At 70.9% G+C, this 53,152-nt stretch carries 52 protein-coding genes and 1 pseudogene; 33 read left to right on the forward strand and 20 right to left on the reverse strand.

Going from position 1 to position 53,152, the window contains the following annotated elements; genetic code table 11:
• The coding region (locus tag ALA01S_RS15590) for a 4Fe-4S dicluster domain-containing protein (RefSeq protein WP_305765085.1) at positions 1 to 726 on the forward strand (726 nt) is incomplete at its 5' end.
• Between the two features lie 147 nt (positions 727 to 873).
• Here ALA01S_RS15590 and ALA01S_RS15595 read toward each other — a convergent pair.
• Both ALA01S_RS15595 and petA read right to left on the reverse strand, forming a co-directional pair.
• Positions 874 to 1,494, reverse strand: coding sequence for an MBL fold metallo-hydrolase (locus ALA01S_RS15595; protein ID WP_066337914.1), 621 nt, complete (start codon positions 1,492 to 1,494; stop codon positions 874 to 876).
• A gap of 8 nt (positions 1,495 to 1,502) precedes the next feature.
• Positions 1,503 to 2,108: a ubiquinol-cytochrome c reductase iron-sulfur subunit gene (gene petA, locus ALA01S_RS15600; protein ID WP_066337915.1), complete on the reverse strand. Its 606-nt coding sequence runs from the start codon at positions 2,106 to 2,108 to the stop codon at positions 1,503 to 1,505.
• Positions 2,109 to 2,463: 355 nt separating this feature from the next.
• Here petA and ALA01S_RS15605 point away from each other — a divergent pair, with 355 nt between their 5' ends.
• The 4 genes from ALA01S_RS15605 (at position 2,464) to ALA01S_RS15620 (ending at position 4,792) form a co-directional block, all read left to right on the forward strand.
• Complete coding sequence (locus tag ALA01S_RS15605; RefSeq protein ID WP_066337916.1) at positions 2,464 to 2,919, forward strand: hypothetical protein; 456 nt, start codon at positions 2,464 to 2,466, stop codon at positions 2,917 to 2,919.
• A gap of 245 nt (positions 2,920 to 3,164) precedes the next feature.
• Complete coding sequence (locus ALA01S_RS15610) at positions 3,165 to 3,632, forward strand: universal stress protein (protein WP_169805937.1); 468 nt, start codon at positions 3,165 to 3,167, stop codon at positions 3,630 to 3,632.
• Between the two features lie 35 nt (positions 3,633 to 3,667).
• The gene (locus ALA01S_RS15615) at positions 3,668 to 4,123 is read left to right on the forward strand and encodes a universal stress protein (protein WP_066337920.1); all 456 of its coding nucleotides are present in this window, start codon (positions 3,668 to 3,670) and stop codon (positions 4,121 to 4,123) included.
• 54 nt (positions 4,124 to 4,177) lie between these two features.
• Positions 4,178 to 4,792, forward strand: coding sequence for an isochorismatase family protein (locus ALA01S_RS15620; RefSeq protein ID WP_066337922.1), 615 nt, complete (start codon positions 4,178 to 4,180; stop codon positions 4,790 to 4,792).
• A gap of 92 nt (positions 4,793 to 4,884) precedes the next feature.
• Here ALA01S_RS15620 and infA read toward each other — a convergent pair whose 3' ends face one another.
• Entirely contained in the window at positions 4,885 to 5,157 is a 273-nt protein-coding gene (gene infA / locus ALA01S_RS15625; RefSeq protein WP_066337923.1) for a translation initiation factor IF-1, read from the reverse strand.
• Positions 5,158 to 5,161: 4 nt separating this feature from the next.
• Positions 5,162 to 5,353 carry a hypothetical protein gene (locus tag ALA01S_RS15630; RefSeq protein WP_307189678.1) on the reverse strand — a complete coding sequence of 64 codons (192 nt, stop codon included), beginning with the start codon at positions 5,351 to 5,353 and terminating at the stop codon, positions 5,162 to 5,164.
• A 633-nt stretch (positions 5,354 to 5,986) separates the two neighbouring features.
• Here ALA01S_RS15630 and ALA01S_RS15635 point away from each other — a divergent pair.
• The 3 genes from ALA01S_RS15635 to ALA01S_RS15645 all read left to right on the forward strand — a co-directional run bounded on the left by ALA01S_RS15635 (position 5,987) and on the right by ALA01S_RS15645 (position 7,297).
• Positions 5,987 to 6,199, forward strand: a complete 213-nt coding sequence (locus ALA01S_RS15635; RefSeq protein WP_066337929.1) for a cold-shock protein — start codon at positions 5,987 to 5,989, stop codon at positions 6,197 to 6,199.
• Positions 6,200 to 6,284: 85 nt separating this feature from the next.
• Positions 6,285 to 6,548 (forward strand): hypothetical protein, encoded by a 264-nt coding sequence (locus ALA01S_RS15640; protein ID WP_066337931.1) that lies wholly within the window; start codon positions 6,285 to 6,287, stop codon positions 6,546 to 6,548.
• Positions 6,545 to 7,297, forward strand: coding sequence for a trypsin-like serine peptidase (locus ALA01S_RS15645; protein WP_066337933.1), 753 nt, complete (start codon positions 6,545 to 6,547; stop codon positions 7,295 to 7,297). The genes ALA01S_RS15640 and ALA01S_RS15645 overlap by 4 nt, the downstream gene beginning before the upstream one ends.
• Before the next feature lie 79 nt (positions 7,298 to 7,376).
• On the opposite strand, the gene ALA01S_RS15650 is transcribed toward ALA01S_RS15645, so the two are convergent.
• The 5 genes from ALA01S_RS15650 to ALA01S_RS15670 all read right to left on the reverse strand — a co-directional run bounded on the left by ALA01S_RS15650 (position 7,377) and on the right by ALA01S_RS15670 (position 13,350).
• Positions 7,377 to 7,625: a hypothetical protein gene (locus tag ALA01S_RS15650; RefSeq protein ID WP_066337934.1), complete on the reverse strand. Its 249-nt coding sequence runs from the start codon at positions 7,623 to 7,625 to the stop codon at positions 7,377 to 7,379.
• A 135-nt stretch (positions 7,626 to 7,760) separates the two neighbouring features.
• On the reverse strand, positions 7,761 to 9,392 hold the full coding sequence (locus ALA01S_RS15655) for a DnaB-like helicase C-terminal domain-containing protein (RefSeq protein WP_066337936.1): 1,632 nt from the start codon (positions 9,390 to 9,392) through the stop codon (positions 7,761 to 7,763).
• An 86-nt stretch (positions 9,393 to 9,478) separates the two neighbouring features.
• A complete protein-coding gene (locus ALA01S_RS15660) occupies positions 9,479 to 10,606 on the reverse strand; it encodes a porin (RefSeq protein WP_066337938.1) in 1,128 nt (375 codons plus the stop codon).
• A 72-nt stretch (positions 10,607 to 10,678) separates the two neighbouring features.
• Positions 10,679 to 11,542: an amidohydrolase family protein gene (locus ALA01S_RS15665; protein WP_066337939.1), complete on the reverse strand. Its 864-nt coding sequence runs from the start codon at positions 11,540 to 11,542 to the stop codon at positions 10,679 to 10,681.
• Between the two features lie 56 nt (positions 11,543 to 11,598).
• Positions 11,599 to 13,350, reverse strand: a complete 1,752-nt coding sequence (locus tag ALA01S_RS15670) for a tannase/feruloyl esterase family alpha/beta hydrolase (protein ID WP_066337941.1) — start codon at positions 13,348 to 13,350, stop codon at positions 11,599 to 11,601.
• Between the two features lie 242 nt (positions 13,351 to 13,592).
• On the opposite strand from ALA01S_RS15670, the gene ALA01S_RS15675 reads away from it, so the two are divergent.
• From ALA01S_RS15675 to ALA01S_RS15700, 6 genes are all read left to right on the forward strand, one after another.
• A complete protein-coding gene (locus ALA01S_RS15675; RefSeq protein WP_084267613.1) occupies positions 13,593 to 14,402 on the forward strand; it encodes a crotonase/enoyl-CoA hydratase family protein in 810 nt (269 codons plus the stop codon).
• Positions 14,403 to 14,443: 41 nt separating this feature from the next.
• Complete coding sequence (locus ALA01S_RS15680) at positions 14,444 to 16,297, forward strand: feruloyl-CoA synthase (RefSeq protein WP_066337943.1); 1,854 nt, start codon at positions 14,444 to 14,446, stop codon at positions 16,295 to 16,297.
• Positions 16,298 to 16,645: 348 nt separating this feature from the next.
• Positions 16,646 to 17,413 carry an SDR family NAD(P)-dependent oxidoreductase gene (locus tag ALA01S_RS15685; RefSeq protein ID WP_066337945.1) on the forward strand — a complete coding sequence of 256 codons (768 nt, stop codon included), beginning with the start codon at positions 16,646 to 16,648 and terminating at the stop codon, positions 17,411 to 17,413.
• A gap of 141 nt (positions 17,414 to 17,554) precedes the next feature.
• Entirely contained in the window at positions 17,555 to 18,544 is a 990-nt protein-coding gene (locus ALA01S_RS15690) for a Bug family tripartite tricarboxylate transporter substrate binding protein (protein ID WP_066337947.1), read from the forward strand.
• A 171-nt stretch (positions 18,545 to 18,715) separates the two neighbouring features.
• Entirely contained in the window at positions 18,716 to 20,434 is a 1,719-nt protein-coding gene (locus ALA01S_RS15695) for an acyl-CoA dehydrogenase family protein (protein WP_066337948.1), read from the forward strand.
• A gap of 67 nt (positions 20,435 to 20,501) precedes the next feature.
• Positions 20,502 to 21,332, forward strand: a complete 831-nt coding sequence (locus ALA01S_RS15700) for a helix-turn-helix transcriptional regulator (protein WP_066337950.1) — start codon at positions 20,502 to 20,504, stop codon at positions 21,330 to 21,332.
• Between the two features lie 3 nt (positions 21,333 to 21,335).
• Here the strand turns inward: ALA01S_RS15700 and ALA01S_RS15705 are convergent, their stop codons facing one another.
• Entirely contained in the window at positions 21,336 to 21,821 is a 486-nt protein-coding gene (locus ALA01S_RS15705; protein WP_066337952.1) for a DUF3237 domain-containing protein, read from the reverse strand.
• A 171-nt stretch (positions 21,822 to 21,992) separates the two neighbouring features.
• Between ALA01S_RS15705 and ALA01S_RS15710 the strand changes: the two genes are divergently transcribed.
• Positions 21,993 to 22,955 (forward strand): Bug family tripartite tricarboxylate transporter substrate binding protein, encoded by a 963-nt coding sequence (locus tag ALA01S_RS15710; RefSeq protein WP_066337953.1) that lies wholly within the window; start codon positions 21,993 to 21,995, stop codon positions 22,953 to 22,955.
• Between the two features lie 53 nt (positions 22,956 to 23,008).
• On the opposite strand, the gene ALA01S_RS15715 is transcribed toward ALA01S_RS15710, so the two are convergent.
• Positions 23,009 to 23,998 (reverse strand): 2-dehydropantoate 2-reductase, encoded by a 990-nt coding sequence (locus ALA01S_RS15715; protein WP_238455821.1) that lies wholly within the window; start codon positions 23,996 to 23,998, stop codon positions 23,009 to 23,011.
• Positions 23,999 to 24,263: 265 nt separating this feature from the next.
• Between ALA01S_RS15715 and ALA01S_RS15720 the strand changes: the two genes are divergently transcribed.
• The 8 genes from ALA01S_RS15720 (at position 24,264) to ALA01S_RS15755 (ending at position 34,272) form a co-directional block, all read left to right on the forward strand.
• Positions 24,264 to 25,568 carry an MFS transporter gene (locus ALA01S_RS15720; protein WP_066337954.1) on the forward strand — a complete coding sequence of 435 codons (1,305 nt, stop codon included), beginning with the start codon at positions 24,264 to 24,266 and terminating at the stop codon, positions 25,566 to 25,568.
• A gap of 16 nt (positions 25,569 to 25,584) precedes the next feature.
• Positions 25,585 to 26,754 (forward strand): serine hydrolase domain-containing protein, encoded by a 1,170-nt coding sequence (locus ALA01S_RS15725; RefSeq protein WP_084267614.1) that lies wholly within the window; start codon positions 25,585 to 25,587, stop codon positions 26,752 to 26,754.
• A 30-nt stretch (positions 26,755 to 26,784) separates the two neighbouring features.
• A complete protein-coding gene (locus ALA01S_RS15730) occupies positions 26,785 to 27,528 on the forward strand; it encodes a maleate cis-trans isomerase family protein (RefSeq protein WP_066337956.1) in 744 nt (247 codons plus the stop codon).
• Between the two features lie 40 nt (positions 27,529 to 27,568).
• Complete coding sequence (hydA, locus tag ALA01S_RS15735; RefSeq protein ID WP_066337958.1) at positions 27,569 to 28,999, forward strand: dihydropyrimidinase; 1,431 nt, start codon at positions 27,569 to 27,571, stop codon at positions 28,997 to 28,999.
• Positions 29,000 to 29,031: 32 nt separating this feature from the next.
• Positions 29,032 to 29,784, forward strand: a complete 753-nt coding sequence (locus tag ALA01S_RS15740) for an aspartate/glutamate racemase family protein (RefSeq protein WP_066337960.1) — start codon at positions 29,032 to 29,034, stop codon at positions 29,782 to 29,784.
• 59 nt (positions 29,785 to 29,843) lie between these two features.
• Positions 29,844 to 30,545, forward strand: a complete 702-nt coding sequence (locus ALA01S_RS15745; protein ID WP_066337962.1) for a GntR family transcriptional regulator — start codon at positions 29,844 to 29,846, stop codon at positions 30,543 to 30,545.
• 10 nt (positions 30,546 to 30,555) lie between these two features.
• Positions 30,556 to 31,392, forward strand: a complete 837-nt coding sequence (locus tag ALA01S_RS15750; RefSeq protein ID WP_066337963.1) for a fumarylacetoacetate hydrolase family protein — start codon at positions 30,556 to 30,558, stop codon at positions 31,390 to 31,392.
• A gap of 321 nt (positions 31,393 to 31,713) precedes the next feature.
• Positions 31,714 to 34,272 carry a bifunctional diguanylate cyclase/phosphodiesterase gene (locus ALA01S_RS15755; RefSeq protein ID WP_066337964.1) on the forward strand — a complete coding sequence of 853 codons (2,559 nt, stop codon included), beginning with the start codon at positions 31,714 to 31,716 and terminating at the stop codon, positions 34,270 to 34,272.
• Here the strand turns inward: ALA01S_RS15755 and ALA01S_RS15760 are convergent.
• The 5 genes from ALA01S_RS15760 to ALA01S_RS15780 all read right to left on the reverse strand — a co-directional run bounded on the left by ALA01S_RS15760 (position 34,223) and on the right by ALA01S_RS15780 (position 40,361).
• Positions 34,223 to 35,353 (reverse strand): GlxA family transcriptional regulator, encoded by a 1,131-nt coding sequence (locus ALA01S_RS15760; protein ID WP_084267615.1) that lies wholly within the window; start codon positions 35,351 to 35,353, stop codon positions 34,223 to 34,225. The two genes, ALA01S_RS15755 and ALA01S_RS15760, sit on opposite strands and share 50 nt — an antisense overlap.
• A gap of 61 nt (positions 35,354 to 35,414) precedes the next feature.
• Positions 35,415 to 36,467 (reverse strand): GlxA family transcriptional regulator, encoded by a 1,053-nt coding sequence (locus ALA01S_RS15765; RefSeq protein WP_238455822.1) that lies wholly within the window; start codon positions 36,465 to 36,467, stop codon positions 35,415 to 35,417.
• Positions 36,468 to 36,566: 99 nt separating this feature from the next.
• Entirely contained in the window at positions 36,567 to 37,919 is a 1,353-nt protein-coding gene (locus ALA01S_RS15770; RefSeq protein WP_066337967.1) for an MFS transporter, read from the reverse strand.
• A gap of 123 nt (positions 37,920 to 38,042) precedes the next feature.
• Positions 38,043 to 39,254 carry a M24 family metallopeptidase gene (locus ALA01S_RS15775; RefSeq protein ID WP_066337969.1) on the reverse strand — a complete coding sequence of 404 codons (1,212 nt, stop codon included), beginning with the start codon at positions 39,252 to 39,254 and terminating at the stop codon, positions 38,043 to 38,045.
• Positions 39,255 to 39,401: 147 nt separating this feature from the next.
• Entirely contained in the window at positions 39,402 to 40,361 is a 960-nt protein-coding gene (locus ALA01S_RS15780; RefSeq protein WP_066337996.1) for a LysR substrate-binding domain-containing protein, read from the reverse strand.
• 104 nt (positions 40,362 to 40,465) lie between these two features.
• On the opposite strand from ALA01S_RS15780, the gene dsdA reads away from it, so the two are divergent.
• Genes dsdA through ALA01S_RS15805 form a run of 5 tightly spaced genes read left to right on the forward strand, consistent with a single transcriptional unit; the run spans position 40,466 to position 46,745 of the window.
• Entirely contained in the window at positions 40,466 to 41,875 is a 1,410-nt protein-coding gene (dsdA, locus tag ALA01S_RS15785) for a D-serine ammonia-lyase (RefSeq protein ID WP_066337970.1), read from the forward strand.
• A gap of 50 nt (positions 41,876 to 41,925) precedes the next feature.
• Positions 41,926 to 42,909, forward strand: a complete 984-nt coding sequence (locus tag ALA01S_RS15790) for a Bug family tripartite tricarboxylate transporter substrate binding protein (protein ID WP_066337971.1) — start codon at positions 41,926 to 41,928, stop codon at positions 42,907 to 42,909.
• Between the two features lie 16 nt (positions 42,910 to 42,925).
• On the forward strand, positions 42,926 to 44,053 hold the full coding sequence (locus ALA01S_RS15795; RefSeq protein WP_066337973.1) for a DSD1 family PLP-dependent enzyme: 1,128 nt from the start codon (positions 42,926 to 42,928) through the stop codon (positions 44,051 to 44,053).
• 40 nt (positions 44,054 to 44,093) lie between these two features.
• Positions 44,094 to 45,611 (forward strand): amidase, encoded by a 1,518-nt coding sequence (locus tag ALA01S_RS15800; protein ID WP_066337975.1) that lies wholly within the window; start codon positions 44,094 to 44,096, stop codon positions 45,609 to 45,611.
• 6 nt (positions 45,612 to 45,617) lie between these two features.
• Positions 45,618 to 46,745, forward strand: coding sequence for an NAD(P)/FAD-dependent oxidoreductase (locus ALA01S_RS15805; RefSeq protein WP_066337976.1), 1,128 nt, complete (start codon positions 45,618 to 45,620; stop codon positions 46,743 to 46,745).
• A gap of 258 nt (positions 46,746 to 47,003) precedes the next feature.
• On the opposite strand, the gene ALA01S_RS15810 is transcribed toward ALA01S_RS15805, so the two are convergent.
• Positions 47,004 to 47,315 carry a site-specific integrase gene (locus ALA01S_RS15810; protein WP_066337977.1) on the reverse strand — a complete coding sequence of 104 codons (312 nt, stop codon included), beginning with the start codon at positions 47,313 to 47,315 and terminating at the stop codon, positions 47,004 to 47,006.
• A gap of 174 nt (positions 47,316 to 47,489) precedes the next feature.
• Between ALA01S_RS15810 and ALA01S_RS33060 the strand changes: the two genes are divergently transcribed.
• The 5 genes and pseudogenes from ALA01S_RS33060 (at position 47,490) to ALA01S_RS15825 (ending at position 50,047) form a co-directional block, all read left to right on the forward strand.
• A complete protein-coding gene (locus tag ALA01S_RS33060; protein WP_157119036.1) occupies positions 47,490 to 47,870 on the forward strand; it encodes a hypothetical protein in 381 nt (126 codons plus the stop codon).
• A complete protein-coding gene (locus tag ALA01S_RS31895) occupies positions 47,867 to 48,265 on the forward strand; it encodes an energy transducer TonB (RefSeq protein WP_084267617.1) in 399 nt (132 codons plus the stop codon). Before ALA01S_RS33060 ends, ALA01S_RS31895 begins: the two co-directional genes overlap by 4 nt.
• 68 nt (positions 48,266 to 48,333) lie before the next feature.
• A pseudogene (locus tag ALA01S_RS34815) lies at positions 48,334 to 48,456 on the forward strand (DUF817 domain-containing protein); the annotation flags it as partial.
• Between the two features lie 120 nt (positions 48,457 to 48,576).
• A complete protein-coding gene (locus ALA01S_RS15820; RefSeq protein ID WP_157119037.1) occupies positions 48,577 to 49,542 on the forward strand; it encodes a PGN_0703 family putative restriction endonuclease in 966 nt (321 codons plus the stop codon).
• Between the two features lie 58 nt (positions 49,543 to 49,600).
• The gene (locus tag ALA01S_RS15825; protein ID WP_066337982.1) at positions 49,601 to 50,047 is read left to right on the forward strand and encodes an SRPBCC family protein; all 447 of its coding nucleotides are present in this window, start codon (positions 49,601 to 49,603) and stop codon (positions 50,045 to 50,047) included.
• 46 nt (positions 50,048 to 50,093) lie between these two features.
• Here ALA01S_RS15825 and ALA01S_RS15830 read toward each other — a convergent pair whose 3' ends face one another.
• The 3 genes from ALA01S_RS15830 to ALA01S_RS33070 all read right to left on the reverse strand — a co-directional run.
• The gene (locus ALA01S_RS15830; RefSeq protein ID WP_066337997.1) at positions 50,094 to 51,335 is read right to left on the reverse strand and encodes an NAD(P)/FAD-dependent oxidoreductase; all 1,242 of its coding nucleotides are present in this window, start codon (positions 51,333 to 51,335) and stop codon (positions 50,094 to 50,096) included.
• A gap of 105 nt (positions 51,336 to 51,440) precedes the next feature.
• Positions 51,441 to 52,937 carry a sensor histidine kinase gene (locus ALA01S_RS15835; RefSeq protein WP_066337984.1) on the reverse strand — a complete coding sequence of 499 codons (1,497 nt, stop codon included), beginning with the start codon at positions 52,935 to 52,937 and terminating at the stop codon, positions 51,441 to 51,443.
• 96 nt (positions 52,938 to 53,033) lie between these two features.
• The coding region (locus ALA01S_RS33070; protein ID WP_507762110.1) for an ABC transporter ATP-binding protein C-terminal domain-containing protein at positions 53,034 to 53,152 on the reverse strand (119 nt) is incomplete at its 5' end.

Consider the following 53,152-nt stretch of genomic DNA (forward strand, 5'->3'; position numbering starts at 1 on the left):
ATCATCAGCTACGACGCCGAGCGCGGCGAGCCGCGCGGCGCCCGCTCCAAGAAGGTGGACCCGGCCCAGGCCGGCCTGGGCTCGTGCGTCGACTGCACGCTGTGCGTCCAGGTCTGCCCAACCGGCATAGACATCCGCAAGGGCCTGCAGTACGAGTGCATCGGCTGCGCCGCCTGCGTGGACGCCTGCGACGAGGTGATGGACAAGATGGGCTATGCCCGCGGCCTGGTGCGCTACGACACGCAAAACGGGCTGCAGCAGCACCTCACGCGCGGCCAGGTCCTGGCCCGCGTGCGGCGCCCGCGCATCCTGATCTACACGGCCATCCTCATCGTGATCTGCCTCGCCGTGGGCGCCAGCATCGCCCTGCGCACGCCGTTCAAGGCCGACATCGTCCGCGACCGCTCGACGCTGGCGCGCCAGGTCGAAGGCGGCTTCGTGGAGAACGTCTACCGGCTGCAGGTCATGAACGCCGCCGAAGCCCCGCAGGCCTATGGCGTCTCGGTCGATGGCCTGCCGGGGCTGCAACTGGCCGAGCCCGTCGAGCTCACGCTGGGCCCGGCCGAGGCGCAGTGGGTGACGGTGCTGCTGCGCGTGCCGCCGGAAACGGCCGCCGCCACGCCGGCCGGCGCGCACGAGATCCACTTCACCATCGAGCGCCAGGCCTCGGCCGGCGAGCCCGCGCGCACGCTGCGCGAAAAGTCCACCTTCGTGCTGCCCCGATGAGCCGGGCACGGCAGGCCCGCCGAAGAAGCGGGCCCCGGAGGGAGACCTTGGGACGCCGCGGCGTCCCTTTTTTGTTGGCGGGACGAGGGGCTGCGTGAGCGTGGGCCAACGGGCGGCTGCCGCCACCCGCCGCCCGCGCCAAGCACGTCAGGAAGCGCTGTCGCGCGGCGGCGCGGCCAGGCACGCCACCCGCGCCAGGAATTCGTCGCGCGTCGCGTGCGCGAACCACGGATGCGCGCGGCGCTGCTCCAGCACCTGGCTCACCGCGCGCGCGGCGCGTGCATGGCCGCTGAACAGCAGCGTCTCGGCCGGCAACGTGAAGACCTGCTGCGTGACGCTGTCCCACAGCGCCTCGGGGTCGGCCGGCCAGGGCTGGAAGGGGCAGGCGTCCACCGCCAGCAGACCGCCGCAAAACAGCCGGTCGCGCCACAGGAAGCTCAGGCAGCCCCGGGTGTGGCCCGGTGTCGCCAGCACCCGGATCACCTCGCCGCCAAAGGGCAGCACCGGCGGCGCTGCGGGGGCCTCGTGCACGATCAGCGGCGCCTGCAGCGCCTGCAGCGCCCTGCGCTCGCCGGGCGGCAGGGCCGCGTCGTGCTCATGCGTGCGCAGCATCCAGCGCAGGCGCAGCCGGTGCTCGTCGAGCATGGCCAGCAGCACCGGCGCGTCCGTGCCGCGCGGGTCCACGAGCACAGCCTCGCCGGCGTCCAGGTCGGCCAGCAGGTAGCTCACCGAGCCGCAGGCCTCGTCGTGCAGCATGCGGAAGTACATGGCAGCGCTCAGGCCTTGTCCTCGCCGATGAGCAGCCGCGTATCGCTCACGTAGCGGTGCGGCGGCACTTCCAGGTTGGTCGGCGCGGGCTTGTTCCTGAACACGCGCCCGGCACCATCGAACGTGGAGCCGTGGCAGGGGCAGAGGTAGCCGCCGGCCCAGTCCGCGGGCAGGCTGGCGTTGCCGCCGCCCGCGGGCGCGGCGCTGGGCGAGCAGCCCAGGTGCGTGCAAATGCCCACCGCCACGAACAGCTCCGGCCGTATGGAGCGGCCGGCATTGCGGGCGTAGGCGGGCTGCTGGTCCCGGGCGGACGCGGGGTCGGCCAGCGCATCGGTGTTCTTCTGCAGCGCCGCGATCATCTCCGGCGTGCGCCGCACCACCCACACCGGCTTGCCGCGCCACTCCACGGTCTTCATGCCGCCGGGCGGGATGTCGCTGACGTCCACTTCCACCGCCGCACCCAGGGCCTTGGCCCGCTCGCTGGGCGCGAAGGTGGAAACGAAGGGCACGGCCGTGGCCACGGCGGCAGCGCCGCCGGCGGCACCGGTGGCGATGAGCCATTGGCGGCGTTCGGGATCGGCCGGCGCAGCGGGTTGCAAGGCGAGGTCTGTCATGTCGTTGTTCCCCAAGGTGGATGCCCTCACCTATCAAGATGCGGGCCAGTCGCCCACCGGCCGCCGGCACCCGCACCCGCGCAAGTCCGCCCGGGACAGCAGGGCCTGCTCCCGCCCGCCAGGCCGCGCGATGCCGCCACCTGCCCTGCCAGCCCTGACAGCCCTGGCAGTGCCCCCGGCCCACGCGGGCGCCGCACAGGGCGTTACACGTGGACGGTCCTCAGCCGCCGGCGGCTTGCACAAAGTCAAAACCGGGCCAAGGCGACCGCCTAAGCTGTACCAAGGGTGCGCGGCACGCGCCGGCGGCTCGCGGCTGCGGGCGCGCGGCCGGCCGCACCTGCGCGGAGGCTTTGTCATGAACAGCAATCGCATCCCCTGCCTGCTGGCCGCGGCCTGCGCCGCGCTGGCCCTGGGCGTGGGTGCTGCCGTGCTCACCGGCACCAGCCCCGCGGGCTGGCCCTATGCCGAAGGCGGCAGCGACCCGCAGGACGAGACGCAGCTCATCGCCCGCCGCGCGCAGCACAACCTGCTGGTGATGGTGGCCGGCCACGCCGCGCCGCTGCAGCCCGTGCAGGGCGTACGGCTGCGCATCACGCAGCAGCCCGGCCCGGCCGACCAAGCGGTGCCCCGGCCCGGCTACGACCGCATGCTCACGGGCTCATGGGTGCTGGTGGACCTGCCCGGCGGCCAGTACGACGTGGACCTGCTGCACCGCGGCCGGCTGCAGCGCCAGCCACTGTCCATCAGCCCTGGCGAGCAGCCCCCGGCCCTGGTGTTCTACGTGGACAGCGCGCAGGCGGCGCCGGATTGAGCCGCACCCAGGTGCGCGAGGCGAGCCTCCCGCTGCGCGTTCGCCCCCATGGCCGATGTGTGCCCGCACCAGGCCGACACCCGGCACGGCCCTGCCGGGCGCCCACCCGCGTCCCCTCGGCTGCGTGAGGGTCGGCCGCAAACTTGCGCCTGATCAAGCCAAGCACCCCTTCCTCTCGAAAAATGGGTTCTCGCGCGGGCGCTTCCGCACCGTGCCCCGCCTGGCAAGCTCTAACGGAGGACACCGTGTACCCAAGAATCCTGGTTCCGGTGGATGGCAGCGACGCCTCCGTGCGCGCACTGCGCGAAGCGGCCGCGCTGGGTCGCGCCCTGGGTTCCGCGCTGGTGCTGCTGCACGTGGTGGACACCTACCAACTGCTGCTGGCCAAGGCGACACAGGCCGGCTTCGACGAGGCGCGCGGGGCGCTGCTGGCCCGCGGCCAGGCCTTGCTGCAGGCCTGCGGCCAGCAGGCCGGACAGTCCGGCGTGGCCTGCGACACGGTGCTGCGCGAGGTGATGTCCAGCCGCGTGTCCGCCGCCATCGTGGACGAGGCCACGCGCCAGGACTGCAGCCTCATCGTCATGGGCACGCACGGCCGCAACGGCCGCACCCGGCTGCTGCTGGGCAGCGACGCCGAGCGCGTGGTGCATGCCGCGCTGGTTCCCGTGCTGCTCGTGCAGCAGGACAGGGCCGACGGCCCAGCCGCCGGATGACCCACCCGCCGCCCCCCGCGGCATGGAGAAGCCGGATGTACGCCAGGATCCTTGTCCCCATAGACGGCAGCGACGCCGCCGCCCAAGGCCTGCGCGAAGCCATCGCCCTGGCCCGCGAGCTCAAGTCCACCCTCGTGCTGCTGCACGTGGTCAACGAATACCCGCTGCTCATCGACATGGCCGCGGCCACCAACGCCGAGGCGCTGCGCCAGGACTTGTGGGACTTCGGCAAGGAGCTGCTCGCCCAGGCCAGCCGGGACGCCAGCGAGGCCGGCGTCCCGGCCGAAAGCCTGGTGCGCGAGATGATCTCCGGCCGCGTGGGCGACTTGATCGCCGAGTCGGCGTCCCAGCAAAGCTGCCGGCTCATCGTCATGGGCACGCACGGCCGCCGCGGCCTCACGCGGCTGGCGCTGGGCAGCGATGCGGAAATCACGCTGCGCTGTGCGCCCGTGCCGGTATTGATGGTGCGCCGGCATGGTATAGACCCCTGAGGGCCGCGCCCGCGGCCGGCCCTGCCCAACCAACCGCCCAAACAAACCCGCTCGATGAACCCGACGCTTTCCCCCGACGCCGCCCGCGACGCGCCCCCCGGCCCCGGCGACGCGCTGCTGCTCGTGGACGTGCAGCACGACTTCCTGCCGGGCGGCGCCCTGGCCGTGCCGCAAGGCGACCGGGTGCTGGCGCCGCTGCAGCGCTGCCTGGCCGCCTTCGCGCGGCAAGGCCTGCCGGTGTTCGCCACGCGCGACTGGCACCCCGCCGCGCACTGTTCCTTCACCGCGCAGGGCGGCCCCTGGCCGCCCCACTGCGTGGCAGGCAGCGCGGGCGCGGCATTCCCGCAAGCGCTGCAATGGCCCCCGGGCGCCACCGTCGTGTCCAAGGGAACCGAGACGGGCCAGGAGGCCTACTCCGGCTTCGCCGGCACGGAGCTGGCCGCGCAATTGAAGGCCGCCGGGGTGCGGCGCCTCTTCGTCGGCGGCCTGGCCACCGACTACTGCGTCAAGAGCACGGTGCTGGACGCGCGGGAGCACGGGTTTGACGTGGTGGTGCTGCGCGACGCGGTCGCGGCAGTGAACGTGCAGCCCGCCGACGGCGAGCAGGCGCTGGGCGCCATGGCCCAGGCCGGTGCGGCCTTGCGCGACAGCGCCCAGGCACTGGGCTGAGCCGCGCGGTGCACGCCCGGGGCGTGAGCCCCGAAGCACGGCGCCTGAACGGCGCCTTGCAAAAGGTGGTCAGGGCCCGGGCCGCCGGCGCATCAGCGCGCCGGGCCGCGCGGACGCGATACGTTGGCCGGCGGCGGGCCGCGACGCTCCAGGTGGCGGAAGGTGATGCGGCCCTTGCTGAGGTCGTAGGGCGACAGCTCCAGCGACACGTTGTCGCCGGCCAAGATGCGAATATGGTGCTTCTTCATGCGCCCGGCCGTGTACGCCACAAGCTCATGCCCGTTTTCCAGCGACACGCGAAACCTCGAGTCGGGCAACACCTCGCGCACGACTCCGTTCATGGAGATGAGTTCTTCCTTGGCCATGGCATCACGCTTTCTGTAGTGTGGTTGTACGGTCATCGATCCACGCCAGACCCTCGGACTGGGCATGGCACAGCGCCGCCTGGGCGGTGTCGAAGACGGGAATGAGGCGCATCACGCGGTCGTGCGTGCCGCTGCCGCGGCCGCTGCGGATGGAGACGGAAGCCGTGTAACGGCCGTCATGGCGCTGCTTGGCCAAGGGCGAGACGCGGTACTTGCCGACGGTGGTGAAAATGTCGATGGAAATCTCTCAATGCGGCCGGCAGCGCAAGCCTGCCGAAAAAGCCGGCGCCTTGCGTGGAGGCAGGGGAACACGGGAGACGGCCCCTTCACAGGGCCCAAACAGGCCGCGAAGCCGCCCTTGCCTTCTTGAAGGGCCGGCGGCGCCGGCAACGTGACCGAAGAGGCGAGGCGAGCAAGGCTGCGTCGGTCGCGTACAGGCTTGCAGGAGTGGGCACGCATCGCGCGTGCGAACGCGTTAATGTAGCACTTCTCGTACCAGGAGCCCACGGCGGGGCTGAGACGGCCCCATGGCCAGTCCTGTCTTGGCACGGCTGCGGCCCGGCTCGCCTGGTTGCGTTGTCAACCTGAAGGGGTACTGCGACCTGCACCATGCCTTCGAAACAAGGACGGCCCGCAAAGCCCCGCGCCGGCAAGCGCCGGGTCTTGGTGTTAAGGTGTCCGGGTAGGTACTCAAGACCGTCTTCAACAGGTCTCCTCTGTTTTCCGCTGGCGCCGCCGGCCGGTTCCGGTCGAATCTCTGGATGATTTTCTTGGCGTCTCTGCCTGCGCCGCATGTGTGGCGCGTGAAACAGCACAGAGAGATTTCGACATGACGACTCAAACCGGCACCGTGAAGTGGTTCGACGATGGCAAGGGCTTCGGCTTCATCACTCCCGATGACGGCAGCAAGGACTTGTTCGCCCACTTCAGCCAGATCCAGAACAACGGCGGCTTTCGCTCGCTGAGCGAGCAGCAGCGCGTGCAGTTCGAAGTGACGCAAGGCCAGAAGGGCCCGCAAGCCTCCAACATCCGCCCGGTCTGATGACCGCAGGCCGTGCCCGGCACGGCCTCCATGGCGACCAAGCCGCGGCCCCCGGCCGCGGCTTTTTTCATTTTGAGGAGCCGCGATGAACAACCTGCAGGAAGCCACCGAGCGCATCTGCGAGCTCAAGGGCAACCTCGTGGCCCTGGACGCGCTGATCACCGCGCTGCTGCAGGTCATGCCTGCATCGGCCCGCGCCCAACTCCCGGCCACATTCGAGCGCTGCGCCGAAATGGCACGCACCGCGCTGCTGCACACGCCCATCTCCGAGCACTCCATCGCCGCCTTCGAGCACGACGTGCGGCGCACGCACGACCTGCTGGCGCCCGCGCCCAAGGCGGCGCAATGACCGGCCGCCGCATAGGCGCCATAGAGCCCTTGCTGCTGGCCGCGGCACGCATCACCACGTACGAGCAGGACCGCGTGCTCACGGGCGCCAGCGGCTTCTTTTTCGAGCGCGAAGGCCGGCTGTTCGTGGTCACCAGCCGCCACGTGCTGCACGACGAACCCAGCGGGCATTTCCCCGACCGCATGGAGCTGGAGCTGCACACCGACAGCGCAGACCTGGGCCGCTCCGTGGCCTTCTCCATGCTGCTGTACCGCGACGGCCGCAGCGTGTGGCGCGATGCCGGTGACGACGGCGGCGCCATAGACGTGGCCGCCGTCGAGCTGGACCGCGCGGCCCTGCCCCGCGCCATGGCCTTCGCCGCGTTCACGCCGGCACACCTGCAGTCATCGCTGGAGGACGTGGAAGTCGGCAGCCCGCTGCTGATCCCAGGCTTTCCCCTGGGCTTTCACGACGCGCTGCACCACCTGCCCGTCGTGCGCCAGGCGGCGATCGCCTCGTCGTTCGGCCTGCGCTTCCAGGGACAGGGTTATTTCCTGACCGATGCGCGTACCCACCGCGGCACCAGCGGCGCTCCCGTGGTGATGCGCGACCCGGCGCCCAACGCCGCGCTCAAGGCGCTGCCGTGGAAGCTGCTGGGTGTGCACTCGGCGCGCATGGACATGGCCAGCCGCGACCTGGTGCAGGACGAGGCCCTGGGCCTCAACTGCGCGTGGTACGCCGATGTGCTGATGGCACTGACCAAGCGCTGAAACCGGACAAGAGCCGGGAACACCACAAGCCGCCGCACGCCGCAAAGGCTTGCGGCGCCAGCCCGGCGCGGCCCGCCGCCTACGCCTGCCGCTTGTGCTGCATCGACGTCGCGTAGCGGCACACGTTCTGGCCCGTGGCCGTGAGCCGCAACGTGCCGCCATGCCATTCCAGCCAGTCCAGCGCCACGTAGTCCTCCACGTAGCCCACCGGGATGTCGCAGGCCAGCCGGTTCTTGAGCAGTTCCACGGTCAGCGGCAGGCCGTCACGCAGGGCTTCGCGCCGGGCTTCGCGCCGGGACGCGGGAGGGGTGTTGAATGCACGGGCCATGGTGTGGACCTCCACTGTGAAGACCCACAGTAGCAGCAAGCAATGCCGCTCGGACGGTAGGGACGAAACTAAATATCGTCCCGGCCATGCGCAATGCACGGGACAGCGAAGGACAAGCCCCTGCGCGACCTGCGCTCAATCCCGCGCCAAGCCGGGCTGCCCCTCGCCCACCGCCGCCTCCTCCATCGCATGGAAGGCGCGCCAGTGGTCCAGCAGCACGCGGCCCGTGCGCCCGCGGTGCAGCGCCAGCGACAACTGCAGGCGCTGTGGCGTGGCCTCGTCGGCCGCACGCGGGCCGGACGCCTGCAGCACCAGCACGCCGTCGGCGGCGCCATAAAGGGCTTGAACCTCGCGCCCGTCCGGCAGCTCCTGCACGTCGCCGGCCAGCGGCCCGCCCGCGGGGCACAGCGCCAGCACCGCGGCGCCGGTGCCGCGCGCCAGGTCCTTGCAGGCCGCGGCCAGGGCGCCCAGGCGATGGGCGGCGTCGGCGTGCGCGTCCAGCGCCGCAATGCCGCTGCGCAGCAGCGGCAGCGGGTCCACCACCAGCAGCGGCGCCCTGCCCGCGAAGGACTCGCGCGCCGCCCGCGCCCACGCCGCCAGCCCGGCCAGGCCCACGGCCGCGTCCGCTTCCCACAGCGTCAGCGCCTGGCCCTCGCGGGCGAGATAGGCGTCCAGCGCCGCGGCCACGCGCACGACGTCCTCCGGCGCCAGCAGGCCGCCTTCGATGCGCCGCGCGTCCAGCTTGAGCCGGCGCGCCAGCGCGCCATGGACGAGCTGCTCGCGCGCCATCTCGTAGCCCGCATACAGCGCCGGGTGGCCGTTGGCCGCGGCATGGTCCAGGCAATGCGCCGCCAGCGTCGTCTTGCCGGCCTTGGGCGGGGCCAGCAGCAGGTACAGCCGCCCGGCGCGAAAGCCGCCGTGCAGCAGGCTGGTCAGCCCGGGAAACGGCGTGGCCACCACGGCGGCCGCCGTGTCGGTGAGCGCGCGCATCAGCTCGTCGCGCACGCCCGCCAGCGGCCCCGGCGCCGCACGCTCCCCCACGGCAGGCGCGGGCGGCGCTTCCGCTTGGGCGCACGCCGCAGCCGCGCCGGCCTCCTGCGCCGGCACCGCACCCCGCACGCGCTGGCGCAGGCGGCCCAGCGCCTCCTGGAACAGGGCCGGCGGGATGGGCTCCAGCCGCGCCAGCAGCTCGGCCTGCTTGTCGAGGTTGGGCGGCAGGTCTATGCCGGCTTCCGCGCTGAACGAGGGCGCCAGCCCGGGCGCGATGAACACCGACCACAGCGCGGTGGCCGCATGCAGCCCCGGCGGCAGCGCCACGCCGCCGGCGGGCGTGGCGGCATCGCCCGCGGCGCCCGGCCGCAGCCGCACGGCGGGCAGCTCCGGCAGGTACGCCTCCTGGAGCAGCGACAGGAACTCGCGCGCCGCGTCCACCGGCACCGGCTCGGCCAGCGGCAGCCACAAGTCGTAGCCCTCGCGGCCATCGACGGAGAAGGCCGCTTCGGGCAGCGACAAGTCCTCGATCAGCGCCTTGCCCAGGTGCAGCAGCGCGGCGCAGTGCGCATCGCCCTGCCCGCGCGAGACGCCGTGCAGGCCCACGGCCAGCAGCCGCACGCGGCCCTGGGCGTCCGTGAGGGCCGGCGAGGCCGCCTCGCCGCCCATGAGCTGCCGCTGCAGCGCGGCCAGCTCAGGCGCGGGCGCCTCGGGCAGCAGAAACAGGCGGCGGAGCTGGTCGAGCAGGCGTTGCGTGCGGGCGGTGTCCTGGGTCATGGGCAAAGGCGGCGTGGCGCATCAAACCGGAGGGCCGGAATGCTACCGGTGTCGGCCACGGCCGCCCGCGCCGGGCGGCCGGCGCGTCAGAACGCGTGCCGCACGCCCACGGCCAGGCCGGTCTGCGAGCCGTCGAAGGCGGGCAGGCCGCCGGGCGAGCCGCCGCTGGCCGACACGTTCATGCGCGCGCCGTCGTTGCGGATGTGCCCGGCCGTCACGTAGGCCGCCGTGCGCTTGGACAGCGCATAGGTCGTGCGCAGCGACAGCAGGGTCGCCTGGTTGTCGCTGCCGCGGTAGTCCAGCTTGGCCAGCTGCGCCTCCAGCGACAGCGCCGGGGTGACGGCGTAGGCCGCCTCCACGTAGCCGATGTCGCTGCGCCGCGCGATGGCGGTGACGGACTCGTTGTCGCGCCGGATCCAGCCCGCGCCCACCTTCCACGCGCCCAGCTTGGCGTAGGCGGTGACGAAGAGGCGCTGGTCGTGCAGGTCGCTGGAGGTCAGCCCGGCCGTGGCCGAGGAGCCCGCGCCGCCGCGCTGGCGGTCCCACGCCAGGGCGCCGCCCCAGCCCTCGGTGTCGTACTTGAGCATGGCCGAAGCGGCGCGGCAGGCCTGCTTGTCGGCGGCGCTCTCGCCGCCGCAGGCCGTGCCGCCCGGCGCGGCGCCGATGTCGCGGCCCAAGCTGTAGTTCAGGCCCGCGCTGAAGGCGCCCCAGCGGCCCTGCCAGGCGATGGCGTTGTCAAAGCGCGCCTGCGGGATGTAGGGGTCCAGCGAGCCCACGCCGTAGATGTTGGGGCCGAAGATGCCCGCGTCCAGCATGGACAGGTAGAAGTAGCTGTACTGCCGCCCAAGCGTCACCTGGCCCCAGCCGGGGCCGGCCAGGCCGACGAAGGCCTGGCGGCCGAACAGCCGCCCGGACTGGTTGAGCCCGCCCGTGTCCGGGCCGAAGCCGGACTCCAGCGTGAAGATGGCGCGCAGGCCGCCGCCCAGGTCCTCGCTGCCGCGCAGGCCCCAGCGCGAGGGCAGCGTGGCCGTGATGTTGGGCATGCGCGTGAGCGTGCCGCCGTTGGCCGCGCCGCCGGTGGGCGCCACGTGGTTGAGCCGCTCGACGGCCACGTCGATGAGGCCGTAGAGCTGCACGCCGGCAGGCGCCTGCGCCTGCGCGGCGCCGGCCGCGGCGGCCAGGGCCGCGGCGGCGATGAGGGTGTGCTTGTTCATGTCTCCTCGTTCCCTTCCTTTGGTTGTGGAACTGCATCGGCTGCGCGTTGCACGGGCAAGCGCAGGCCTCCTTCACCTGAGACGCAGCAGCCGCGCCGCGTTCTCCTTGAAGATGAGCGGCTTGACTTCAGGCTTGAAGCCGGCCTCGTCGAAATCCTTCATCCAGCGCTCCGGCGTGATGAGGGGGTAGTCGCTGCCGAAGAGCATGCGGTCCTTGAGCAGCGAGTTGGCGTACTGCACCAGTTGCGCCGGGAAATACTTGGGGCTCCAGCCGGAGAGGTCTATCCAGACGTTGGGCTTGTGCAGCGCCAGCGACAGCGCCTCGTCCTGCCACGGCCAGCTCGGGTGGGCGATGACGATCTCGATGTCCGGCCAGTCGATGGCCACCTCCTCCAGCAGCATGGGGTTGGAGTTGGCGAGCTTCAAACCGCCGCCGCAGCGCATGCCGCTGCCGATGCCGGAGTGGCCGCTGTGGAAGATGGCCGGCAGCTTGTACTCGGCGATGACCTCGTAGATGGGCCAGGCCATGCGGTCGTAGGGCAGGAAGTCCTGCACCGTCGGGTGGAACTTGAAACCCTTGACGCCCTCTTCCTCGATCAGCCGCCGCGCCTCGCGCGCGCCCATCTTGCCCTTGTGCGGGTCGATGCTTGCGAAGGCGACCATCATGTCCGAGTTGTCGCGCGCGGCCCGCGCGATCTCCTCGTTGGGAATGCGCCGGCGACCGAGCTTGGCCTCCGAGTCCACCGTGAACATCACCAGGCCGATGTTGCGCTCGCGGTAGTAGGCCACCGTCTCGGCGATGGTCGGCCGCTTGCCGTTCTTGAAGTACTTGTCGGCGGCGCGGTCGTACTCCTCGGCGTAGTTGTCGAAGGGGTTCCAGCACGACACCTCGGCGTGCGTGTGGATGTCTATGGCGATGAGCTTGTCGAGGTCCATGGGTGTCTCGGGGGAATGCACGCCCCCCCCCCCTGGGGCAGGCCGTGCGAGGTTGATCACTGGCAGCTGAAGCTTTCAGCCGCCTCCAGGCTGCCGCTGCCCTTGTAGCGCGCGACCTGCGGGTAGGGGCACAGCGGGCGGGTGCGGTCCGCGGCCCAGCTTGCGGGCACGTCGGCGTTGACGCCGCCGCGCGCCGAGGCCACGACGGCCTGCGGCGCCTGGCCCTGCTCCACCCACTTCACCAGCGGCGTGAGCATGTCGAACTGGTCCGTGGCCGGGCCGCCGGAGCAGTGGCCCATGCCGGGCACGCGGTAGAGCTTGGCGAAGCTGCCGGCGTCGCCGCCGTTGTTGGCGCGCAGGCCGTCATACCAGGCGGCGGTGTCGTTGACCGAGAAGATCGGGTCGCCCACGCCGTGGTAGACCATCATCTTGGCGCCGCGGTTCTTGAGCGCGCCCAGGTCCGTCGGATTGGGCGGGGCCATGAAGCCCATGGCCGACTCGGCATAGACCCCGGCCGTGGCCGTGATGCCCGCGGCCAGCGCATCGATGCTGGCGCCCAGCGCGAAGGCCGCGCCGTCGAAGCCGGCGGCCGCTTGCGGCGGCGTGTTGAAGATGAAGGCCACGGCGCCCGCGTCGCGCTGCAGCGGCGAGGCGAACTCCCAGGAGGCGATGCCGCTGCCGGCGATGCCGCTGTCCCAGGGGAAGCTGGTGTAGATCGGGGCGCCGGTGCTGGTGGTGGCGCCGGCAAAGATGGAGGCCACCACCGTCTTCTGCGCGTCGCTCAGGCAACTGCCGTCGCGCCCGCCGCTGCCGCAACTGGGCACGTCGCGCGCCAGGTTGAAGGCCGCCTGGCAGGCCGCCGTGTCCTGCACCAGGCCGTCGGCGGCGCCGTCCAGCGCATCGCACTTGGCCAGCACGGCGCGGCCCACGAGCTGGCGCTCCGCCAGCGTGAAGGCCGTTTCCAGGCCCGCCGGCGTGGCCGGGTCGTTGGGCGCGGCCGCCAGCGAGGCGTAGCGCTGCCCGCCCCAGATGCTGGCCACCGCCGCCTTGGGCAGATTGAAACCCGGCGCGCCGGCGAGGTAGCCGTCGTACCAGTCCGGGTGCCGCGCCGCGGCCACGAAGGTGTGGCGCCCGCCGTTGGAGCAGCCGCCGAAGTAGGAGCGGTCCGGCGCCTTGCCGTAGGCGCGGCGTATGGACTCCTTGGCCATGGGCGTGAGCTTCTCCACGGCCTGGTAGCCGTAGTCCAGCCGCGCCTGCGGATCGATGCCGAAGGTGGGGTCGGTGTTGGGCTGGTGGCCCGCGTCCGAGCTGATCACGGCAAAGCCCTGGACCAGCGCGCCGGTGAGCGGCCCGCCGCCCAGGGCGCCCGCTGCGGGCACCACCGCGCCGTCCATGCCGCCGTTGGCCTGGTAATAGAAGCGCCCGTTCCAGGCCTTGGGCAGGCGCAACTGGAAGCCGACGGCGTAGCTGCGGCCGTCCACCGTGCTGGTGCGCTGGGCCATGTGGCCTTCCACCAGGCAGTGCTCAGGAGCCGGCGTGCTGGCCGTCAGCACCGTGCCGGCCGCGACCGTGCTGACCTTGTCGATGACGGTGCCGGCCTGCCCCGCCAGCTTGGCGCCCAGCTCGTCGCAGCCGCCCGCCAGCGCGGCTGGGGTGGCGGCGGCCAGCTGCGGCAGCGCATGGGCCGTGTCGGCGGGAACGGGCGCGGCGTCATCGCCGCTGCCGCCGCAGGCGGCCAGCGACAACAGCGCCAGCGCGCCCAACCCCAGCGGCAAAGCGGGTCCGATAACGAAAGGCTTGGTACGCATGGGCAACGATGTCTCCTGTGCTGTTGTTGGACTTCATGCCGCGCCCGGAACGGCCCCGGAGACTCCTGGGCAACGGCATATGCTTAAGTTTATTAATCATTCAGAGTCCGCATCACCGGGATTCCCCTAACCCGTCCAGCTCGTATTCACACCTCTGGCTGTTGATTCAGGGAAAACACCAAGATCACCACCCCTCAATTTGCTTAAGACTATTAACCATCAACGCACCACACCGAACAACCATGCATCCCGACTTCACCCCCGCCGCCGGCCTGCTGGCCGATCTGGACCTGCTGCACGTGGAAACCTGCGGCCCCGTGCTGCACGTGCGCCTGATGCGCCCGGCCAAGCGCAACGCCATCAGCGATCCGCTCATCCAGCAGTTGCACACCGTGTTCATCAACCTGCCGCAGGCCACCCGCGCGGTGGTGGTCAGCGGCGAGGGCGAGCACTTCTGCGCCGGGCTGGACCTGTCGGAGCTGGTGGAGCGCGACATCGGTGCCGGCGTGCAGCACTCGCGCATGTGGCATGCGGCCTTTGACGCCGTGCAGTTCGGCCGCGTGCCGGTGGTGGCCGCGCTGCATGGCGCGGTGGTGGGCGGCGGGCTGGAGCTGGCGTCGAGCTGCCACATCCGCGTGGCCGACGACTCGGCCTACTTCGGCCTGCCCGAGGGGCAGCGCGGCATCTTCGTGGGCGGCGGCGGCTCGGTGCGCATTCCGCGCCTCATCGGCGTGTCGCGCATGACCGACCTCATGCTCACCGGCCGCGTCTACGACGCCGACGAGGCCCAGGCCGTCGGCCTGGTGCAGTACCGCGTGGCCGAGGGCCAGGCGCTGGACAAGGCCGTGGAGCTGGCCCGCCGCATCGCCACCAACGCCCCCATGAGCAACTACGCCGTCATGCACGCGCTGCCGCGCATCGCCGACCAGTCGCAGTCCGAGGGCCAGTTCACCGAGAGCCTGATGGCCGCCGTCGCCGAGAGCACGCCCGACGCCCAGGAGCGGCTGCGCGCCTTCCTGGAAAAGCGCGCCGGCAAGGTGCTCAAGGGCTGAGCCCGCACGCCCCCCCACACTGAGACACGAGGAGACAAGCCATGAGCATCCTGGCCAAGTACCGGGCGGCGCGTGTTGGCGGCTGCCTGAGCGCGACCATCGAAGAAAAGCAAGGCGGCGTGCTGGTGCTGCGCTCCACCGAGCCGCTGCAGCCCTATCCCGCGCGGCTCACCGACCGGCTGGAGCGCTGGGCCCGCGTGGCGCCCAACCGCACCTTCGTCGCCAAGCGCGACCCGGCCCTGGGCGGCGACTGGCGCCGCATCACCTACGCGCAGATGCTGGAGCTGGCCCAGCGCGTGGGCCAGGCGCTGGCGACCCGGCCGCTGTCGGCGCAGCGCCCCATCGCCATCCTGTCGGACAACGACCTGGAGCATTTCATCCTGTCCACGGCCGCGCAGTGGGTGGGCGTGCCCTACGTGCCCATCTCGCCCGCGTACTCGCTGGTGGCCACCGACTTCGCCAAGCTGCGCCACATCTTCAGCGTGACCACGCCCGGCCTGGTCTTCGCCGCCGACGCGCGCTATGCCAGGGCCATCGAAGCGGTCGTTGGCGAGGACGTGGAAGTGGTGCTGGCCGAAGGCAGCCTGGAAGGCCGCGCCGTGACGCCCTTCTCCGCCCTCACCGCCACCGAGCCCGGCACCCGCGAGGAGCTGGCGCATGCCGAGGTGGGGCCGGACACCATCGTGAAGTTCCTGTTCACCTCCGGCTCCACCAAGGCGCCCAAGGGCGTGGTCAACACGCAGCGCATGATGTGCGCCAACCTGCAGATGGCCACGCAGGCCTACCCCTTCCTGCAGGACGAGCCGCCCGTGCTCGTGGACTGGCTGCCCTGGAACCACACCTTCGGCGGCAACCACAACGTGGGCATCACGCTCTACCACGGCGGCACGCTCTACATCGACGACGGCCGCCCAACGGCCGCCGGCATGGCCGAGACGCTGCGCAACCTGCGCGAGATTTCCCCGACCATCTACTTCAACGTGCCCCGCGGCTTCGACGAGATCGCCGCCGCCATGGACAGCGACGAGCAGCTGCGCAAGACCCTGTTCGCCCGCGTGAAGCTGTTCAAGTACGCCGGCGCCGTGCTGTCGCAGGCGACTCTCGACAAGCTGCACGCCCACGCCGAGGCCACCGTTGGCGAGCGCATCCTGATGATCACGGGCCTGGGCATGACGGAGACGGCCCCGTCCTGCACCTTCGCGCTCAACAAGGAGCTGCAGACCGGCCACGTCGGCCTGCCCTGCCCGGGCGTGGACGTGAAGCTGGTGCCGGTGGCCGACAAGGTGGAAATCCGCTTCCGCGGTCCCAACGTCATGCCCGGCTACTGGCGCAACCCGCAGCAGACGGCCGAGGCCTTCGACGATGAAGGCTTCTATTGCACCGGCGACGCCGTGAAGTTCGTGGACGCGACGGACCCGCAAAAGGGCCTGCTCTTCGACGGCCGCATTGCCGAGGACTTCAAGCTCTCCACCGGCACCTTCGTGAGCGTGGGCCCGCTGCGCTCCAAGGTGATGCTGGCCGGCGCGCCTTGCGTGGCGGACGCGGTGGTCACGGGCCTGAACCGCGGCGAAGTGGGGCTGATGGTGTTCCCGCGCCTGGACGAGTGCCGCAAGCTCGCCGCGCTGCCTGCGGGCACGCCGGCACCCGAGGTGCTGCACCACGCGGCGGTGCGCGACTTCTTCCAGCGCCTGGCCGACCGGCTGTGGGCCGAGGGCACGGGCAGCGCCAGCCGCGTGGCGCGGCTGCACGTGCTGGTGGAGCCGCCCTCGCTGGACAAGGGCGAGGTCACCGACAAGGGCTCCATCAACCAGCGCGCCGTGCTCGCCACCCGCGCGCCGCTGGTGGAAGCGATGTACGAGGGCTCGGACCCGTGGTTGATCGTGCCGCGGCGGTGAGGGGGTGATGGGGAACTGCTGCGGCACGCCTTGGATGAACCCTCGTAGGCCGTCAGCAGATGCGCCCCGCCCCCCACTTCGTCATTCCCGCGAAGGCGGGAATCCAGGCGGCCCCCAGGGAGGCCGCAAGCTGAGCGGCAGGCCTGCCGGGTTCTTGGGTTCAACGTGCCTGCAAGGCCGCTGCGCTCCGGCTTGGGGCCGCCTGGATCCCCGCCTTCGCGGGGATGACGAAGCAGTAAACGCAGCGATGCCGGCGTCGGCTGCCCCCACGCAGACGACAGCCCACACGAGCAACGGCCGACACAAAGAACAGCCAGCCCAAAGTCGCACCAACAAGGAAACAAGCACATGGACATCCACGGACAAGCCGCCCTCGTCACCGGCGGCGGATCGGGCCTCGGCGAGGCCACCGCGCGCGAGCTGGCGCGGCTGGGCGCGCAGGTGGCGGTGCTGGACGTCAACGAGGCCGGCGCCAAGCGCGTGGCCGCCGACATCAACGGCCTGGCGCTGCACTGCGACATCACCGACGAGGCCAGCGTCGTCCGCGCCCTGGCCATGGCCCGCGAAGCCTTCGGCCCCGCGCGCATCCTCATGAACGTGGCCGGCATCGGCGGCGCCAAGCGCGTCATCCAGCGCGACGGCTCGCCCGCGCCGCTGGCCGACTTCGAGCGCACGGTGCGCGTCAACCTGGTGGGCACCTACAACGTCGTGCGCCTCTTTGCCGCGCAGGCCGCCAAGCTGGAGCCGCTGAACGCCGCGGGCGAGCGCGGCGTCATCGTCAACACCGCCAGCGTCGCCGCCTTCGACGGCCAGGTCGGCCAGGAGGCCTACGCCGCCTCCAAGGGCGGCATCACCGCCATGACGCTGCCGCTGGCGCGCGACCTCGCGCAGTGGGGCATCCGCGTCATGACCATCGCGCCGGGCCTGTTCGCCACGCCGCTGCTGCAGGAGCTGCCGGCCGAGGTGCAGCAGTCGCTGGCCGCGTCCATTCCCTTCCCCAAGCAGCTTGGGCGCCCCGAAGAGTTTGCCCAACTGGCCGCGCACATCGCCGCCAACGGCCACCTCAACGGCGAAGTCATACGGATAGACGGCGCGCTGCGCATGGCGCCGCGCTGACGGCGCAAGCGCTCCCCACACCGAAGCCCAAGGCCCCAAGCCCAACACCTCACCGCTCTGCGGCCACCCCGGCACCCCCGGCACCCAAAACCACACCAACAGGCCGCAGCAGCGGCCGGCCACTACTCAGGAGACTTGACCATGACGCTGGATCGCAGACAGTTCCTCGCCGCCACCGCCGGCGGCAGCCTTTCCCTGCTGGGCCTGCCGCGCCTGGCGCAGGCGCAGACGCTGGTGGAGCAGACGCGCGTGCTCTGCGGCTTCCCCGCGGGCGGCACGACCGACGCCGTCTCGCGCCGCGTGGGCGAGCGGCTGCGCGGCAGCTTCGCCAAGATCTCGCTGGTGGAGAACAAGCCCGGCGTGGGCGGGCGCCTGGCCGTGGAAGAGCTCAAGCGCAGCGCGCCGGACGGCACCACGATGCTCCTGTCGCCCGCGTCGCCCATCACGCTGTACCCGCACATCTACAAGAGCCTGAGTTACGGCATCAACGACTTCATCCCCGTCTCCACCGCCTGCAGCATCAACTTCGCCCTGGCGGTTGGGCCGGCCGTGCCCGACAGCGTCAAGACGCTCAAGGACTTCCTGGCCTGGGCCAAGGCCAACCCCTCCAAGGCCAGCTACGCCACGCCGGGCGCGGGCACGCCCAACCACTTCGTGGCGGCGCTGCTGGCCAAGGAAAGCGGCGTGGACCTCAACCACGTGCCCTACCGCGGCTCCGCCCCCGGCGTGCAGGACCTCGTGGGCGGCCAGATCGCCGCCATGAGCTCGCCCATCGGCGACCACCTTCCCTACATCAAGAACGGCAAGGTGCGCGTGCTGGCCACCTCCGGCGCGCAGCGCTCGCGCTTCCTGCCGGACGTGCCGACCTATGCCGAACAGGGCTTCAAGTCGCTGGTGATGCAGGAGTGGTACGGCTTCTTCCTGCCGCTCAAGACGCCGGCCGAGGTGGTCAACCGCGCCGCGGCGGCCATCAAGGCGGCCGTGTCCACGCAGGACACGATAGACGCCTTCGCCCAGCTCGGCCTGGAAGCCGGCGCCAACACGCCGGAGGACATCGCCCGCGCCGTGCGCGAGGAAAACGCCGCCTGGGGGCCCATCGTCAAGAAGGTGGGGTTCACGCCGGAGGCGTGAGTCGCGGGCGGTGCGAAGGCGCTTCGCACCCTCGTCCGTCGTGCCCGCGAAAGCGGGCATGACGGGGCAGAGGGCGAAGCGCCCTTGCTGACGGCAGACGACATCCAACCCGTCTTCTCAGGACTGCCCTCTCCTGTCTCTACACCTCTTCCAACCCCTCCAGGACCCACCGTGACCGACGCCCTTCGCGACACCCGCTTCGTCCTGCAGCACCTGCTGCAGGCCCCAGCCGCACTGGCGGCGCTGCCGCCTTATGCCGAGGTGGACGCCGACCTCATCTCCCAGGTCGCCGAGGCCGCCCACGAGTTCTGCAACGGGCTGCTCGCGCCGCTCAACGCCGCGGGCGACCGCGAGGGCTGCCACCTCGAAGGCGGCAACGTGCGCGCGCCCACCGGCTTCGCCTGGGCCTGGAGCGAGTTCGTGGAAGCCGGCTGGCCGCTGCTGGCCTGCCACCCCGAGGACGGCGGCCAGGGCCTGCCCCACGTGGTGGACGCCGTGCTGCACGAGGCCGTGAGCGCCACCAACCCGGGCTGGGGCATGTACTTCGGCATCCTGCACGGCGGCTATGCCTGCCTGCGCGCCCACGGCAGCCCGGAGCTCAAGGACCGCTACCTCGCCGACATCGCCGCCGGGCGCAGCCTGGTGACCATGGCCCTGACCGAGCCGCAGGCCGGCAGCGACTTGGGCGGCTGCCGCACCCGCGCCACGCCCCACGACGACGGCAGCGTGCGCGTGGAAGGCACCAAGATCTTCATTTCCGGCGGCGACCACGACCTCACCCACCAGATCGTTCACCTCGTCCTGGCGCGGCTGCCGGACGCCGCGCCCGGCTCGCGCGGCCTGAGCCTCTTCCTGGTGCCCAAGTGGCTGCCGGACGGCACCCGCAACGCCGTGGTGGTGGAGCGCATCGAAGAGAAGATGGGCCTGCACGCCAGCCCGACCTGCGTGCTGCGCTTCGACGGCGCCGCGGGCTGGCGCGTGGGCGAGGCGGGCCGGGGCCTGAACGCCATGTTCGTGATGATGAACGCCGCCCGCATCAACGTCGGCCTGCAAGGCGTGGGCGCCGCCGCGGCGGCGCTCGCCCAGGCACAGAGCTACGCGCTGGACCGCGCCCAGGGCGGCGCGCCCATCCTGCGCCACGCCCCCGTGCAGCGCCTGCTGGCCCACACCCGCGCCTGGACCGAGGGCGGCCGCATGCTGGCGCTGTGGACCGCCCTGCGGCTGGACGAGGCCCACGCCCACCCCGAGCCCGCCGAGCGCGAGCACGCGCTGCGCGAAGCGTCGCTGCTCACCCCCATCGTCAAGGCGCTGCTCACCGCCCAAGGCTTCACTTCCGTCAGCGACGCGCTGCAGGTGTTCGGCGGGCATGGCTACGTGTCGGAATGGGGCGTCGAACAACGCCTGCGCGACCTGCGCGTGTCCCTGCTCTACGAGGGCACCAACGAGATCCAGGCGCTGGACCTGTGGCAGCGCCGGCTGCTGCCGGACCACGCCCAGGCGCTGGCCGGGTTGCTCGACCGGCTGCTGGAAGGCGTGGCGTCGCCCTGGGCCGCGCCCGCCGCGGCGGCGGCCGAGCGGCTGCTGTCCAGCCTGCGCGCCGTGATGGACGCCGACGCCCCCGCCGGCCTCGTGGCCCCGGCCGCGCTGCGCGGCTGCGGCCTGGCGCTGCTGGGTGCGCTGTGGGCCCGCGCCGACGACGCGGCCGCGCATGACGGCGAGGCCGCCTTCACCCGCCGCAAGCAGGCCACGGCGGCCGTGTACTTCACGCAATTGCTGCCGGAGCTGGACGCGTTGCTGGCGCAACTGGACGCCCTGCGCCGCGACCCGCGCGCGGCAGCGGATACGCTGGCGCTGGCCGCGGGCGCGGCCGACGGGGCCGGCGACTTCTGAGCCCAAACGCCAACGGCCCGCCGCCGGCCCCGCGGCGTTGATCCACCGGCGCGCAAGGAGACCCGCCATGCAGGCATGGACGCTCAAGGACACGGCCCTGGACCCGGCCGAGGCGGCGCTGGCACGCGCGGTCGCCGCCGTGGGCCGGCCCAGCTTTGCCGCCGACACCCTGGCCGGGCTGGACGAGGCGGTGGGCGCCGCCTCCTGGGCCGTGTACCGGCTGCATCCGCGCCGCGCACCCCGGCTGCACTGTGCCGCCAGCCGCGGCGTGCCCGACAGCACGGGCGAATGCTTCGCCATCTACCGCGACGCAGGCCTGTACCGGCGCGACCGCAGCTTCGACGCCGTGCGCGCCCAAGGCGGCGCCCAGCGCGCCGTGATGCTGCGCATGCACGCCGACGAGGCGCCCAGCGCCGACCACCGCCAAGCCATCTACCTGCGCCACGGCATGGCCGAGCGGCTGTCCGTGGCGCGGCTGGAAGCCGACGGCTCGCTGCTGGCCGTCAACCTCTACCGCCACGCGCCACATGCGGGCTTCACGGGCGACCACGTCGCCCGCTTCGGCCGGATCGCCCCGCTGCTGCTGGCCGCCGTGGCGCGGCATGCGTCGTGGCAGGGCGAGCAGGCGGTGGCGGACGGCCCTTTCGCCGCCCTGCCCGCGCCCGCCGCCGCGCCCACGCACCGCGAGGCCCTGCGCCGGCGCTGCGACGCCCTCACCCCGCGCGAGCTGGACGTGCTGGAGCGGCTGCTGCGCGGCATGACCTACGACGGCATCGCCGCCGACCTGGGCCTGAGCCTGGCCACCGTCAAGACCTACCGCGCGCGGGCCTTCGAGCGGCTGGACATGCGTTTCAAGAGCGAGCTGTTCGCCGCCTTCATGGCCGCAGCCGCTGCCTGAGCCTCAAGCCAGCCGATACAAGTCCAGCACCACGCGCCGCGCCGCGCGCTGGCCCACGGCGATGGCCATGGTCTTGTTCAGGTGCGCCCAAGCCGGCGCGCCGGTGGTGAAGCGCACGAGGGTGCGAAAGAAATATTCGTGCGGCGCCACGGCCTCGCCGCTTGCCAGCCGCGCCATCACCTCCGCCGGGCCATGGCGCAGCCCGTCGCTTTGCACTTCCACCAGGCTGCCGTCGTCCAGGCGCAGCACGTAGTGCGCGGCGATCTGCAGCACGCCGTCGGCGCGCAGCACCTGCCAGTCCACGCCGCCGGGCACCAGCTCGCCGTTCATCTCCGGCCCCCGCACCGTGCCGCCGCCCAGCGGTACGTAGCGGCGCTCGCCGCCCGGCGCGGGGCCCAGGCTCACCAGCGCATCCACCTCGCAGGTGATGCGGCACAGCGGCGTCAGCGCCGGGGCGCTGGGGAAGGAGACATCGGCGGGCTGGGACATGGGGGTGGCGGGGTGTCTGGTGCGGTGCGCCATGCTGGCGCAGGCGCTGCCCGCCGGCAGTCCACCCAGAGGATGACAGGCGGGCCTTTCCTGTCGTCCTCTGGGATGACAGCCCTACCGCCGCCCGCCCAACACACTGGCGCACATCAAGAAGACCCGGAGACACCCGCCATGCGCCGCCGCCACCTGATGCTGAGCCTGGGCGCGCTGGCCCTGCCCCCGCTGGGGGCGGCCGCGCAAAGCCCGCTGAAACTCGTCGTGGGCTTTCCGCCCGGCACCGGCCCCGACGTGCTGGCCCGCACCTTGGGCCAGCAGTTGGGCGAAGTGATGAAGCAGCCCGTGGTCATCGACAACCGCGCCGGCGCGGGCGGGCAGATCGCCACGCAGGCCGTGGCCAAGAGCGCGGCCGACGGCAGCACGGTGCTGTTGGGCGAGGTGGGCTCCATCGCCATCGCCCCGGCGGCCTACAGCAAGCTGCCCTACGACCCGGCGCGCGAGCTGCTGCCGGTGGCCGAGGTGGTGCGCTCGGACTTCGTCCTGGTCGTGCCCGCCGGCTCGCCCGCGCAGGATTTGAAAGGCTTTCTCGCCGCCGCCAAGGCCAAGTCGGCCGGCGACCGGGTGAACTTCGCCACCTTCGGCGCCGGTACGCCGGGCCACTTCGGCGCCGAGCTGCTGGCCGAGCAGGCGCAACTGCGCATAGAGCCCGTGCACTACCGCGCCACGGGCGACGCCATCACGGCGCTGGTGGCCGGCGACGTGCAGGCCGCCTTCGTCTCCACGGCGCTGGCCGTGCCCCAGGTCAAGGGCGGCAAGCTGCGCGCGCTGGCCACCACCGCCGCGGTGCGCTCGCCGCTGCTGCCGGACGTCGCCACCTTTGCCGAGGCGGGCTGGCCCAAGCTGGACTTCTCGGCCTGGTTCGCGCTGTTCGTCCCGGCGGGCACGCCTGCGGCCGTGGCCGATCAACTGGGCCGCCAGGCCGTGGCCGCCGTCCAGGCGCCGCAGGTGCGCCAGAAGCTGCAGGAGGCGGGCTTCACCGTCACCGGCCTCACGCGCACGGACACCGAGCGCGTGGTCAGGGCGGAAACGCAGCGCTGGGCCGGCATCGTCAAGGCCAGCGGCTTCAAGGCGGACTGAGGCGCCGCCGCGCAGGGCTGCGGCTGGCGCTCCTGCGCTTTCCCTGAACGGCCTCACGCCTGCGGGTACAGCCCCCGCACCCGCCCAAACAGCCGCGTGAGGCCCAGCAGCGCGCCCACGTTGGGCGTGGGCACCCCCAGGCGCTGGCCCATCTCGTGCACGGCGCCCACAATGGCGTCCAGCTCCAGCGCGCGGCCGGCCTCCACGTCCTGCAGCATGGACGTCTTGACGGCCCCCAGCCTGGCCGTGACGGCGTGGCGGTCCTCGGGGCTTTGGGCGACGGCGCAGCCCAGCCGCTCGCCTATGGCCGCCGCCTCGCGCATGGCCGCGGAGCAGAAGTCGCGCACCAGCGCATCGGCCAACACGCGGTCCACGGTGGCGCCGGTGAGCGCGCTCACCGGGTTCATGGTCAGGTTGCCCCAGAGCTTGAACCAGGCGTCAAAGCGCACGTCGGCCGAGTGCGTGGCGTTGAAGCCGGCGCGCGCGAGCAGTTGCACCACGCCCTCGGCGCGCTCGCTGCGCCCGCCCCGGGGCTCGCCCACGATGAGCCCGTCGCCCATGCGGTGCACCACCAGCCCCGGCTCGCTGGTGAAGGTGCTGGCGTGCACCACGCAGCCCAGGACCTGATCGAAGGGAATGGCGCGGGCGACCACGCCGCCCGGGTCCACGCTGCGCAGCGGCTCCTCGAATCCCGGCCAGCCCTGGCAGAACCACCAGGGCACGCCGTTCATGGCCGGCAGCACCAGCGTGCGCGGGCCCAGCAGCGGCGCCAGCCCGCGCGCAACCCCGGTCAGCGCCGGGCCCTTCACGGCGATCACCACCAGGTCCTGCTCGCCCAGCTCGGCCGCGGCCTCGCTGGCCCGCGCCGGGCCCGTCACGGCGCCAAGGGCGGTCTGCAGCCGCCAGCCGTGCGTGCGCAGCGCCTGCAGCGTCGCGCCGCGCGCCAGCGCGCTCACCTCCACCTCGCCCGCCGCCGCCAGCCGCGCCCCGATCAGGCCGCCTATGGCGCCCGCGCCCACGATGCACACCTTCCTCATCTCCATGGCCTCCTGCTGGTCCGTCCCAGGGCGTGCTTATACCGGCCGCAAACGCGCCGGCACCGCAGGCCTAGGTATTTACCTTGATCGTCGACATTTTTGTCGACAATACTTTTGACACTTTTGTCGACAGCACCTAGATTTCAGCCACGGCCTGTGTCGACGTCCGGACACTTGCAGTGGGCACGGGCCGCCTGCCTTTCAAGACCAGTGCGCGGCCACCCCGGTACGAACCCCCGCCGGCACGCGCCCAAACCACCGGAGACGAACGATGCAAGCCCCCACGGCGGCAATCGCCAACCCAGCGCTGCAGCCCACCAAGGTGCGCTGGAAGATCTTCTTGATGATGTTGTTTCTCATCTCGATCAACTACATCGACCGCGCCTCGCTGTCGGTGGCCATGCCGCTGATCGCCAAGGAGTTCGACATCGGCCCGGCCACGCAAGGCCTGCTGCTGAGCTCCTTCTTCTGGACCTATGCCCTTATGCAGATTCCCGGCGGCATGCTGGCCGACCGCTTCGGCCCGCGCGTGGCCATTGCCGGCGCCACGCTGGGCTGGGGCTTCTTCCAGGCCATCGCCGCGGTGTGCACGGGCTGGGTCAGCCTGCTGGTGACGCGGCTGGGCCTGGGCGCGGCCGAGGCGCCCATCTACCCGGCGGGCGGCAAGCTCAACGGCATCTGGATGACGCAGAACGAACGCGGCCGCGGCGCCACGCTGCTGGACGGCGGCGCGCCGCTGGGCGCGGCGCTGGGGGCCATCCTGATCTCGGGGCTGATCGCGGCGCTGGGCTCGTGGCGGCTGGCCTTCGTCATCGCCGGCGTCGGCACCGTGGTGGCCGGCTTCTTCGCCTGGAGCTACATCCGCAACCACCCGCGCGAGCATCCCGGCGTGAACGAGGCCGAGGCCCGCTACATCGAGGCGTCCCACGCCGAAGATGCCGCCAATGCGCCCAAGGCCACCAGCGGCCGCGTGCTCGACTTTTTCCGCTACCGCTCGGTGTGGGGCATGTTCTTCGGCTGGATGTGCTTCAACGCCCTGTTCTACGGGCTGCTGACCTGGATGCCCAACTACCTCGCCAAGGTGCACGGCTTCGACATCAAGCAGATGGGCGGCGCCGTGTTCATCATGTTCTTCTCGGGCTTCGTGGGCGAGATGTTCGGCGGCTGGATCGCCGACAAGTGGCGCGCCGCCGGCGCCTCGCAGAGCAAGGTGCTGCGCACGCTGTTCGGCATCGCCTCGGTGGTTGCGACCGTCTCCATCTACATGGTGGCGCAGATCAAGGACCCGGTGGCCGTGGTGGCGCTGCTGTCGGTGACGCTGTTCTTCCTGCGCTGGTGCGGCCTGTTCTGGTGCGTGCCGTCCATCCTGGGCACGCGCGACCGCGTGGGCTTCCTGGGCGGCACCATGAACCTGGGCGGCAACTGCGCCGGCATCGGCGTGCCCATCATCGTGGGCCTCATCGTGCAGGCCACGGGCTCCTACTTCATGGCGCTCATGCTGTTCGCGGCGGCCGGCGCGGGCCTGTTCGTGTGCTCGACGCTGCTGATCGACTACAGCAAGAAGATTCCGGTCTGAACCAGGAGGCACGACGATGAAACCCCTCTTCCTGCAAGCCGCCCTGGCGTTCGGCCTGGGCCTGGCCGCCACGGCGCCGCGGGCGCAAACCAACCCGGTGGACTTTCCCGCCGCGGCGCCCGAAGCCGTCGGCATGGACTCCGCCAAGCTGGTGGACCTGTCGCAGTGGCTGCGCCGCGACAAGCTGGCCGTGCGCAGCCTGCTCGTGGTCAAGGACGGCAAGCTCGTCTTCGAGCGCTACGGCGACCACCTCCAGCGCGGCCACAACTACGAGCTCTACTCCATCACCAAGAGCGTGAGCTCGCTGCTGGCGGGCATGCTCGTGCGCGACGGCCAGCTGTCGCTGGACGACAAGGCGGCCGACGTGGTCGGCCGCTGGCGCCCGCCCCTGGCGGCGGGCTTCGCCGACAAGCGCGAGGTGACGCTGCGCCACGTGCTGTCCATGTCCAGCGGGCTGCACTACGACTTCAAGCCCAAGGACGATCCCATCTACTACGGTGCGCCGGACCGCCTGGCGCTGGCGGCCGGCACGCGCCAGAAGGAGGCGCCCGGGCGCAGCTTCGAGTACACCGACATCAACCCCGTCATCGCCGCGGCCATGCTCAGCGCCGGCGCCGGCATGCCCGTCGAGCAGTACGCCCGCCGCGCACTGTTCGAGCCCCTGGGCATGGTCAACGCCGCCTGGGAGCGTGCGGACGACACCGGGCTGGTCTCGTCAGGCTGGGGCCTGCGCCTGCGCCCCATGGACATGGCCAAGATCGGCCAGCTGGTGCTGGACCAGGGCCGCTGGCAGGGGCGGCAGCTCGTCCCGCAGGCGTGGATCCAGCAGATGACGACGCCGCACGCGGCGCCGGACTTCGGCTACTACTGGTGGGTCAACCACATCGTGCGCGGCGAGCCCGAGGTGGACGCCATGGGCTTCAAGGGCCAGTTCATCGCGGTGCTGCCGCAGCGCAGGACGGTGGTGGTGATGACGAGCATGCTCTCCATCGCCGGCGGCCTGCGCGACGCCGACAACGTCAAGACCTTCAGAAGCGTCGTCAACGACTACGTGCTGCCCGCCATCGAGCGCGGCGCGCAGGACGGCGCCGACGCCAACGCGCTGCAGCGCGAGCTCGACCTGGCGCGCCAGGCGCCCACCGAGCCCGGCACCAGCGCCGACCCGACCGACACGCCGCGGCTGTAAGCCCCGCCATTGCCAACGCAACAGCTCACCATGAACCAACGCTACCGCATCGGGGTGCTCACCCCCTCCTCCAACACCGCCCTGGAGCCGCTGACCAGCGAGATGGTCTCGCGCGTGCCCGGCGCCTCGGCGCACTTCGCGCGCTTTCCCGTCACCGAGATCTCGCTGCGCGACGCGGCGCTGCGCCAGTTCGACGACAGCAAGATCCTCGAAGCCGCGCGGCTGCTGGCCGACGCGCGGGTGGACGTGATCTGCTGGAGCGGCACCTCCGCCGGCTGGCTGGGCTTCGAGGCCGACGAGCGGCTGTGCAGCCGCATCGCCGAGGCCACCGGCATCCCCGCCACCACCTCGGTGCTGGCGCTCAACGAGGCGCTGCAACTGCGCGGCGCGCGCACGCTCGGCCTGGTGACGCCCTACGTGGCCGAGGTGCAGCAGCGCATCGTCGCCAACTACGCGGCGCGGGGCATCCAGTGCGTGGCCGAGCGCCACCTGGACCTGCACGTCAACTTCCGCTTCGCCGAGGTGTCGCCGCAGACGCTCACGGAGCTGGTGTGCGAGGTGGCGCGCGACAAGCCCGACGCCATCACCACCTTCTGCACCAACCTGCGCGCGGCGCAACTGGCCAGCACGCTGGAGGAGCGCACCGGCGTGCCGCTGTACGACACCGTCTCCACCGTGGTGTGGAAGGCGCTGCGCATGGCCGGCGCCGACACGCGCGCGCTGCGGGGCTGGGGCAGCCTCTTCGACGAGTCGCCGCGCCACGGCGCCGCCTGACGCGGTGCCCAACGCTTGCCCTTTTTCAAGAGCCAAGACCATGGATTCCCAAGCCTTTGATCTGGTGATTCGCAACGCGCGCATCGCCACGGCCAGCGACTGCTTCGAGGCCGACATCGCCGTGCGCGACGGGCGCATCGTGCAGCTGGGCCTGGCGCTGCCGCCCGGCGCACGCGAGCTGGACGCCGCCCACCGCTGGGTCACGCCCGGCGGCGTGGACGCGCACTGCCACCTCGACCAGCCCATGGAAGCGCCCGTGCGCATGGCCGACGACTTCGACAGCGGCACCCGCGCCGCGGCCTGCGGCGGCACCACCACCGTGATCCCGTTTGCCGCGCAACAAAAGGGCCAGTCGCTGCTGGCCGCGGTGCAGGACTACCACCACCGCGCCGAAGGCCGCGCCCACGTGGACCACGCCTTCCACCTCATCGTGAGCGACCCCACGCCGCAGGTCTTGAACGAGGAGCTGCCGCGGCTCATCGCCGAGGGCTACACCTCGTTCAAGATCTACATGACCTACGACGACCTCAAGCTCGACGACGGCCAGATCCTGGACGTGCTGGAGGTGGCGCGCCGGCACGACGCCATGGCCATGATCCATGCGGAGAACGCCGACTGCATCGAGTGGCTGAGCAAGCGGCTGGAGGCCAGCGGCCGCACCGCGCCGCGCTTCCACGCCCACGCGCGGCCGCTGCTGGTGGAGCGCGAGGCCACGCACCGCGCCATCGCGCTGTCGGAGCTGGTGGACGTGCCCATCATGATCGTCCACGTCTCCGGCCGCGAGGCGGTGGAGCAGATCCGCTGGGCTCGCGCGCAGGGGCTCAACGTCTTCGCCGAGACCTGCCCGCAATACCTCTTCCTCACCGCCGAGGACCTGGGGCTGGACGACAACTACCTGGGCGCGCGCTGCGTGTGCAGCCCGCCGCCGCGCAACCGCGCCAACCAGGACGTGATCTGGCGCGGCCTGGCCGACGGGCTGTTCACCATCTTTTCCTCCGACCACGCGCCCTTCAGCTACGAGGGCACGCAGGGCAAGAAGCCCGGCGGCGAGGAGGTGGCCTTCCGCCACATTCCCAACGGCATTCCGGGCATAGAGACGCGGCTGCCGCTGCTGTACTCCAAGGGCGTGCTGGAGGGGCGCATCACCATCAACCGCTTCGTGGAGCTGACCTCCACCAACCCCGCCAAGGCCTACGGGCTGCACCCGCGCAAGGGCACCATCGCCGTGGGCGCCGACGCCGACCTGGTGGTGTGGGACGAGTCGCCGCGCACCCTCACCAACACGCAACTGCACCACGCCGTGGACTACACGCCCTACGAGGGCATGGAGTTGCAGGCCTGGCCCGCGCTCACCCTGGCCGGCGGCGACGTGGTCTGGGACGGCCGGCAGTTCCACCCCCGCCCCGGCGCCGGCCGCTTCCTGCGCCGCGACCGCCCAAGCCTGCTGCCCAAGCGCAGCGCCGCGGCCTGAGCGCCGCCGTGCCTCCAGCCAAGGACACCGCCATGAAGCTCCTGCTCATCAACCCCAACACGTCCCAGAGCGTCTCGGACCTCATAGAGGCCGAGGCCAGGCGCGCCGCCGCGCCCGGCACCGAGGTGCGCGTGCTCACCGCGCCGCTGGGCGTGGCCTACATCGAAACGCGCTTCGAGGCCCTCATTGGCGCCTACGCCGCGGCCACGCTGGCGGCCGAGCACTGGCGCGAGCACGACGCCATCGTGGTGGCCGCCTTCGGCGACCCGGGCCTGGCGGGCCTGCGCGAGGCGCTGGACATTCCCGTGGTGGGCCTGACCGAGGCGGCGCTCATGAGCGCCTGCATGCTGGGCCAGCGCTTTTCCATCATCGCCATCTCCGCGCGCATACAGGCCTGGTACCGCGAGACGGTGCAGGCCAACGGGCTGCTGGACAGGCTGGCCAGCATCCGCAGCCTGGACCAGCCGCTGCGCGACATCGCCACGGTGCAGGAGGACCACGCCGAGCGGCTGCAGGCGCTGTGCCGCTCGGCCGTGGAGGACGACGGCGCGGACGTCATCATCATCGCCGGTGCGCCGCTGGCCGGGCTGGCGCGCACGATCCGGCAGCGCATTCCCGTGCCGGTGGTCGACGGCGTCTCCAGCGCCGTGAACCACGCGCAAAGCCTGGTGTCGCTGGCCCCGGTGCCCGCGCGCCGCGGCAGCTTCGCGCCGCCGCCCGTCAAACCCAACCAGGGCCTGAGCGAGGCCCTGGCGCGGCTGCTGGCCGGCAGCCACCGCCCGTGAAGCTCGTTTGCCGGGACTGCGCGAGCCCCCCCTCAACACCGTCCCTAAAATCCGACGTGATGCCATCCAAAGCCACTGCGCGCGCCGAGGCCGCCGGCCGCGAACACACCTTCGACGAGATCGTTGAAAAAATCTCGGCGGCCATCCTGGAGCACCGGCTGGTGCCCGGCACCAAGCTGGGCGAAGACCGGCTGGCCACCATCTTCGGCACCAGCCGCGCCAAGATCCGCGAGGTGCTGGCGCGGCTGGCGCACGAGCAGGTGGTGGAGCTGGTTCCGCAGCGCGGCGCCTTCGTCGCCAAGCCCACCATAGAGCAGGCGCAGGACGTGTTCGAGGCCCGCCGCCTCATAGAGCCCGGCGTGCTGCGCCGCCTGGTGGCGACGCTGGACGACGTGAAGCTGCAGCGGTTGCGCCGCCACCTCGACCAGGAAGCCGACGCCCGCCGCCGCGAGGACAAGCGCGCCATCGTCCGCCTGTCGGGCGAATTCCACACGCTGCTGGCCGAGCTGGCCGGCAACTCGGCCCTGGCGCGCACCATGCGCGAGCTCTCCACGCTGACCTGCCTGATCATCTCGCTCTACGACGCGCCCACCGCCACGAGCTGCCGCGCCGACGAGCACGAGGAGATCGTGGCCGCGGTCAAGCGCGGCGACGTGGAGTCCGCGCAGTCGTTGATGCTGCACCATCTCGACCACATCGAGAGCAGCCTCAACTTGGGCGGCAGCGCGGGCGAGGCGGACCTCGAAAGCATCTTCGCGTGAGGGCCGCGCCATGAAGCTGCTGCGCCACGGGCCGCCCGGCGCCGAGCGCGCCGGTGCGCTGGACGGCCAGGGCCGCCCGCGCGACCTCTCGCTGCTGGTGGAGGACATCACGCCCCAATGGCTGTCCCCGGACAAGCTGCGCGCCCTGGCCGCCATAGACCTGGAGCGCATGCCGCTGCTGCCCGCCGACACGCGGCTTGGGCCGCCCGTGGGCGGCGTGCGCCAGTGCATCGCCATAGGCCTGAACTACCGCGACCACGCCCGCGAAGCCGCTCTGGAGGCGCCCACGGAACCCATCGTGTTCAACAAGGCCGTCACGGCCCTGGCCGGTCCAAACGACGAGCTGCCGCTGCCGCCAGGCTCCACGGCCACCGACTGGGAGATCGAGCTGGCCGTGGTGATGGGCACGGCCGCGCGCCGGGTGCCGGCGTCGCAGGCCCTGTCGCACGTGGCCGGCTACTGCCTGGCCAACGACGTGTCCGAGCGCGACTGGCAACTGCGCCGCAACGGCCAATGGACCAAGGGCAAGAGTTTCGACGGCTTCGGCCCGCTTGGGCCCTGGCTGGTGACTTGCGACGAGATCCCCGACCCGCAAGCCCTGCCGCTGCAACTCGCGCTCAACGGCACGGTGATGCAGCGCGGCAGCACGGCCGACATGATCTTTCCCGTCGCCCACCTCGTGGCCTACCTCAGCAGCTTCATGACGCTGCAGCCCGGCGATGTGGTGCTCACCGGCACGCCCGCCGGCGTGGGCATGGGCCGCCAGCCGCCGCGCTACCTGCACCGGGGCGACGTGCTCACCCTGGACGGCGCAGTGCTGGGCACGCAGCGCCAGCGCGTGGCCTGAAGCCCCCGGCGCGGCCCGCGGCTGCCGCCGCAGCAGCGTTCAAGCCCCAAATTGCCTCTTTTTGAGGCACGGCGAGTCAACGCCTGTGAAATCAATCACTTGGCGCCGCCGCCTGCAGGTACACCACAGAGTTATCCACAGCAGCGGGGGGTAAGTGCCGCGCGGTGCGGACGGCAGGAATGGACGGCATAAGGCCCGCTCTTCCGGGCACCGGCCAAGTGACCCACCGGTCACACTGGGGGGCTGAGCATCCGCCCGGCCTGGGGAGCGCGCGCTGGCGCGCCCGGCGGCTGATGGAGTCCGCCACCCTGAATAGCCCGCATGTCCGCAGAAATTCCAGACCGGTCCACCTCCCTGCCCGCCAGCCCAACCGGGGCCCTGACGCGCCTGGCGCTGTGGCGGCCCGCCGCCTGGGTGGCGGCACTGGTGGTGATGGCGCCGCTGCTGTACGTGCAGGCCTGGAGCGGCGGCGCGCTGGACGTGGCGCTGCCGCAGGCCGAGTTCTTGTCGCTGCACACGCTGCTGGAGGTGGTGGCGGTGGTGGTGAGCATGTCGGTGGGCCTGACCGCCAGTTGCGTGCTCAACCAGCGCCGGCGCGCCATGAGCCGCGCGCTGGGCGCGGCCTTCATCGCCGTGGCCGTGCTGGACCTGCTGCACCTGCTGTCCTTCGCGGGCATGCCGCATTTCGTCTCGGAGAACACGCCGCACAAGTCCATCGTGCTGTGGCTGCTGGCGCGCTTGCTGGGGGCGGTCGCGCTCATCGCCTGGTGCTTCCCGCGCGCGGCGCAGGGCGTGGGCGCCCATGCGGCGGCGCGCGCCGTGCTGGCGGGCGTCGCCCTGAGCCTGGTGCTGGGCGTGCTGGCGGTGTTCCGGCCCGAGCTGTTCCCGCACACCTTCGTGCCCGGCCAGGGGCTCACGACGCTGAAGCTGGCGGCCGAGGGCGCCATCATGGCCCTGCTGGCCGTGGCGCTGGGGGTGCAGCTCCTGCGCATGGCGGCCATGCCGCCCCCGCGGCGCGCCGACCACGCGCCGCTGTGCGACGCACTGCTGCTCATGCTGCTGGGCGAGTGCTTCTTCGTGATCTACGGCGACCGCATCACTTCCGCGACCAACCTGCTGGGCCACGTCTACAAGGTGCTGGCCTACGGCTGCCTCTACCGCGTCATGTTCCTGCAGCGCGTGAAGCGCCCCTACCTGCGCCTGGAGCAGGCGCGCCTGGAGATCGAGCAGCGCGGCGCCGAGTACCGCGCGCTGCTGGAGCTCGCGCCCGTGGGCGTGGTGGTGATCAACCCGCAGGGCGAGATCCAGCTGGCCAACCGCGCGCTGGAGTCCATGTTCGGCTGGGGCGCGGGCGAGCTCCAGGGCCGTCCGGTGGACCTGCTGCTGCCCGCGCACCTGCACGAGCGCCACGCGCACCACCGTGCCGATTGGGCCAACGGCGACGACGCTGCCGACCGCCGCCTGGCCTCGGTGCCGGGGCAGCGCAAGGACGGCACGCTGCTGGACGTGGAGGTCTCGGTGACGCGCACGCAAATGGCCGGCGGCATGCGAATGACGGCCTGCGTGAGCGACGTCTCGCACCGCCGCGCCCACCAGGCCGAGCTGGAGCACCGCGCCACGCACGACATGCTCACCGGGCTGCCCAACCGCTGGCGCTTCGTGGAGGCGCTGCGGCAGGCCATCGCACAGGCCGCGGGACAGGCCGGCGGCACCGCGGCCGTGGCCATGATGAACTGTGTGGGCTTCAAGCAGGTCAACGAACGCCACGGCGGCAGCGCGGCCGACATGCTGCTCAAGGCGCTGGCGGACCGGCTGGTCGCCACGCTGCCCGCCAGCTGCTTCGTGGCCCGCTTGGGCGGCGACGTGTTCGGCGTGATCGCGCCGCAACTGGCACCGGCCGAGCTGGCGCGGCAGCTCGCGCAGGCGCTGGCGCCGGGCGTGCGCTGCGGCACGCTGGAGTGGCCGGTGGCGGCGGCCATGGGCCTGGCCGACTGCCCTGCGCACGCGCAGGACGCCGACCTGCTGCTGCGCTGCGCCGACCTGGCGCTGCACGAGTCCAAGCGCCTGGGCCGCGGCCAGACCACGCTGTACGACGCCGCGCTGGGCGAACGCGCGCGCCAGGCGCTGCGCGTGCACGCGCGGCTGCAGGCCGCGCTGCGCGAGGACGCGCTGTCGCTGCACTTCCAGCCCCAGGTGGACGTGGCCAGCGGCCAGGTGCACGGCTTCGAGGCGCTGCTGCGCTGGACCGACGCGGAGCTGGGCGTGGTGCCGCCGGGCGTGTTCATCCCCGTGGCGGAGGACACCGGGCTCATAGGCGCGCTGGGCGAGGCCGTGCTGCGCATGGCCTGCCGGCAGATGCGGCAGTGGCAGGACGAGGGCTTCACCGCGCGCGTGGCCATCAACCTCTCGCCGCGCGAGTTCCTGCACCCGGGGCTGGTGGCGCGCATCGCGCAGGAGCTGCAGCGCCACGGCGTGCCGGCGCAGCGGCTGTCGGTGGAGGTGACGGAGTCGGCCGTGATCGACGACTTCGCCACCGTGGCCGAGCAGTTGCAGGCGCTGGTGGAGCTGGGCGTGGAGGTGCACCTGGACGACTTCGGCACCGGGCACTCGTCGCTGGCATGGCTCAAGGCATTCCCCATCACGGCAATCAAGATCGACCGCTCCTTCGTGCGCGACATGGCGCAGGACGCCAGCGACGAGGCCATCGTGCGCGCCGTCATTGGCCTGGGCCACACGCTGGGCTGCAGCATCGTGGCCGAGGGCGTGGAAAAGCCGGAGCAGCTGCAGCGGCTGCGCGAGCTGGGCTGCGAGGCCTACCAGGGCTGGCTGTTCAGCCCCGCGCTGCCGGCGCCGCAGGCCGCGGCGCTGCTGCAGCGCTGAGCGGCCAGCCGCCCGCGCCGGGCTCGGCCGCGGGCCGCGGCGCACCGGCAGCCTCGACGCCCGCCTGCCCGCGCCGCAGCGTGCTGGCCGGGTAGCTGAACACCTCGCGAAAGCGCCTTGAAAAGCTGGAGCTGTCGCTGAAGCCGCACTCCAGCGCGATCTGCGACAGGGGCATTTGCGTGTGGCTGGCCAGCCAGTGGGCGTGGCGCAGCCGCAGCCGCACCGAGAACTCGTGCGGGCTCATGCCTATGGCTTTGCGAAAGCGCCGCTCCAGGTGGCGCACGCTGAGGTGGACCTGCTGCGCCACCGCGGGCAGCGGCATGGGGCTGGAGCGGTTCTGCTCCATCAGCCACATGGCCTGGCGCACGCGCTGGTCGGCGGTGCTCTCGGCCAGCTCGGGTTGAGGTTGCGGCGTGCGCGCGGGCAAGGCGCCCTCCTCCAGCAGGATGCGCAGCGCCTTGCCCGCGGCGGCCTTGCCGCAGTGGCGCTCCAGCAGCCAGGCCGCGAGGTGGACGACGCTGGTGCCGCCGGCGCAGGTGAGCCGGTCGCGGTCCACCACGAACATCTCGTGCGACTCCGCGCGCAGCAGTGGGAACTCGCGGACGAACTCCTGGTGGTGGTACCAGCTCACGCAGCAGCGCCGCCCCTCCATCAGCCCGGCGCGCGCCAGGACGAAGGCGCCGGTGCACAGGCCCACCAGCGGCACGCCGCGCGCGGCGGCCGCGCGCAGGAACCCGGTGACCGCGGCCGGCACCTTCTGCTCGCCGTGCAGCAGCCCGCCCACCACCACGATGTAGTCGAAGGCCGACGGATCGCCCAGGCGCGCCGTGGGCATCACCTCCACGCCGTTGCTCGCGCGCTGGGGCCGCAGCTCCTCGGCCAGCACGCTCCAGCGGCAATGGATGGGGCGGCTGCGGTCGCCCTCGTCCGCGGCCAGGCGCAAGGCGTCCAGGAAGCCGGAGAAGGCCACCATGGTGAAGCTGGGCGCGAGCACGAAGCCGACGTTGAGCGCGGGACGCGCGGACGGGGCGGGCGCAACAGGCGCAAGGGGCGCCACTGCGCCGCGGTGGAAAGCGTTCATGGGCTGGGTCCTTCAGGCGCGGGCGCGGGCGGCACTCGCCACGCCCCGCGGCCGCCGTGGTTCAGGAGCGGTGCTTGGCGCGATCGGCGGCCGGCGTGCAGCCGTAGGCCTCGCGGTAGCGGGTGATGAAGTGGGGCATGGAGACGAAGCCGGTGGACTGCGCGATGTCCTCCGGCGCGCGGGAGCTGCGCAGCAGCGCGCGCCGCGCGCGCTCCAGGCGCAGTTGCAGGTACTTGCGCGCGGGCGACATGCCCAGCTGCTCGCTGAACAGCCGCTCCAGCTGGCGCCGCGAGATGCCCAGGTAGCCGGCGATCTCGGTGGGGCTCAGCGGCTCCTCCAGGTTGCTTTCCATCATCTCCAGCGCCGAGACCACCAGCGGGTGGCCACCGGCCAGGCGGTGGCGCAGCGGGACGACCTGCTTTTCCTCGCCGCCGCGGCGCTGCGCCACCAGCAGGTCCGAGACCTGCTCGGCCAGGGCGCGGCTGCCCGGCGGGCGGCTCAGCAGCGTGGTCATCATGTCCAGCGGGCTGATGCCGCCGCTGCAGGTGTGGCGGTCGCGGTCGATCTCGAAGAGCTGCTCGGAGACCTCGATGCCGGGAAAGTCCTCCAGCAGCGCGTCGCGGTCCTCCCAGTGGATGGTGCAGCGGTAGCCCTTGAGCAGCCCGGCCTTGGCCAGCACGTAGCTGCCCGTGTCTATGCCGCCCAGCGTGGCACCGGCGGCGGCCATGCGGCGCAGCCAGGCGATGCACTCGCCGTAGCCCTGGCGCGGCAGCGGGTTGGGGCCGATCACGAACACCGCGTCGAAGTCGAGCGCGTCGGCCATGGTGAGGTCGGGCACCACGCGTATGCCGTCGCTCGAAGGCACGGGCTCGCGGGTGGCGGCCACCACGGCGTACTCGTAGGCCCGCCGCTCCAGCACCGCGTTGGCCAGGCGCAGCGGGTCGATGGCCGCGCTCAGCGCGATCAGGGAGAAGTTGGGCACGACCAGGAAGCCGAACCGTTGCAGGCCGCCATTCATCATCGAGAGCGCGCGCGTGGCCGGCCGGCTCCGCGGGGCGGGACGCGGGCCGGACAGCGCGCCGGGTGCTGTGCAAAGAAGGCTGATGATGCTCATGCGGCGTGGCTTGCGAAAGTCCTGGGCGATCCGGGCTCCGGCGTTGGCGTTGGCCTCGGCCGCCGCGGCGGGAGCGGTGCGGGGGGCGGTGGGCGGGCCTCAGGCGGCGTCCAGGGCCTTGCCGGTGGCGGCGTCCAGCGACAACCCGGCGGGCCGGCGCGCGAAGGACAGCGCCACCAGCGCCACGGACGCGGCCGCCACCAGGTACCAGGCCGGCGCCAGCGGCGTGCCCGTCTGCCGGATCAGCCAGGTGCAGACGAAGGGTGCCGTGCCACCGAACAGCGTGTTGGCCAAGTTAAAACTGAAGGCGAAGCCGCTGTAGCGCACGCGGGTGGGGAACAGCTCGGCCAGGAAGCACGCCAGCGTGCCGTCGTTCATGGCCAGCAGCGCGCCGAAGGCGATCTGCACCAGCACCAGCGTGGCGTAGTCCGCCGCGCCCAGCACGCCGAACAGCGGCACGCTGGCGGCCATGAACAGCAGCGAGGCCAGCACCAGCATCGCCTTGCGGCCCACGCGGTCCGACACCGCGCCGACCACGAAGATGAAGCCGATGTAGGTGAGCAGCGCGATGGTGGCGGCCATGAAGGAGCGCGATTCCGACAGCCCCTGCTCGGTGCTGAGGTAGGTGGGCATGTAGGACAGCAGCACGTAGAAGCCCACGGCGTTGAGGCAGGCCACCCCCAGGGCCACCAGCAGCGCGCGGCGGTGGCGAGAAAGCAGCTCGCGAATGGGCGTGGCCTCGTGCGCGTTGAGCGTGCTGGCCTCCAGCGCGCGGAAGGCGGGCGTGTCCTCCAGGCTGTTGCGTATCCAGCGGCCGATCAGGCCGAAGGGCGCGGCCAGCAGGAAGGGCAGCCGCCAGCCCCAGTCGTGCAACTGCACGGGCGTGAGCCAGGCGTGCAGCCCGGCCACCAGCAGCGAGCCGAACAGCAGGCCCGCGGCGGTGCTGGCCGGCACCAGGCTGGTGTAGAAGCCGCGCTTTTTGGCCGGGGCGTATTCGGCGATGAAGGCCGCGGCGCCCGCGTACTCGCCGGCGGCCGAAAAGCCCTGCACCACGCGCACCAGCAGCAGCGCCACGGCGGCCCAAAGGCCCCAGCGCTCGTGGCCGGGCAGGAAGGCCATGACGAAGGTCGAGGCCGACATGATCAGGATGGACAGCGACAGCGCCTGGCGGCGGCCCAGCCGGTCGCCGATGTGGCCCCAGACGATGCCGCCCAGGGGCCGTATGAAGAAGGAGATGGCGAACACCGCGAAGGTGGACAGCAGCGCCGTGGTCTTGTCCTCCGACGGGAAGAACACGGTGGCGATCACCGTGGCCAGGTAGCCGTAGGCGGCGTAGTCGAACCACTCCACGAAGTTGCCGACGAAACTGCCCGCCGCGGCACGGCGCAGCATGCGCTGCTCGTGCCCCGCCGCGGGCCTGCCCGCCATGGCGGACGTGGGTTGCTTGGACATGCGTGTCCCCTGCTGTGCCTTGGGCCGCCCCGGGGCTTGAAGCCACGGCCCGCAGCCCCGGGTGAGTGCTGTTGAAGGCGGCACGCCCGCTGTGGGCGGGCGTGCCGCGCGCCGGCTGAAGGCTCAGGCCTTGATGATGTTGTGCGCGGGCCCGTAGGGGAAACCGGTGAGGTTGCGGTTGCCTTCCGGCGTGATCACCAGGATGTCGTGCTCGCGGTAGCCGCCGGCGCCGGGCAGGCCTTCCGGCAGCATGATCATGGGCTCCATGGACACCACCATGTTGGGCTGCAGCACGGTGTCGATGTCCTCGCGCAGCTCCAGCCCGGCCTCGCGGCCGTAGTAGTGGCTGAGCACGCCGAAGCTGTGGCCGTAGCCGAAGGTGCGGTACTGCAGCAGGTCGTGCTCCAGGTAGATCTCGTTGAGCTGGTGGGCGATGTCGCTGCACCTGGCGCCGGGCACCAGCAGCTTCTTGCCCTCGTCGTGCACCTTGCAGTTGATCTCCCAGAGTTTCAAATGGGCGTCGCTGGCGTGGTCCAGGAACAGCGTGCGCTCCAGCGCGGTGTAGTAGCCGCTGATCATGGAGAAGCAGTTCAGGCTCAGGATGTCGCCCTTTTGCACGCGGCGCGTGGTCACCGGGTTGTGGGCGCCGTCGGTGTTGAGGCCGGACTGGAACCAGGTCCAGGTGTCCATCAGCTCGGCGCCGGGGTAGCGGCGCGCGATCTCGCGCACCATGGCCGCGGTGGACGCCAGCGCCACCTCGTGCTCCGGCACGCCCTCCTTCACCGCGGCCACCAGCGCCGCGCCGCCCACGTCGCAGACCTGCGCACCGGCGGCGATGAACTCGATCTCCTCGGCGCTCTTGACCATGCGCAGCCGCATGCAGGCCGCGGAGATGTCCACGAACTCCACGCCCGGCAGCGCGTCCCTGAGCGCCTGCAGCCGGTCCACGGGCAGGTGGTCCAGCTCCACGCCGATGCGTCCGCGCGCGGGCAGGCATTGCGCCGCGGCGCGGAAGAAGTTGCCGCGCTGCCAGTCGGTGTAGGTGAGCACGTCGTCGGCCACGGACTTGCGCCAGGGCTGGGCGCCGTCGATGTTGGCGGCGATGACGGTGGTCTTGGCGTGCGTCACCGCCAAGCCGTAGAAGCGGCCGAAGCTGCAGTAGAGGAAGTCGCTGTAGTAGGCGACGTTGTGGTAGGAGCTGAAGAGCGCGGCGTCGATGTTCTCGGCCGAGAGTTGCGCACGCAACGCGGCGATGCGCCGTGCGTATTCCTCCTTGCTGAAGGTCTTCCAGGCCGGTTCGCCGTTGCGCAGGCGGATGGTGCTGGGCATGTCCATGGTCGTCTCCTTGGGGGGGTGGAAGGTGACGCCATGGTGTGGCGCGGGGGCCCGGCGCGGTTCGCGGTTGCGACAGCCGGTTTGCCGCTTGCGCCACGGCTTGAAGGGGTTTTCCCGCTTGGGGTTGGCCCTGAATGCGCCCGGCGCCTACGCGAGCGCGAGCGGCTGCAGCAGCGCGTCGCGCTGCACGCGAAAGCGCGCCGCCTGCGCCGTGAGCCAGGCCAGCACGTTCTCCGTGCGCGCCGTGCGCTGCATGGGGCAGACAAAGTGGTACGAAGCCCGCGAGCGCACCGGGAGTCCGAAGGGCACCACCAGGCGGCCGGCGGCCAGCTCGTCCAGCACCAGCGCCGCCCGCCCCATGGCAATGCCCTGCCCGGCCAGCGCCGCGCCCTGCGCCAGCAGCGACAGGTTGAAGTGGTGCCCCTGCTCCAGGCCGGGCAACTCCACGCCGGCGTGGCGCAGCCAGTGCGCCCACTCCTCGCAGGGGCCGGCGCCGTCCCAGGCGCTGCTGTCGTGCAACAGCAGCTCCGGCCGCAGGTCCGCCGCCGAGCGCAGTTGCGTGTGCGCGGCCAGGAAGGCGGGGCTGGCCACGGGCAGCAGCCATTCGTCCAGGATCTCGATGGCCACCAGGTCCTGGTAGCGGCCCAGGTCGTAGCGCAGCGCGGCGGCCACCTCGTCGCGCGCCATGCGCTCGCGGTCCAGCGCGTGGAACTCGCCGATGACGCGCAGGCCGATGTCCGGGTGGCTGCGATAGAAGTCGCCCAGGCGCGGCGTGAGCCAGCCCATGGCGAAGGACGGCGCGCAGCTCAGCGCCAGCGGCCCCGCGGCCGGCGGGATGCGCAACTGCACCAGCGTGCCCTCTATGGCCTGGAAGGACTCGCGCACCACCGAGGCCAGCCACTGCCCCTCCGGCGTGAGCACCAGGCTGCGCGGGCTGCGCAGGAACAGCGGCCGCTGCAGCCAGCCCTCCAGTTGCTTGACCTGCTGGCTCACCGCGCCCTGCGTCACGCACAACTCCGTGGCGGCCTTGGTGAAGCTCATGCACCGGGCTGCGGCTTCGAAGCACCGCAACCATGCAAGAACGGACGGAGAGAGCCTGGTATCCACGTCATGCCCCAGTTTGACTAATGACCAGGGCAATATAAATGCTTTGCGCGGCAGCGCCGGCCGGCCCACCATGGCAACACCAGACGACGAATAAAGACGATTCCATGCCGCAACCGACCACCGCAACCCCGCCGAGCACCGCACCGGCCGGCACCCATGCCGCCCAGCAGGCGGACACCTTCGACCTTCAAGCCCTGCAGCGGGGCGAGCCGGTGCTGTGGACGGCCACCGCGCCCCGGCCCGCCGCCCAGGCGCCAAACGGCGCAGGCATTAGCCAGCTTGATGTGGAGGCGGCCGTGGCGCGCTGGCGCCGCTTCGCGCCGCTGCTGGCCGGGCTGTTCCCGGAGCTGCAGGCGCGGGAGGGCGTGATCGAGTCCGAGCTGCTGCCCGTGCCCGCGCTGCAGCAGGCGCTGGGCCTGTCGCCGGACTTCGGCACCCTGTTCGTGAAGGCCGACCACGGCCTGCCGGTGGCGGGCTCCGTCAAGGCGCGCGGCGGCATCCACGAGGTGTTGGAGCACGCCGAGGCGCTGGCACTGCGCCATGGCCTGCTCACGCCGGACGGCGACTACCGCGTGCTGGCCGGCCCGGCCGCGCGTGCCCTGTTCGCCTGCCACCAGGTGGCCGTGGGCTCCACGGGCAACCTGGGCCTGGCCATTGGCGTGATGGCCTCGGCCCTGGGCTTCAAGGCCGTGGTGCACATGTCGGCCGACGCCAAGGACTGGAAAAAGGCCCGGCTGCGCGCACGCGGCGTGGACGTGGTGGAGCACGCGGGCGACTACGCCCAGGCCGTGGCCGCGGGCCGCCGCGAGGCCGAGGCCGACCCGGCTTGCCACTTCGTGGACGACGAGCGCTCGCGCTCGCTGTTCCTGGGCTACGCCGCCGCCGCCCCGCACCTGGCGCTGCAACTGGCCGCCCTGGGCCGCCCGGTGGACGCGCAGCACCCGCTCTTCGTGTACCTGCCCTGCGGCGTGGGCGGCGCGCCGGGCGGTGTCGCCTTCGGCCTGGCGCAGCTCTTCGGCCCCCACGTGCACTGCTTCTTCGCCGAGCCCACGGCATCGCCGTGCTTCCTGCTGCAGATGCTGGCCACCACGCCGGGCTTCGAATTTTTGGGCAGCAACCCGTCGGTCTACGACGTGGGCCTGGACAACCGCACCGAGGCCGACGGCCTGGCCGTGCCCAGCGCCTCGGAGCTGGCCGCCGCCGTGGCGGGGCCGCTGCTGGGCGGCGTCTACACGGTGCAGGACGAGACGCTGTTCAAGCTGCTGCACGCCGCCGCCCGCACCGAGGGGCTGCGCATTGAGCCCTCGGCCGCGGCCGGCTTCACCGGCCCCGCCATGCTGCGCGACACGCCCGCGGGCCGGGCCTACATCGAGCGGCACGGCCTGGCGCCGCACATGGCCGCGGCCACGCACATCGCCTGGACCACCGGGGGCCTGTTCGTCCCCGAGGACGAGTACGCCCGCTTCCTGGCCCGCGGCCAGGAGGCCGCCGCTGCTTCAGACGCGGCAGCCTGAATTCCACGCAAGGTTTCTCTCTCAACCACCCCCGCCCAAAGGAACGCCCCATGAAGAAGCCCACTTTCCTGCTCCATGCCACGGTTGCGGCCGCGGCGCTCGCCGCGCCGCTGGGCGTTGCCTGGGCGGCGGACGCGACGTACCCCACCAAGCCGATCCAACTGGTGATCCCCTTCCCGCCGGGCGGTGCCACCGACGTGGCCGGGCGGCTGCTGGCCAAGGCGCTGGAGGCCAAGCTGGGCCAGACCGTGATGGCGGACAACCGCGCCGGCGCCGGCACCGTCATTGGCGCCAGCTTCGTGGCCAAGGCCCCGGCCGATGGCCACACGCTGCTGGTGAGCTCGGGCACCACCTTCACCGTCAACCCGGCCATACAGCCCAAGCTGCCCTACGACCCCGTGAAGAGCTTCGAGCCGGTGGGGCTGGTGGCGCGCACGGGGCTGATCCTGCTGGCCAACAAGGACGTGCCGGCCAACAACCCCAAGGAGTTCGTCGCGCTGGCTAAGTCGCAGCCCGGCAAGCTGGCCTTCGCCTCCTTCGGCAACGGCTCCACGGCGCACTTCACCGGCGAGCTGCTGGCGCACATCACCGGCACGCAGCTCATGCACGTGCCCTACAAGGGCAGCGCCCCGGCGATGACGGACCTCATGGGCGGCCAGGTGCCCTTTGCCGTGGACACCGTGGCCGCGGCCCTTCCGCAGCTCAAGGGCGGCAAGATCAAGCCCATCGCCGTCACCACGGCCAAGCGCTCCACGCTGCTGCCGGGCGTGCCCACCTTCGCCGAAAGCGGCTACGCCCTGGACGCCGACACCTGGCTGGCGGTGGTGGCCCCGCGCGGCCTGCCGCCCGCGGTGAAGGCCAAGCTGGAGAAGGCGCTGGCCGAGGTGATGGAGCAGCCGGACGTGCGGGAGAAACTCGCGGCCAGCGGCTTCGAGCCCGGCTACCAGAACGGCGCGGCGGTGGAGGCGCTCATCCAAAAGGAGCTGCCGCTGATGCGTGAAACTGCGCAGCGCGCCCACATCACCGCCGACTGACCGAAAGGCTCACGCCATGCCCATGACGGAAGGTTTCCTGCCCTTCCCGCCCGCCGCCACGGCGGGGCAAGCCCTTGCCGAGGTGGACACGCCCGCCCTGCTGCTGGACCTGGACGCTTTCGAGCGCAACCTGGCCCGCATGCAGGCCGCGGCCGACGCCGCCGGCGTGCACCTGCGCCCGCATGCCAAGGCGCACAAGTGCCCTGCCGTGGCGCTGGCGCAGATGGCGCGCGGCGCGGTGGGCGTGTGCTGCCAGAAGGCCAGCGAGGCGCTGCCCTTCCTGCTTGCCGGGGTGCGCGACGTGCACGTGAGCAACGAGCTGGCCTCGCCGCTCAAGGCGCGCGCGCTGGCGCAGTGGGCGCGCCAGGCCCGCTTGAGCGTGTGCGTGGACGACGCCGCGCAGGTGGACGCCCTGGCCGAGGCCACGCGCGAGGCCGGCAGCCACCTCGACGTGCTGGTGGAAATCGACATCGGCCAGGGCCGCTGCGGCGTGGCCGACGCGGCCGCCGTGCAGCGGCTGCTGCAGCGGCTGGCGCCGCATCCGCAATTGAGCTTCGCCGGGCTGCAGGCCTACCAGGGCGGGCTGCAGCACCTGCGCAGCCGCGACCAGCGGCGCGAACAGGCGCTGCGCGCGGCGGCGCGGGCCGGCGAGGTCGTGACGGCGCTGGAGAACGCCGGGGTGCGCTGCGCCACCGTCACCGGCGGCGGCACGGGCAGCGTGGAGTGGGACCTGGAAAGCGGCGTCTACACCGAGCTGCAGCCGGGCTCCTACGCCTTCATGGACCGCGACTACGCCGACAACGAGGCCGGCGCGCTGCGCTTCGAGCACGCCTTGTTCGTCGCCACGCGCGTGATGAGCACGGCCGCGGGCACGCACGCCGTGGTGGACGCGGGGCTCAAATCGCTGACGCTGGAGTGCGGCCTGCCGGTGCTGTGGCCCGCCGATGGCGCGTTGGCCTACACGCAGGCCAACGACGAGCACGGCCTCGTGGACGGCGCACCGCTGCCCGCGCTGGGCAGCCTGCTGCGCCTGGTGCCCGGCCACTGCGACCCGACTTTCAACTTGCACGACGAGATCGTGGCCTTCCGCGGCGAGCGCGTCGAAGCCGTGTGGCCCGTGGCCGCGCGCGGCCTGAGCCGCTGACTGCACTGACACCCCCAAAAACCGAGAGAGACAAACACCCATGCAGACCCCCGACATCACCTCCCTGAGCGCCGTCGAGATGCGCCGCCGCATCGGTGCGCGGCAGCTCTCGCCGGTCGAGCTGCTGCAGGCGTGCATCGCGCGCATCGAGGCGGTGAACCCCTACGTCAACGCCGTCACCGCCACCTGCTTCGAGCGCGCCCGCGAGGAGGCCCGCGCCGCCGAGCAGGCCGTCATGAAGGGCGAGCCGCTGGGCCTGCTGCACGGCCTGCCGCTGGGCGTGAAGGACCTGGAAGAGACGGCCGGGCTGCTCACCACCTACGGCTCGCCCATACACCGCGGCAACGTGCCGGCGGCCGACAACGTGCTGGTGGCGCGGCTGCGCGCGGCCGGCGCCATCGTGGCGGGCAAGACCAACGTGCCGGAGATGGGCGCGGGCGCGAACAGCTTCAACCCGGTCTGGGGCGCCACGGGCAACCCCTTCAACCCGAACCTGAACGCGGGCGGCTCCTCCGGCGGATCGGCCGCGGCGCTGGCGCTGGACCTGCTGCCGGTGTGCACGGGCTCGGACACGGGCGGCTCGCTGCGCATTCCGGCGGCCAAGTGCGGCGTGGTGGGCTTCCGGCCCTCGCCCGGCGTGGTGCCCAGCTCGCGCAAGCCGCTGGGCTGGACGCCCATCTCCGTGGTCGGCCCCATGGGCCGCACCGTGGCCGACGCCTGCCTGCAGCTCGCGGCCACGGCCGGCGTATCGGCCACCGACCCGCTGACCTACGAGCTGGACCCGATGAGCTTCCTGCTGCCGCAGGACGTGGACCTGAGCGGCCTGCGCGTGGGCTACACCGAGGACTTCGGCGCCTGCGCGGTGGACGACGGCATACGCGCCGTGTTCCGCGAGAAGGTGCAGGCCATGCGCCACCTCTTCCGCAGTTGCGAGCCGCTGGCGCTGGACTTGGGCGAGGTGCACCGCTGCTTCGACGTGCTGCGCGCCGAGGCCTTCGTGGCCGGCATGCGCGAGGCCTACGAGCGCGACCCGATGAGCCTGGGCCCCAACCCGCGCGCCAACTACGAGATGGGCGCCGCCATGCGGCTGCTGGACTGCGCCTGGGCGCAAGCCGAGCAGACGCGCATCCTGGCGCGCTTCCAGGCCGCCTTCCGCGACGTGGACGTGATCCTGGCGCCCACCACGCCCGTGTCGCCCTTCCCCTGGACGCAGCCGCACGCCGCCACCATCAACGGGCAGGCGCAGGAGAACTACTACCGCTGGCTGTCGCTGACCTACGTCACCACGCTGACCACGCACCCCGCGCTGAGCCTGCCCTGCGGCACCGACCACGCGGGCATGCCTTTCGGCTTGCAGGTCGTTGGGCGCTTCCGGGCCGACCGCCACACGCTGGGCGTGGCGCACGCGATGGAGCAGGCGTTCAACGGCATCGCTGCGCTGCGCCGCCCGGTGCCGGACGCGGGCCGGCTGCGGCGCGCGGAGCCGGCGCTGGACTCCATCGTCACCGCGCCGCCCGTGCTGGGCGGCACCTCCACCGGCACCGCCTCGGCGGTCTGAAACGCCATGGACCGTTTTGATTTCATCGTGATCGGCGCCGGCATTGCCGGCGCCTCGGCCGCTTATGAGATTGCGGAGCGGGCCGGCGTGCTGTTGCTGGAGCGAGAGAGCCAGCCGGGCTACCACACCACGGGGCGCTCGGCGGCGCTGTACATGGAGAGCTACGGCACGCCGGCCATACGCGCGCTGACGCGGGCCAGCCGCGCCTTCTTCGACGCGCCGCCGGAGGTGTTCGGCAGCGAGCCGCTGCTGTCGCCGCGCGGCGTGCTGCACGTGGCGCAGCCGGACCAGGGCGAGCTGCTGGAGGCGGCGTGGCGCGAGCTTTCGGAGCGCGGCGGCGGCGTGCGCCGCGTGGGCCGCGACGAGATGCTGGCGCTGGTGCCCTGCCTGCGCCCCGAGGCCACGGGCGCGGGCCTGGCCGAGGACAGCGCCAGCGACATCGACGTGCACGCGCTGCACCAGGGCTACCTGCGCGGGCTGCGCCAGCGCGGCGGGCAGCTGCGCAACCACGCGGAGGTGGTGGCGCTGTCGCGCGCGGACGGCCTGTGGACCGTGCGGCTGGCCGACGGGCAAGCCGTGCAGGCGCGCCACGTGGTGAATGCCGCCGGCGCCTGGGCCGACGAGATTGCGAAGCTGGCCGGCGTGCGCCTGATCGGCCTGGAGCCGCGGCGGCGCAGCGCCTTCACCTTCTCGGCGCCCGCAGGCGTGGACGCCACCCGCTGGCCGGCGGTGGTGGGCGTGGACGAGAGCTATTACTTCAAGCCGGATGCGGGGCAGTTGCTGGGCTCGCCGGCCAATGCCGACCCGGTGGCGCCGCACGACGTGGTGCCGGAGGAGCTGGACGTGGCGATGGGCATCTACCGCATCGAGCAGGCCACCACCATGACCATCCGCCGCCCGGGGCACACCTGGGCCGGCCTGCGCTCCTTCGTGGCCGACGGCGACATGGTGATCGGCTGGGACGTGCAGGCCGAAGGCTTCTTCTGGCTGGCCGCGCAAGGCGGCTACGGCATACAGAGCGCGCCGGGCGCGGCGCTGCTGGCGCGCAGCCTGGCCTTGGGCGAGCCGCTGCCGCAGGGGCTGCGGGAGCAGGAGGTGGATGTGCGGGCGCTGTCGCCTGGGCGGTTGGGTTGAGGGCACTGCTCTAATGCGGGCGCCTGGAAGCCGCCAGGCGCCCGCTCGGCATTTCCTGCGGGCAACGCGGGCGGGCTGGGAAATTCTCACGGCCAGCCCCAGATGCGCGCGCCGGGTATTTGACGGCAAGCACATCCGGCAGCCAGACGGCGCCGAAACCGGCCTGCAAATCGCAGGCGGAAATGACCTCGTCCAGCCACGGCACATCCATTCTCTGGACTTGGCCAAAAAATACAGGATGGCGCCCTTGGCCTGACTTTATGTGGCGACTGAAACCTGTCGCTCGGCGGCGAGCCAGGAAAAAAATTCCGTGATTTCTTCCACATCCATTTCCTTGGGATGGCGTTTGCCGTGGAAAAGAATGAAGCGCTTGGCCTGGCCGACGTAGGCTTCTTCGGTGCGCAACGAAAATAGTGGCGCAGCGTGGATTTCCGCGCGCAGGCGGTCGAGCAAGTAGGGCGATTTAAACTGATTTTCGTCAAAGCTGGGGCCTGATTTCGTGTAGTTGCTGGGTTCGGCGACAGGAAAATTCCAGGCTTCGAAGTCGTGGAGGGCGTTGGCGGTGTCCAAGCGCTTTTTTTTGCGGCCTAACGCACCGCAGGCAGACCCGGAACGTAAGGCGATCTCATCACCGTGCTGAGAATGGACGGCCGGGTGATGATGGCGGGTTCGAGTTGTTTAGGCCGCATCGGCGCCTTGTTACCGATCGGGTCAATTAACGTTGGGTGTTATTGCAATAACCATATGTCCATAGCAACCCAATTCCAGGCAAACCTGGGAGCCGAAGTGACCGCACTGCTGGGCTCGAAACATCGGTTCTTCAAGTCTCGGATGGATATCCGAGCCGAAGCACCACAGGGCCACAACGTTGTTATCTTGTCAGGCTCGAATAAGTATTCACCATTCATCGACGTTGCCTTCTACTTTGGCAAGAACTTTGCTGCCGTAAAGGCGTTGGAGCCTAAGCACGGTCTGCACCATTTTCTCTATCATATTCAGAAATATTCTTATAACCGAGCATCGTTTTCTGAGTTTTCCTTCGATGGGCCTTGTACTTGGTCGATCGATATCAATAACCCTCCTTCCAATCTTGCGCAAGAGATTGCGGCTGCAATAAAACCATGAACCTCCAAATGCAACTTGTCTCGCGGATATTCATTGCCATCAGCTTGCTGGTCTTCGCAGCCCCATTCTGCTGCGCGGCAAATGAAAGTTGGCCTTCAACCGTGGTCAAAATTGAAGACTTGAGAACCACCTCGGAATTCGAAATACGTATTCCGGCCATAGTGGTGAAGGGCAAAGTAACCGGACCTGCCATCATCCGAGCGCATGTAGCCACGGACGGCGCAGTGGTTCGGACAGCACTTCTGTCTTCCTGTGGAAATGCAGACCTGGATGAAGCATCGTTGCGCGCCATAAGGGCAATGCGATTTGATCCTTACCTGGTGAATGGCGAACCAACCGATGTTTCACTTGTATTGCCCGTGCACATTCCCAAAAATTTCGGCCGAAGCAGATAAGCCGCACATTTTGCCTTTTACCCAACAAAAGGGTGCCATTTAAAACAGTTCATCATATTTTGATGAATGTGGGAGCGTGGTCGGCAGTCCATATCGGAAAATGGAGCTCCTGGTCTTTGCTGGTCATCATGACATTCACCATCGTGGCCAATCTCAAACATATCAAGGGGCGCATTCATGTTCCCGCGTAACAGGGCCAACGACCCCGGCATACGATGCAGCAAATCCAGTTCGGTGCTGCGCACGCTTGAGAAGAGCCCTTTGCCTATTCGGCGTTGATCGCAAGCTCACGGTCTATCAATTTTCGGAACATGCAACACCCAACCAACAGTAAAAAACGGGCCCTACAATGGCCCCTTCTAAAACAAAAAAAGTTTTCGGAGATGCTGAGGCTGGCGGCCGCTGATTGGTTCAAGTCCAAGCATCTCCCCACGCATGCTCGCATGCCCTACTGCCTGGGAGAATGGGAACAATGGCCATCCAACCTGATCCTGCCTGAAGTAGCCGACTATATTCAAAAGCAGCGCGAAGCCGCCGCCGAGAAAAAATCGCCTTTCCCCCTGCACAAATATCTCCATCATGGGATGAGCAGCCAGGCCATGGCATTCAATCTCATTGGACCGCTCATCACGAGACGTGATTATTCCCCACTCATCTCCCTTTTGGAATCCAAGAACGTGGAAGGCGCCTCGGAAATCGCCGAAGCCGTTTTCGAATACAAGGACAGGAAGGTGTTCAACGAGGATGCGGGACAACCCACCTCCATCGATATTGCGCTCAAGGACAAGAACGGCCAGCCCTTCATTTTCATCGAGTCGAAGTTCGATGAACGAGCGTTCGGCGGCTGTTCGGTGTTTGGGCTTGGGGACTGTTCTGGAGCCAGCCCCATTGGCTTTGAAGACGATTGCTTCCTGCACTTCATCGGCCGAAAGTATTGGCCACTCATGAGCAAGCACGGCATCACGGACCAATTGAAGAATGAACGCCAGTGCATATTTGCCATGCACTACCAGTTTTTCAGGGAAATTCTTTTCTCCATCGAAAAGAATGGCACTTTCGTCCTGCTGAGCGACGAACGAAGCCCCGTGTTTTCAAGTCGCGCCGGTGAAGACAGGCGCAGCTTGATGCCTTTTCTTACCAGCTTCTTGCCCGAGAAATTAAAATCCAGGGTAGTCGCTATCAGCACACAAGAATTGGTCAGGGAAATCGAGCACAATCCAAGGCACGAAGACTGGATACCGGAATTCAAGAAAAAGTATGCAATGAACGCTCTTTGATTTCCTGCCAGTCCACATCCGTCGATGGCGACATCACCGCCTACTCAGGAGACGCACCATGCCCACCGGCACTGTTCATCTTCACCGCGTGCTGCGCGCACCGGCCCAACGGGTTTATCGAGCATTTGTGGAGGGCGATGCACTCGCGAAATGGCTGCCGCCCCACGGCTTTACCTGCCAGGTACACCACCTGGAAGCCAAGGTTGGCGGCACATTCAAAATGTCGTTCACCAATTTCTGCTCCGGCCACGCCCACTCCTTCGGCGGCGAGTATCTGGAATTGGAACCAGGCCGGCGCATTCGCTACACGGACCGGTTTGACGACCCCAACTTGGCCGGCGAATTGCAGGTCACGATTGAATTGACGGAGGTGTCCTGCGGCACGGACATGCGCATCGTGCAGTCCGGCATTCCGGAGGCCATTCCCGTCGAGATGTGTTATCTCGGCTGGCAAGAATCCCTGGCGCAATTGGCGGCGCTGGTGGAGCCTGAGATTCCGGGCTGAACTGGAAGCCGCCCTTGGCGGCTTCCTGCCCAGCGAATGACGCCGCTCAGGCGTGCGTCAGCCCCACAAAGGCTTCCATCACCTTGTGCGGGTTCTTCATCAACTCCGCCTTCCACTCGCCCAGCGCGCGGCCGGAGTGGATGAGCCCGCGCAGGGCGCCCACGTGGCGCGGCTGGCCTATGGTGATGGCGCCCACCAGGCGGTCGCCGTGGAAGCACAGCCGGGTGTAGAGGTTGCGCGCCTCGTCGGTCAGCTCCACGACTTCGCCGCCCTCGCGGCCCTTCCACTCGCCAAAGGTGTGCGAGATCAGGCCCACCGTGTCCAGCACGTTCATGCTCAGGCTGCCGCGGTAGGGCACGTCCTTGCCCACCATGTTGAGCGCCGCAATGCGCCCGTGCTCCGTGGCCGTGGGCTGCAGCGCGTGCACCACCCACTCGCCCGTCGAGAAGTCGCGGCCCTGCGCCACGTCGCCCGCGGCGTACACGCAAGGCACCGTGGTGCGCATGCGGTCGTCGATGACGATGCCCTGGTCGATCTTGGCGCCCGTGCCCTCCAGAAAGGCGATGTTGGGATGCACGCCGGTGGCCAGGATGATGAGGTCGGCGTCTATGGTGCGCGTGTCCATCACCAGGCGCGGGCCGGGCTCGATGCGCTCGGTGCGGCCGGAGGTGATGACCTCCACGCCCTTGCCCTCCAGCCAGCGCTGCAGCATGCGGCTGCCCACGGGGGTCATCATGGTGCGCAGGATCTGCCCGGCACGGCCGGCAATCACCGACAGCTTCACGCCCGTGCCCACCAGCGCCTTCATGCACACGCCCGCCACGAAGCCGGCACCGATCATCACCACGCGGGCGCCGGGCTTGAGCTTGTCGGCAATGGCGCGGGCGTCTTCCAGCGTCCAGCACGTCACCACGCCGGGCAGGTCCGTGCCGGGAATGGGCGGCAGCGAGGGCGAGGAGCCCGTGGCCACCAGCAGCCGGTCGTAGTCCAGCGTGCTGCCGTCGTCCAGCTCCACCGTGCCGCCGGTGGGCCGGGCCTGCACGCGCAGTGCCTTGCGGTTGAGGTAGCGGATGCCCAGCGTCTCGTAGTGCAGCGGCGTCTTGCGCTGCAGCGCGCCGGCTTCGTCAATCGAGCCGTTGAGGATGTAGGGGATCGCCATGCGGGCATAGGGCTCGCCCGGCTCGCCGCTGACCAGCGTGATCAGCCCATCCGGGTCGTGCTCGCGCAGCGCCTCCACGGCCCGCACGCCGGCGGGGCCGGCACCGATCACGACGTACTTCATTGCCATGCTCATTCCTCAAAAATGCAGGCAGGCATCGTGGTCAAAGCGGCTGACGCGGGGCTGAAAAAATAGGGCAATGCATGCATAAGTTGGCCTGCATCAGGCAACCCTTCACAGCGTGGGCAGCTCGACCGTGAAGGTGCTGCCCCGCCCCGCCCCGTCGCTGGCGGCGCTGATGTGGCCGCCGTGCATCTCCACCAGGCGCCGCGCCAGCGACAGCCCAATGCCCAGGCCGCCCTGTGAGCGCTCCAGCGCGGCGCCCACCTGCGTGAACAGGTCGAACACCTGGTCCAGCATCTGCGGCGGTATGCCTATGCCGTTGTCGCTCACGGCGATGCTCACGCGCCGCTGCGGCAGGCAACGCGCGGCCAGGCGCACATGCCCACCCTCGCGCGTGTACTTGGCGGCGTTGTTGAGCAGGTTGCTCAAGACCTGCGACAGCCGCGTGGCGTCGGCGTCCAGCAGCACGGGCTCGGCGGGCAGCGCCAGCTCCAGCCGGTGGCCGGCGGCGTCCAGCAGCGGGCGGCTGGTCTCCAGCGCGGCTTCCACCACCGCGCCCAGCGCCACCGGTGCCTTGCGCAGCTCCACCTTGCCGCGGCTCACGCGGGAGACGTCGAGCAAATCGTCCACCAGCCGGACCATGTGGGCGAGCTGGCGCTCCATCAGCTCCCGCGCGCGCACGCCCACGGCGCTGCCGGCCTCGGCGTGGCGCAGTATGGCCAGGCCGTTGGAGATGGGCGCCAGCGGGTTGCGCAGCTCGTGCGCCAGGGTGGCGAGAAACTCGTCCTTGCGCGCGTCGGCCTCGCGCAGCGCCTGCTCCACCTGCTTGCGCTGCGTGATGTCGCTGAACAGCAGCGCCACCTTGTGCTCGGCCGGGTTGCCGATGCGAAAGGCGAACACGTCGAACCAGCGGCCCATGGAGGGCGCGTGGTCCTCGAAGCGCAGCGGCTCGCCCGAGACCGCCACGCGCGCGTAGGTGTGCACCCACGTCAGCTCCAGGTTGGGAATGAGCTCGCGCGCCGTGCGCCCAAGCGCGCCGGCCATGCCGGTGTGGCGCTCGAAGGCCGGGTTGATCTCCACGAAGCGGTAGTCGTGCGGCTGCCCCGCGGCGTCGAAGAGCACCTGCAGGATGCAAAAGCCCTCGTCTATGGACTCGAACAGCGTGCGGTAGCGCGCCTCGCTGCGCACCAGCGCCAGCTCCACGGCCTTGCGCTGGGTGATCTCCAGGAAGAGCACGCAGAACTGGCCGTGGCCCAGGGCGCGGGCGCGGGCCTCGTACCAGCGGTCGTTGAGCGCGGGCACGTGCACTTCGAACTCCGCGGGCTCGCCGCTGTCCACCACGCGGGCGTAGGTGCGTATGAGATCGTCCGGCACGCCCGGAATGACTTCGCGCACCGGGCGGCCCAGTGCGTGCTGCATGGGGATGCCGGTGAGCCGCTCGAAGGCCGGGTTGACCTCGACGAAGCGGAAGTCTGTCATGCGGCCCGCGGCGTCGCGCAGGGCCTCGGCGACGAAGAAGCCTTCGCCCATGCGCTCGAACAGCCCGCGCCAGCGGGCCTCGCCGGCGTGCTGGCCTTGGGGTCCGGGGCCGTCCTCAGCGTGTTCCATGCCGGCATCTTTGCATGGTCGCCCCTGGAGCCGGCGGTGAAGGACTTGGCGATGCGGCGGCACTCCCGCGCGGCCGCATCGCCTGGTGCCGGCGGTTTATTCGCCCAGGTAGGCCGCGCGCACCTTGGGGTCGGCCAGCAGCTGCTTGGCCGGGCCCGTCATGGTGATCTCGCCGGACTCCATCACGTAGCCGCGGTTGGCCAGGCCCAGGGCCC

The organism is Azohydromonas lata NBRC 102462 (genome assembly GCF_001571085.1).
Classification (GTDB): Bacteria; Pseudomonadota; Gammaproteobacteria; order Burkholderiales; family Burkholderiaceae_C; genus Azohydromonas; species Azohydromonas lata.

What these genes read in the sequence shown, in the direction of transcription:
- ALA01S_RS15595 (WP_066337914.1), bottom strand. Translation starts at nt 1,494, where the DNA reads ATGTACTTCCGCATGCTGCACGACGAGGCCTGCGGCTCGGTGAGCTAC.
- petA (WP_066337915.1), bottom strand. Translation starts at nt 2,108, where the DNA reads ATGACAGACCTCGCCTTGCAACCCGCTGCGCCGGCCGATCCCGAACGC.
- ALA01S_RS15605 (WP_066337916.1), top strand. Translation starts at nt 2,464, where the DNA reads ATGAACAGCAATCGCATCCCCTGCCTGCTGGCCGCGGCCTGCGCCGCG.
- ALA01S_RS15615 (WP_066337920.1), top strand. Translation starts at nt 3,668, where the DNA reads ATGTACGCCAGGATCCTTGTCCCCATAGACGGCAGCGACGCCGCCGCC.
- ALA01S_RS15620 (WP_066337922.1), top strand. Translation starts at nt 4,178, where the DNA reads ATGAACCCGACGCTTTCCCCCGACGCCGCCCGCGACGCGCCCCCCGGC.
- infA (WP_066337923.1), bottom strand. Translation starts at nt 5,157, where the DNA reads ATGGCCAAGGAAGAACTCATCTCCATGAACGGAGTCGTGCGCGAGGTG.
- ALA01S_RS15635 (WP_066337929.1), top strand. Translation starts at nt 5,987, where the DNA reads ATGACGACTCAAACCGGCACCGTGAAGTGGTTCGACGATGGCAAGGGC.
- ALA01S_RS15640 (WP_066337931.1), top strand. Translation starts at nt 6,285, where the DNA reads ATGAACAACCTGCAGGAAGCCACCGAGCGCATCTGCGAGCTCAAGGGC.
- ALA01S_RS15645 (WP_066337933.1), top strand. Translation starts at nt 6,545, where the DNA reads ATGACCGGCCGCCGCATAGGCGCCATAGAGCCCTTGCTGCTGGCCGCG.
- ALA01S_RS15650 (WP_066337934.1), bottom strand. Translation starts at nt 7,625, where the DNA reads ATGGCCCGTGCATTCAACACCCCTCCCGCGTCCCGGCGCGAAGCCCGG.
- ALA01S_RS15655 (WP_066337936.1), bottom strand. Translation starts at nt 9,392, where the DNA reads ATGACCCAGGACACCGCCCGCACGCAACGCCTGCTCGACCAGCTCCGC.
- ALA01S_RS15660 (WP_066337938.1), bottom strand. Translation starts at nt 10,606, where the DNA reads ATGAACAAGCACACCCTCATCGCCGCCGCGGCCCTGGCCGCCGCGGCC.
- ALA01S_RS15665 (WP_066337939.1), bottom strand. Translation starts at nt 11,542, where the DNA reads ATGGACCTCGACAAGCTCATCGCCATAGACATCCACACGCACGCCGAG.
- ALA01S_RS15670 (WP_066337941.1), bottom strand. Translation starts at nt 13,350, where the DNA reads ATGCGTACCAAGCCTTTCGTTATCGGACCCGCTTTGCCGCTGGGGTTG.
- ALA01S_RS15675 (WP_084267613.1), top strand. Translation starts at nt 13,593, where the DNA reads ATGCATCCCGACTTCACCCCCGCCGCCGGCCTGCTGGCCGATCTGGAC.
- ALA01S_RS15680 (WP_066337943.1), top strand. Translation starts at nt 14,444, where the DNA reads ATGAGCATCCTGGCCAAGTACCGGGCGGCGCGTGTTGGCGGCTGCCTG.
- ALA01S_RS15685 (WP_066337945.1), top strand. Translation starts at nt 16,646, where the DNA reads ATGGACATCCACGGACAAGCCGCCCTCGTCACCGGCGGCGGATCGGGC.
- ALA01S_RS15690 (WP_066337947.1), top strand. Translation starts at nt 17,555, where the DNA reads ATGACGCTGGATCGCAGACAGTTCCTCGCCGCCACCGCCGGCGGCAGC.
- ALA01S_RS15700 (WP_066337950.1), top strand. Translation starts at nt 20,502, where the DNA reads ATGCAGGCATGGACGCTCAAGGACACGGCCCTGGACCCGGCCGAGGCG.
- ALA01S_RS15705 (WP_066337952.1), bottom strand. Translation starts at nt 21,821, where the DNA reads ATGTCCCAGCCCGCCGATGTCTCCTTCCCCAGCGCCCCGGCGCTGACG.
- ALA01S_RS15710 (WP_066337953.1), top strand. Translation starts at nt 21,993, where the DNA reads ATGCGCCGCCGCCACCTGATGCTGAGCCTGGGCGCGCTGGCCCTGCCC.
- ALA01S_RS15715 (WP_238455821.1), bottom strand. Translation starts at nt 23,998, where the DNA reads ATGGAGATGAGGAAGGTGTGCATCGTGGGCGCGGGCGCCATAGGCGGC.
- ALA01S_RS15720 (WP_066337954.1), top strand. Translation starts at nt 24,264, where the DNA reads ATGCAAGCCCCCACGGCGGCAATCGCCAACCCAGCGCTGCAGCCCACC.
- ALA01S_RS15725 (WP_084267614.1), top strand. Translation starts at nt 25,585, where the DNA reads ATGAAACCCCTCTTCCTGCAAGCCGCCCTGGCGTTCGGCCTGGGCCTG.
- ALA01S_RS15730 (WP_066337956.1), top strand. Translation starts at nt 26,785, where the DNA reads ATGAACCAACGCTACCGCATCGGGGTGCTCACCCCCTCCTCCAACACC.
- hydA (WP_066337958.1), top strand. Translation starts at nt 27,569, where the DNA reads ATGGATTCCCAAGCCTTTGATCTGGTGATTCGCAACGCGCGCATCGCC.
- ALA01S_RS15740 (WP_066337960.1), top strand. Translation starts at nt 29,032, where the DNA reads ATGAAGCTCCTGCTCATCAACCCCAACACGTCCCAGAGCGTCTCGGAC.
- ALA01S_RS15745 (WP_066337962.1), top strand. Translation starts at nt 29,844, where the DNA reads ATGCCATCCAAAGCCACTGCGCGCGCCGAGGCCGCCGGCCGCGAACAC.
- ALA01S_RS15750 (WP_066337963.1), top strand. Translation starts at nt 30,556, where the DNA reads ATGAAGCTGCTGCGCCACGGGCCGCCCGGCGCCGAGCGCGCCGGTGCG.
- ALA01S_RS15755 (WP_066337964.1), top strand. Translation starts at nt 31,714, where the DNA reads ATGTCCGCAGAAATTCCAGACCGGTCCACCTCCCTGCCCGCCAGCCCA.
- ALA01S_RS15760 (WP_084267615.1), bottom strand. Translation starts at nt 35,353, where the DNA reads ATGAACGCTTTCCACCGCGGCGCAGTGGCGCCCCTTGCGCCTGTTGCG.
- ALA01S_RS15765 (WP_238455822.1), bottom strand. Translation starts at nt 36,467, where the DNA reads ATGAGCATCATCAGCCTTCTTTGCACAGCACCCGGCGCGCTGTCCGGC.
- ALA01S_RS15770 (WP_066337967.1), bottom strand. Translation starts at nt 37,919, where the DNA reads ATGTCCAAGCAACCCACGTCCGCCATGGCGGGCAGGCCCGCGGCGGGG.
- ALA01S_RS15775 (WP_066337969.1), bottom strand. Translation starts at nt 39,254, where the DNA reads ATGGACATGCCCAGCACCATCCGCCTGCGCAACGGCGAACCGGCCTGG.
- dsdA (WP_066337970.1), top strand. Translation starts at nt 40,466, where the DNA reads ATGCCGCAACCGACCACCGCAACCCCGCCGAGCACCGCACCGGCCGGC.
- ALA01S_RS15790 (WP_066337971.1), top strand. Translation starts at nt 41,926, where the DNA reads ATGAAGAAGCCCACTTTCCTGCTCCATGCCACGGTTGCGGCCGCGGCG.
- ALA01S_RS15795 (WP_066337973.1), top strand. Translation starts at nt 42,926, where the DNA reads ATGCCCATGACGGAAGGTTTCCTGCCCTTCCCGCCCGCCGCCACGGCG.
- ALA01S_RS15800 (WP_066337975.1), top strand. Translation starts at nt 44,094, where the DNA reads ATGCAGACCCCCGACATCACCTCCCTGAGCGCCGTCGAGATGCGCCGC.
- ALA01S_RS15805 (WP_066337976.1), top strand. Translation starts at nt 45,618, where the DNA reads ATGGACCGTTTTGATTTCATCGTGATCGGCGCCGGCATTGCCGGCGCC.
- ALA01S_RS33060 (WP_157119036.1), top strand. Translation starts at nt 47,490, where the DNA reads ATGTCCATAGCAACCCAATTCCAGGCAAACCTGGGAGCCGAAGTGACC.
- ALA01S_RS31895 (WP_084267617.1), top strand. Translation starts at nt 47,867, where the DNA reads ATGAACCTCCAAATGCAACTTGTCTCGCGGATATTCATTGCCATCAGC.
- ALA01S_RS15820 (WP_157119037.1), top strand. Translation starts at nt 48,577, where the DNA reads ATGCAACACCCAACCAACAGTAAAAAACGGGCCCTACAATGGCCCCTT.
- ALA01S_RS15825 (WP_066337982.1), top strand. Translation starts at nt 49,601, where the DNA reads ATGCCCACCGGCACTGTTCATCTTCACCGCGTGCTGCGCGCACCGGCC.
- ALA01S_RS15830 (WP_066337997.1), bottom strand. Translation starts at nt 51,335, where the DNA reads ATGGCAATGAAGTACGTCGTGATCGGTGCCGGCCCCGCCGGCGTGCGG.
- ALA01S_RS15835 (WP_066337984.1), bottom strand. Translation starts at nt 52,937, where the DNA reads ATGGAACACGCTGAGGACGGCCCCGGACCCCAAGGCCAGCACGCCGGC.